Raw genomic sequence first — 55,583 nt, 5'->3', positions numbered from 1 at the left:
CACCACGAACAACTTCGCCCCGACGGTAGTCGATGACCGATGCCCTTCCATGTCATTGCCCACCTGATAACTCATCCCGGCAGTCAGCGTGAACTGCCGGCCATCCTCCAGTTCGGTGTGCAGCTCACCTTCCAGGCACAGCAGGACATGCCCGCGCCAACACCAGTGATCGGCCAGGTAACCGGCGCTGTACTCGACCATGCGCACGCGGGTTGAACCGAACTGGCAGGTGCGCCAATACGCACTGCCGGTTTCGCCGGGATGCATCACCGGTTCGAGGGTCGACCAGTCGGTGGTACCAAAGGGGATTGCGGTCAGGTCCATGATTGTCTCGGCGGTGAATGCAGGTGCTCAGAACGTACCGAACAGGTGCGCATAGCGATAGAGACAGATCCGCAGCATTTGCGGGATACAGGGCGGTGACTCTTGGTATCCTGCCACCCTCCTCCCATGGGCGTATATCGATGAAGATCGATCCATCCTTTGTTGTGCATGAGACCGAGCATTGGCTGCTCAATCATCACCTGTCGTCCGCGCTGCCGGGCTATTTGATGCTGGGTGCCAAGGCGTCTGTCCACTCACTTGCAGACATGCCCGATGCAGCGCTCGCGGAGCTGGGCGGATTGCTGGCTAAAACCCAGCGGGTCATGGAAGCGCAGTTGAAGCCCAAGTGGCTTTACATCAGCCGGTTCGGGCATATGCCGGGCTTCCCGCTGCACTTTCATTTCATACCCGTTTATGGATGGGTTGAGGCGCTGTTCTGGCAGGATGAGCGCTATCGGGTTTTGCAGAATTTCGGGACGCAGCAGAAGGCAACCGACGGTGCGGAGCTGACGCTTTTTATCTGGCGCGAGTTTGGTGAGAGCCCTACGCCGCCGGCTGTTCAAGGCGCTTCGGTGAGCGAGGTGATCAGGTGTTTGCGTACGGAGTTCAATACCCAAGACGACACATGACCTGTGGCGAGGGAGCTTGCTCCCGCTGGGCTGCGCAGCAGCCCCAAGAAGGTCAGCGAGTTCTTTCAGTCAGATTGCGCTGGCTTTATTGGGTGGGTCAGCGAACATTGTGGAGGTGTTTGCGCATAGGAATACAGGCCAGCCGCAACCCCGACGGCGAGTGGTAGATCGCCTGCTCATCGCCCACATACCCACACCGCCGATAAAAATCCGCCGCATTCAACGTCGCGTCCAGGATCACTTCCTTAATCCCCAACTCCCGCGCCAACGCCTCCAGATACACCAGCACCTGCTTGCCAATCCCACGCCCGGTAAACCCTGGAAGCACAAACAGCGCACCGATTTCGTTGTTCGCCAGATCCAGCATCCCTGTGGCCACAGGTTCACCGTTCACGAAGCCCAGGTAAAAAGGCTTGTCCATCAACGCGTCATAGCCGTCCTCGGCGGCGCCCCGGGTCCACACCATCATCTGCTCGGACGTATAGGCGCCGATGCATTGGCTGCGTATGGCCAACCGGCGAATGTCGAAGGCGGTCTGTGCATCTTCCAGCGTGGCGCGTCGTATCTCGAGCATTTGTCCCTCCATGGACGTCAGGCGTTCTCGTCACCCGGTCGGGTAAACGAATAGCGGTCAATATCGGTCCTCAGTTGCCAGCCCTGGCCCTGCCAATAACGGGCGGCGCTGTCATTGGTCTTGAACACATCCAGGTGGCATTTGCGGATGCCCAACTGCGCAAGGCTGGTGAGGCAGCGTTCTACCAGCGCGTTCGCAATGCCCTGGCGCCGATACTCAGGCAGCACCAGCACATGCTGCAAATAACCGCGCCGGCCATCGTGCCCACACATCACGCATCCACCCAGCACCCCGTCGATCTCGGCCACGAAACTCATGCCGGGATTGCGCTCCAGGTAACGCGCGGTGGCCTCGCGGGAGTCGGCGTCGCGCAGGGAGATGCCAGGCGTGTTCTGCATCAGTTCAAGCACGGCGTCGTAGTCGGCGGCGCTCATTACGCGAAGAGTGACCATGGTGTTCAAAACCCTCTGAGTTCGCGTTGAGTTTGCCTGCACTTGTGCCGGTCGCGCACGCATAAATACACGACCGGCTGACAACCTTGAGTTAACGCAACTGAAACCAGGTGGTTTTCAGCTGCGTGTACTTGTCAAAAGCATGCAGCGACAGATCACGCCCGAACCCGGATTGCTTGCCCCCACCGAAAGGCACCGCCACATCCAGGGCGTCGATGGTGTTGACCGAAACCGTCCCGGCATTCAGGGCTCGGGCCACACGGTGCGCACGGTTGAGGTCATCACTCCATACCGAGGCCGCCAGGCCGTAGACACTGTCATTGGCCTGGTGTATCGCCTGCTCTTCCGTGTCGAAGGCGCTCACCGCAAGCACCGGGCCGAACACTTCATCACGGGACAGGGCCATGGCTCGGGTCACGCCGGCAAAAATGGTCGGCTGGATAAAGTTGGAGGAGCCATTGATGCTTAACTGTTTGCCACCACACAACAGCCTGGCGCCCTCCCCTCGGGCCTGGCTGATGGCGTGCATGATGCGTGCGGTTTGCTGACTGTCGACGATGGCACCGGCTGCACTGCTGGGGTCCAGCGGATCACCCGGCATCCAGGCGCGCGATTTGGCAATCAGGCGCTCGATGAATTCGTCATGGATGGAGCGTTGCACGTAGAGACGGGAGTTGGCCGAGCACACTTCGCCCTGGTTGAAAAAGATGCCGAAGGCGGCCTTCTCCGCAGCAAGGTCCAGGTCCTGGCAGTCCTCAAACACCAGGTTCGGGCTTTTGCCACCACATTCCAGCCACACCTGCTTAAGGTTGGACTGGGCGGAATACTGCATAAAATACTTGCCGACCTGAGTGGAGCCGGTGAACACCAGGCAATCCACGTCGGGGTGGAGCCCCAGGGCCTTGCCGGCACTTTCGCCGAGGCCGGGCACCACATTCAACACACCCTCCGGGATACCCGCTTCCAGGGCAAGCTGGGCCAGGCGCAGGGCAGAGAACGGCGACTGCTCAGCGGGCTTCAAGACCACGCTGTTACCGGCCGCCAATGCCGGTGCGAGTTTCCAGGCGGCCATATCAAGCGGGAAGTTCCACGGCACTACCGCCGCGATCACCCCCAGTGCTTCACGGGTGATGGTTGCCAACGCGTTGTGAGCAGTGGGCGCGACTTGATCGTAAAGTTTGTCGAGGGCTTCGCCGTACCAGGCAAACACATTGGCGGCGCCGGGTACGTCAACGTTGTAGGCATCCATTACCGGCTTGCCCATGTTCAGCGAATCGAGCAGCGCCAGCTCTTCGCGGTGGGTCATCAGTAACTCGGAGAGCCTGATCAGGATCTTCTTGCGCTCCACCGGCGGCATTCGCCGCCAAGGGCCAGTGTCGAAGGCCTGGCGTGCGCTGCGCACGGCCAGGTCGACTTCTGCGTCACCGCAGGCTGCAACCTGCGACAGCAACTGCTGGGTGGCCGGGTTGATCGCATCGAAGATCGCCCCCGATGCCGCGCTGACTGAGCGACCACCGATCAGGGCGGTGTTGATGAAGGTCTGGCGGGCAACACGCTGTTGCCAATAGTTAAGGTCGAACACGTTGTACTCCCAATAAATGGCGATGGATAAACGAGGGGTTCACTCGACGATCTGCAGTTCCGGCATCTTCACCCGCAGCCCCCGCGTGATGCCCAGCAGACACAGGAGCCCAAGCCCCATCCAGCACAGGCCGATGGTGAACGACAGACTGGATAGGCTGCTCCACAGCCAGATCGTGCTGAGGAACCCCAGCGCCGGCACAACGGCGTACAGCAGGTAGTTCTTCGTGCCGCGCAACTTCTGGTCGACCAGGTAATGCTTGATCACCGCCAGATTCACTGCCGAGAAGGCGAACAGCGCACCGAAGCTGATCATGTTGGCGACGGTATCCAGCGTGATGAACAAGGCAATCAGCGAGAACAGGCTGACCAGCACGATGGCCGTGGCGGGCACGCGTTTTTTCGTCACCAGCTTGCCGAGCACGCGGGGCAACGCGCCGTCACGGCCCATGGCGAACAACACCCGCGACACGCTGGCCTGGGAGACCATCGCCGAGGCGAAGCAACCGGCCACATAGGTCGCGGTAAAGGCGGTCACCAACAGTTCGCCGCCTACCCGGCGCATCACATCCACCGACGCGGAATCCGGGTCGACGAAGCTGTTCCATTCCGGGAACACCATTTGCGCGAAATACGAAACCAGCAGGAACAGCAGACCGCCGAACAGCGACACCACCATGATCGCCAACGGGATGGTGCGGCGCGGGTCGGGGGTTTCCTCGGCCATGGTCGACACCGCATCAAAGCCGAGAAAGGACAGGCACAACACCGCGGCACCCGCCATGATCAGCGGCGCGCTGAAGCCTTCATGGTGGAATGGCGCCATCAGCGACACGGGTGCGAACTGCTCGCTGAGGGTATGCACTGATAAAGCCACGAACACCACAATGAACACCAACTGGGCCACGATGAGTATCCAGTTGACCCGGGTGATGGACTCGATACCCACCAGGTTAAGCGTGGTCACCAGGGCAATCGAGCCAAGCACCCACACGGCAGTCGGCACCCCGGGAAAGTATTCGGACATGTAGATGCCGATCAGCAAATAGCTGAGCAATGGCAGGAAGATGTAGTCCAGCAACAGGGTCCACCCGGCGATGAAGCCGAAGTAGGCGCCAAACGCCTTACGGGTGTAGGAGTAGACCGAGCCCGAATAGGGATGCGCCTGGACCATGCGCCCATAGCTGTAGGCCGTCAGCAGCATGGCGGCGAGGGTCAGCATGTAGGCGGTCGGCAAGTGGCCCTTGGTCATTTGGGTCACCAGGCCGTAGGTGGTAAACACCGCCAGCGGCACCATGTACGCCAGGCCGAACAGCACCAGCCCGACAAGACCCAGCGGCTGACGAAACCGACGGGACGAAGCGGTTTTGGGTGAGGGTTGATGAGCGGGTGTATCGGTCACGTTTGTTATTGTATTCATGGGTGACTCCTGGAATTGGGGATGCAGGCCGTCGCGGCATGCGATCACATCGATGCCGTTCAAGCGTTGCCTGATGGAGGTTGCGCACCACCCCTCGCCTGGGGTGGCGCGCTGGTCACTTCAGAGTTTTCCCGCGATCCGTGCGGTGCGATCTACGGCGATGCGGGTCTTTTCAACCAGCTCGTCCAGCTCAGTGCGCGTGGCCACCAGTGCCGGCGCCATGATCATGCGGCCCAGCGTCGAGCGAATGATTACGCCCTCTTCGAAACCAAAGGTGCGACATTGCCAGGCCAGGTCGTTTTCATTCTCGAAGCGTTTGCGTGTGGTCTTGTCTTCGGCGAACTGCAAGGCCGCAAGCAGGCCCGTGCCCTGGATCTCGCCGATCATCGGGTGATTGCCGAACACTTCCTGCAGGATTTTTTGCAGGTACGGCCCGGTGTCGTCCTTCACTTGGCGCACGATGCCTTCATCCCGCAGCGCCTTGAGGTTGGCCAGCGCCACCGCCGCCGCCACCGGGTGCCCGGAATAGGTCAGCCCGTGGGCGAACACGCCGCCGTGTTCCACCAGTGCATCGGCCATGCGCTTGCTCAGCACCAGGCCGCCCATCGGCAGGTAACCGGAGGTCAGGCCTTTGGCGATGGACAGGGTGTCCGGCTCAAAACCGAAGTGTTGATGGGCGAACCACTCGCCGGTACGGCCAAAGCCACCAATCACCTCATCGGCGCACAGCAGCACATCGTATTGACGGCAAATGCGCTGGATCTCGGGCCAGTAGCTTTCCGGCGGGAAGATCATGCCGCCCGCGCCCTGGAACGGTTCGGCGATAAACCCGGCGACGTTTTCAGCCCCCAGTTCGAGGATTTTTTCTTCCAGCTGCAAGGCGCAGCGGCGGCCAAACTCGGCGGGCGTCAGCTCGCCGCCATGGGCGTACCAATAAGGTTCGTCAATGTGTGCCACGTCGGGAATCAGGCCGCCCATCTCGTGCATGAACTTCATACCGCCCAGGGCAGATGCCGCCAGGGTGGAACCGTGATAACCGTTCCAGCGACCGATCATGATTTTTTCTGCGGCTGGCCCACCACCTGCCAGTAGCGGCGCACGGTCCGGATCAGTACTTCGTTGGCCTCGGAGCCGGAGTTGGTGTAGATCACGTGGCTGTAGTGGCCCGGCAACAGGCTGAAGAGCAACTCCGACAGCTCGATCACCGCCGGGTGGGTGGTGTGGAAGAACATGTTGTAGTACGCCAACTGGTCCATCTGCGTAGCAGCGGCAGCGGTCAAATCCCTGCGACCGTAACCCAGCTGGGTGCACCACAGGCCCGACATGCCGTCCAGGTAACGCTTGCCTTCGCTGTCCCACAGGTAAAGGCCCTCACCGCGCACCATCACCCGAGGGCCTTCGGCATTCAGCGCTTTTTGATCGACAAAGGCATGGATGTGGTGGGCCGCATCCGACTTCTGGTAGTCCTCGGTCAGGCGGTTCAGTTGGGCGGGTACGTTCATGGTATTTCTCTCTTATTAGTAGTGACGCAAGGGCGAGCAACGCCGCTCAGCGGTGCTTGCTCATGTAACTTTCGAGGGGGTCTTTGCTCAGGACGCCCTGGGCTTCGGCCAACGAGTCGATAAACAAGGCAAACAGTTCCGATTGCGCGCCGATATCGAGCTTGGTGTAGATGTGTTTGCGGTGGGACTTGATGGTGTCTTCCGAGACGTCGAGGCGCTCGGCCAACGAACGGGTGGAATGCCCACGCAGGATCAGTTGGGCGATCCGGCATTCACGCTCAGTCAATATCGACGAGCCGAAGTTGTTCAACGCCGAGTGAATGCGCTGCTCCAGCAGGTTTTCGAAACGCGCACCCTGGGCATCCAGGCCAACGAAATGCTTGCCCAGCACAGCCAGCACCCACGGGGCGATGCGCTTGAATTGCTGGGTGGTGGCGGCGTCGAGCTTTTGCGTAAAGGCCAGTGACACCGCCAGGCTCGAGCCGTTGCTCGACTGCAGGATGTAGTTCAGCTCATCCTCCAGATGGGAGTGGCGGTAAAACGACTGGAAGTACTCGCCGAGTTCGAAGTGATCGGGGGCGACGTCGGCCAGGTCGTAACACCCGGAGCTGACGCCTTCCACGCAGGCCCCATAAAACGGGTCGAGCAAATAAAACCCCGACAGGTATTGGCGCACATTGCCTTGTGGCAACCACGGCCCTTCCAGCTCGAACAACGCGCTGGGCATGCCGCCACGCGGGTAGAAATACAGCGTGGTGGCCTGAATCGGATGAATATAGCCGAGGGCCTCGAACAGGATCGCGGCGAACCCCGATTGCCCGATGCTGTCGGTCACCCGGGCCATCTGTTCGAACCAGTGCGCAGAAGAAAGCCGTTCGTTTTCCACTTCAAACACTCGCTGAAAGAACTGCCAGGATGGTTACACACCCGCCCCATCCTCGAAATCACCCGATAGGGTGAGCCTGCATCCGATATTTATGCTCACTTCCCAGCTTAATAATATTTTATTAAAAACCGCCCTCCCCCTAGCCTTGAAGCCATGCCCAAGCTGAATCCAACTGCATTACGCAAGGACAGACACATGACTCAAGCAATAACAAAAACAGACACGCTGGTAGTGGGAGCCGGTCAGGCTGGCGTCGCCATGAGCGAGCACCTGAGCAAACAAGGCGTGCCGCACCTGGTGCTGGAGCGCAGCCGTATCGCCGAGCGCTGGCGCACCGGCCGCTGGGATTCGCTGGTCGCCAACGGCCCGGCCTGGCATGACCGTTTTCCGGGCCTGGCTTTCGATAATGTCGCCCCCGATGGCTTTGCGCCGAAAGAGCGCGTGGCGGACTACTTCGAGGCCTATGCACGCAAGTTCAATGCACCGATTCGCACCGGTGTGGACGTGACCTCCGTGGTGCGCAATGTCGGTCGTCCAGGCTTTACCATCCACACCAGCGAAGGCGTGATCGAAGCCAACCGTGTGGTGGCGGCCACCGGGCCGTTCCAGAAGCCGGTGATTCCGGCGATTGCGCCTAAAGACAGCGTGCTGCACCAGATCCACTCCGCCGACTACCGCAACCCTGCACAATTGCCGGCTGGCGCGGTACTGGTGGTGGGTGCCGGGTCCTCCGGAGTGCAGATCGCCGATGAACTGCAACGCTCCGGGCGCCAGGTGTACCTGTCGGTCGGTGCCCACGACCGCCCACCGCGGGCCTATCGCAACCGCGATTTCTGCTGGTGGCTGGGGGTGCTGGGCGAGTGGGACCAGGCCGCGATGAAGCCCGGCCGCGAACACGTGACCATCGCGGTGAGCGGCGCCCACGGCGGCAAGACCATCGATTTCCGCGAACTGGCCCAGCAAGGCATGACCCTGGTAGGCCTGACCCAATCCTTCGACGGCAGCGTCGCTCGCTTCCAACCTAATCTGGTGGAAAACCTGGCCCGCGGCGATGAGAACTACCTGGCCCTGCTGGATGCGGCGGATGCCTACATCGAACGCAACGGCCTGGACCTGCCGCTAGAGCCCGAAGCACGCCGCGTGTTTCCCGATGCCGAGTGCATCAAGCAGCCGATTCTGGAACTGGACCTGGCGAAAGCCGGCATCACCTCAATCATCTGGGCCACCGGCTTTGCCGTGGATTACAGCTGGCTGAAGGTCGATGCATTTGACGCCGCCGGCAAGCCGCAGCATCAGCGCGGCGTGGCCAGCGAGTCGGGCATCTACTTCCTTGGTTTGCCATGGCAGTCGCGCCGGGGCTCGTCGTTTATCTGGGGCGTGTGGCATGACGCCAAGTACGTGGCCGACCATATCGCCATCCAGCGCCAATACCTTGAATACCGCGAACCCGCACCGGTTGTTCACACCTCACCTGTCAGCGCCTGATCACTTTTTTCTGGAGTTTTTTTGATGCCTACTCACACTCGCATCCGCATGTTCAACACCAAGGAAACCTATCCCAACCAGAGCCTGGACAACGACCTGTGCCAGGCCGTACGCGCCGGCAACACGGTGTATGTACGGGGCCAGGTGGGCACCGATTTCGACGGCAAGCTGGTGGGCCTCGGCGACCCGCGCGCCCAGGCCGAACAGGCCATGCGCAACGTCAAGCAACTGCTGGAAGAAGCCGGCAGCGACCTGAGCCACATCGTCAAGACCACCACCTACCTGATCGACCCGCGCTACCGCGAGCCGGTGTACCAGGAAGTCGGCAAGTGGCTCAAGGGCGTGTTCCCGATCTCCACCGGGTTGGTGGTTTCGGCCCTGGGCCAGCCACAGTGGTTGATGGAAATTGATGTGATCGCCGTCATCCCCGAATAAGGAGTCGCCCATGACCTTTTCAATCGTCGCCCGCTGCGCGGAAACCGGCCAGATGGGCATTGCCATCAGCTCATCGAGCATCGCCGTGGGTGCCCGTTGCCCGTGGCTGCGGCCCGGTGTGGGTGCGGTCTCGACCCAAAATATCACCCTGCCGGCCTTGGGCCCGGATGTACTCGACCTGCTGGAGCAAGGCCTGGCCCCTGCCGACGCGGTGGACAAGGCACTCACCCGCAACGGCTACAGCCAATACCGGCAACTGACGGCGATTGATCACCTGGGGCATACCGTGCATTTCAGCGGCAGCGAAACCCTCGGCACCCATAACGCGGTGTCGGGTGAACAGTGCGTCGCGGCCGGCAATATGCTCGCGGACCGCTCGGTGATCCAGGCCATGGTCACCGCATTTGAACAGGGCGAAGGCCAACTCACCGATCGCCTGCTGGCCGCGATGCACGCAGCCATCGCCGCCGGTGGCGAAGCCGGCCCGGTGCATTCGGCAGCCGTGGTAGTGGTGGGTGAACTGACCTGGCCGATCATCAACCTGCGGGTGGATTGGGCCGATGAGAACCCGATTGGCGAACTGCAGAAGTTGTGGGACGCCTACCGCCCGCAGGTGCAGGACTACATCGACCGCGCCCTGGCCCCGGACCGCTCCCCAGGCTACGGCGTGGCCGGAGACGACCGATGAGCAACAGCCGCGAATTGCTGCAGACGCTGGTGGGGTTTGATACCACCAGCCGCGAGTCCAACCTGCAATTGATCGAGTACATACGCGACTACCTGGCGGGTTTCGGTGTCGCCAGCGAGCTGATCTACAACGATGAACGCAGCAAAGCCAATCTGTTCGCCACCATCGGCCCGGCGCAGGTGCCCGGGATCGTGCTGTCGGGGCACACCGACGTGGTGCCGGTGGACGGGCAACCCTGGACGCTGCCCGCGTTTGCCCTGACCGAGCGCGACGGCAAGTTGTATGGCCGGGGCACGGCGGACATGAAGGGCTACATCGCCTGCGTGCTGGCGCTGGTACCGTCGCTGGTGAACGCAGACCTGCGGATGCCGGTGCATATCGCCTTGTCCTATGACGAGGAAGTCGGCTGCCTTGGGGTGCGTTCGCTGCTCAAGGTGCTGGAGCAATGGTCGGTGAAACCGCTGCTGTGCATTATCGGCGAGCCTACCGAGTTGAAGCCGGTGCTGGGCCATAAAGGCAAGCTCGCCATGCGCTGCGAAGTGCATGGTGAGGCGTGCCATTCGGCGTATGCGCCTCAGGGCGTGAATGCGATCGAGTACGCGGCGGAGTTGATTGGTGAGCTGGGGCGGATTGGCCAGCGCCTCAAGGTGCATCAGGACGAGCGCTTTGACCCGCCGTTCAGCACCGTGCAAACCGGGGTGATTTCCGGGGGCAAGGCGCTGAATATCGTCCCGGCGGATTGCCGCTTCGACTTTGAAGTGCGCGCCCTGCCGTCGATGGACCCGGGTGAAGTGGCCGAGGAGCTGCAAACCTATGCGATGCAGCAGGTGTTGCCGCGCATGCAGGCGGTGAGCCGGCAGAGTGCGATTCGCTTCAGTGAGTTGTCGGCGTACCCGGGGCTGGCCACCGATCAGCGTAGCCAGGCGGCGGAGCTGATTGCGGCGTTTTGCGGCTCGCGGGAATTTGGCACCGTGGCGTTCGGAACTGAGGGTGGGTTGTTTGATGCGGCGGGCATTCCCACCGTGGTGTGCGGGCCCGGGAGCATGGACCAGGGGCATAAGCCGGATGAGTTTGTGAGTGTGGAGCAACTGAAGGGTTGCGATGAAATGCTGCAGCGAATGTTGCTTTCGATCCGTACCTGATTCCCCAAGCAGTACAAATCAACTGTGGGAGCCGGGCTTGCCCGCGATGGCGGTGGATCAGTTGGCCTATTTGCTGGCTGACACACCGCCATCCCGGCAAGCCCGGCTCCCACATTTTTTGCTCTGTGTTTTACCCAAGTAACCGCGCCAGCTCTTCCCGGCAATACTCCACAAACAACTGCACCGGCTTGGTCAACGGCGCCCGCCGCAACCACACCGCCGACAACCCCGACCCCGTCACCGTCTCCGCCAACGGCACACACACCAGCTTCTGCCCGTCATAGGAATACGGCGAAAACGGCTTGGTCACCAGAATCGAAAAGCCAAACCCGCGCCCCACCATCCCGCGCACCATCTCGATCGACGGCGAACTGAAGACAATATTCGGCGTCAGTCCACGCTCTTCAAAGATGCTCACGAAGTACGTCCGGCTCGGCAGCACATCCAGCAGAATCATCGGCTCCAGCACCAAATCCGCCAGTGACACCTTGGCCTGCTGCGCAAACCGGTGATCCGCCGGCAACAATGCATAGGGCTGCTGCGGCGGCATCAACGGTGTGGTTTCGATGGCGCTGCCCAGGTCATGCTCAAACAGCATCGCCACGTCGATACTGCCGGCGGTCAGCGCCTGCACCAGCTCCTGCTGTTCACCGTCCCGCAGGCGGATTTCCACCCCCGGCCAGCGTTGCTTGAAGCCGGCAATCAACCGCGGCAAATACAGCGGCGCCACCGTCTCGAAGCACCCGATATCGATCTGCCCCGCCACCACGTCATTGTCTGCCAGGGCGTTCTGCTCGAATTCATGAGCGACCCGCAGCAGCTCCAGGGCCTTGCGGTAAAACCGTGCACCGCTCGGCGTCAGCGACACCCCTTGGGCGTGATGGCGGATAAACAGCTGCACGCCAAAGCTGTCTTCCAGCTGCTTGATGGCGGTCGACACCGACGGTTGCGCGATATAGAGCTTGCGCGAGGCCTCTGCCACGCTGCCGCACTCGGCGGTGGTTACAAAATATTTGAGCTGGCGCAGGTTATAGGCAGCCATCGGGACCTCCAGAAACGTGGGAATTCGCCCCAAACAAGTGCAAGAAAAAGCCGCTTTTTTTGACGATTCAAGTCCATGCAACATACCGGAGCGAAAATCGCCGCGAGATATTATTTTTAAGGTCTATAGCAACAAACTTACTAATTTACCTACCCGTGACCATTGCACATGATCACTCCAACAACAAAAGCGACGCACACGCGCCGCCCAGCGAAGTACGTCAACGTACTCACCTTGCCTTGGAGCTCGTCATGGTTACCACTGCAACATCCTCCGCCCCGCTTATCGAAAAACACACGATTGGATACGTGCCCCCGGAAGATCGCCACGGAAAGGTAAGAGACCTGTTCACCCTGTGGTTCGGCGGCAACATCGCGCCGTTGCCCATCGTCACCGGCGCGCTGGCCGTGCAACTGTTCGGCTTGAACCTGGTGTGGGGCATCATCGCCATCCTCGTCGGCCACCTCGTCGGCGGCGTACTGATGGCGCTGCACTCGGCCCAAGGCCCACAAATGGGCATCCCGCAAATGATCCAGAGCCGCGCCCAGTTCGGCTCCCTCGGCGCACTGCTGGTGGTGGTGATCGCCGGCGTGATGTACATCGGCTTCTTCGCCTCCAACATCGTACTGGCGGGCAAATCCCTGCACGGCGTCGTCGACGCGATCCCGGTACCGGTAGGCATCGTCATCGGCGCCATCGGCTCGGGGATCATCGGCATCATCGGCTACCGCTTCATCCACGTCCTCAACCGCATCGGCACCTGGGTGCTGGGCGCGGGCATCGTGCTGGGTTTCGGCTACATCTTCACCCATGTACAGACGGCGGACTTCCTGACACGCGGCAACTTCAACATCTCTGGCTGGCTGGCCACCGTGTCATTGGCGGCGCTGTGGCAGATCGCGTTTGCGCCGTACGTTTCGGACTATTCGCGCTACCTGCCGGCGGATGTGCCGGTGGCGTCGACCTTCTGGACCACCTATTTGGGTACCGTGCTCGGTTCCAGCCTGTCGTTCATCTTTGGTGCCGTTGCGGTACTCGCAACACCGGTCGGCATGGACACCATGGACGCGGTCAAACTGGCGACCGGCTCCATTGGCCCGCTGATGCTGTTGCTGTTCCTGCTCAGCGTGATCAGTCATAACGCCCTTAACCTGTACGGCGCCGTGCTGTCGTTGATCACCCTGGTACAGACCTTTGCCTACCGCTGGATCCCCACCGCCAAGGCGCGCGCCGTGATCTCGGTGCTGGTGCTGGCCGCGTGCTCGATTGCGGCGGTGTTTGCGTCGAAGGATTTTATCGGGCACTTCGTGGACATGGTGCTGGTGCTGCTGGTGGTACTGGTGCCGTGGACGGCGATCAACCTGATCGACTTCTATGCAATCCATAAGGGCAAGTACGACATCGGTTCGATCTTTCGCGTGGATGGCGGGATCTACGGGCGCTACAACCCTCAGGCGCTGGTGGCCTATGCGGTGGGGATTGTGGTGCAGATTCCGTTTATGAATACGCCGCTGTATGTCGGGCCGATTTCGGCACATATCAACGGGGCGGATTTGTCGTGGTTGGTGGGGTTGGTGGTGACGTCGCCGCTGTATTTCTGGTTGGCGAGTCGGGACAGTGCGTATAAGCGCCGGTTGGAGGGGGAAGTTGGTGGGTGGGGTTTAATAGAGCCCGGCTCAGTTATGAGAAAACCCGCATTTGCGGATTTTCTAGTTATAGGGCTTGGCGAGTCTTGGTGGTTTCAGGAAGGCCGCCATCGCGGCCTCGCTAAGGCTCGACGGCTCCCACAGGGCGGGGGGTGGTGGGTTTTGTGTTCGGCGGTGCTGTCGGGGTGTTCTTTCTTTATCATGGGGGCTGTCGTTCAATTTCCAATCTGGTAACCCAATGCCCGCCCTCACCTTCCGTAACGCCAACCCCGCCGACGCCAACCGTTGCTACGAGATCGAAATCTCGGCCTACGAAGGCGATGAAGCCGCCACCCTGGAAAAGATCGCGACGCGCATCGCGCTGTACCCGCAAGGCTTTCTGATTCTGGAGGCGGATGGCGTTATGGTCGGTTTCATCAACTGCGGTTGCGCCGATGAAGTGGTGATGTCGGATGAGGCCTTCAAGGAGTTGGTCGGGCATTCAGCCGATGCGCCGAATGTGGTGATCATGTCGGTGGTGGTTGACCCGGCTCATCAGGGCAAGGGTTATTCGACGCAGTTGATGGAGACGTTTATCCAGCGCATGCAGGCGATGGGCAAGAAGACCATTCACCTGATGTGCAAGGACCGCCACGTGGAGCTGTATAAGCGCATGGGCTATCGCTATGTGCAGCCGTCGGCGTCGGACCATGGCGGGATGGCGTGGCATGAGATGGTGATGGATCTATGAAGCCGCATCTGATTGAGGTCGGCGACCAGCCAGACGCCAAAGCCGAGCAGCTCCTGGGCAGCGGCCTCGCCGCCTTCAACGAGCACGTCACCGGGTCCAATGACCGACGTCCGTTGACGGTGCTGATCAAGCATCCCGACACCGGTGAAACCCTCGGCGGCATCACCGGCAAAACCAGCCTCGGCATGGCCTTTCTCGACCTGTTTCATCTGCCCGAGGCCCTGCGTGGCTCAGGCCTGGGCACAACGCTGCTGAAAGCATTCGAAGACGAAGCCCGTCACCGTGGCTGCCGCTCGGCGATGCTGTACACCCTCAGTTTCCAGGCCCCGGAGTTTTACGAGAAGAATGGCTGGGTGCGGTTTGGTGAAATCCCTTGCGACCCGGAAGGCAGCAGCCGGGTGTTCCTGAGCAAAATGCTCTGAGGAACTTACTTCACTCGATGTCGAACATACGCTCAATCAGCTTTATCGCCTGACGCCCATCCGCCGCATACAACCCAGCCAGCGCTTGTTGATCCGAAAGCCGGTGCAAGTTGAAGTGGTTGTAGAACGCTTGGCCGGTGCGCTGCGGTTCAAAATGACTCGCCTCAAGAAGGCGCAGGAACTCCAGATAAGCCAGCTTCTCCAGTGCGAGGCGCTCAGCCATCACCCTGTCCTTCCAACGGGAAAATGACTTCCTGAGTGTCCAGGTTCTTGATCGTCGAGTACGTGCGGTACTCCACGCTGTAGGCACCCGGGTAGCCCTTGGTGCTGGCGGTCATGCGGAAGGTCACGACATACCGCTGGCCCCCGGCAAACACCACATCATCGGCGCCTTTGTTGCAGAAGGCGCCGCCGGTGCCCAAGGCGTTCATCGACACGTTGCACCAGCGCAATGAATGCTTGCCCGGAGCCAACTTGAGCGCCTGTTCACCGGACACATCAAGGATTGAACGTCGACCGGCGCCCGGGAGCGCAACGCCGTCTACTTCCGTGGCCAACACCAAGCGGTGAAACGGCACGCCCAGTTCACGTACCCGGAACGTTTCGAAGTACACCAGCGCTGCATTCGGGTGGTTGTCGGAGAGGTCGACCGGTTGCATTTTTTCCGGGGCCCAATCGCCTTGGTAGTTCTTGTAGTGGTAGTCGGAACAGGCGCCGAGCAGCGGGAATACACAGGCAACGGCGAGCTTTAACACTTTCATCGGATAAACGGTCCTTGTGAGCGATGACATCATATCGACATCATTTCGATTTTCTTAAGTGAAATTGCTCACGCGTTAAGACTGAAGTCTTTTACCAAACAGCCGATTTTCATGGCTCTCATTCTGAAACGTGTAAGTCGGCGCCCCCAGCAGCTCATAACCACGGCGCGGATAAAACCCCAGCGCACGCTCGTTGCCGACCCACACCGTCGCCCACAGCAACGACGCCCCACCCTGCCCTGCACGCTGTTCAACCGCTTGCAGCAAACGGTAGCCGAGGCCCAGGCCGGTAAACCGTTCCTGGATGTAGAGTCGCTGCAACTCCGCCGCTTTCGGGGTTGAGATCAGCGCATGGCCGGTGTCCATCGCCACCTGGGCAAACCCCACCAGATGCCCATTTGATTCAGCGACGATAATCGCCGTGCCCGGCTGGGCGATCAGCGCGGAAATCGTCTGGGGCGAAAACGCTTGCAGCGCCTCGGCAGCGATTGAGTCGCGAATGCCTTCTGTGGCGTAGGTATCGAGAAAAACCTGCATGCCCAGCACGCCAATGCATAACGCGTCTTCAGGCCGTGCATCGCGGATAAGCATGTCGGGGAGCATTCGAGGGGTACTCTCAAAATCAGCAAAGGCAACGTTTTAACACAACTGCACATCTCTTCAATTGCCAGCCCGGATTTGCCCCAGTAGGGTTATCGCTTCCCCCGCCAACAGGAACCACCATGACCTGGTTTTCAGACCCCGCCGCTGTTGCTCGCTACGCCGAAGGCCCGGTGAGGCTGGTGCCGGGTTTCGAGTCCCTGCAGCGCATGGCCACCCTGTTGCTACGCGAAACCGTCCCGGCCACCGGCAAGGTATTGGTACTCGGTGCAGGCGGCGGGCTGGAGTTGAAGAAGTTTGCCGACAGCCAGCCCGAGTGGCAGTTTGTGGGGGTGGACCCGTCTGCCGAGATGCTGAAGCTGGCCGAGGCCACCTTGGGTCCGCTGATGGCCCGTGTGCAGTTGCATGAAGGCTATATCGATACCGCGCCCGAGGGGCCGTTTGATGCCGCTACGTCCTTGCTGACCTTGCACTTCATCCCGGCAAAAGAGCGTCTGCAAACCCTAAAAGAACTGTGGCGGCGCTTGTCGCCAGGCGCGCCTTTGATAGCGGCGCATCACAGCTTCCCCCAATCCTCGCCAGAGGAAAAAGCACGCTGGCTGAAGCGTTATGCCGCCTATGCGGTGGATTCCGGCGTGCCGGCTGAAGATGCGCAGCGGGCGATTGCCGCGATCAGCAGCCACTTGCCGGTGCTGTCACCCAACGACGATGAAGCGCTGCTACGGGAGGCAGGCTTTGAAGGCGTTGAGTTGTTCTACGCGGGCTTCAGCTTCAAGGGCTGGATTGCCTACAAGCCCGCCTAGCTTCCGGGGAGTCCTACCAACTCCCCGACGCCCCACCCCCACCGCTGGAACCGCCGCCACCCGAAGAGCTGCTGCTGGAACTGGAACTTGAACCGGAGGAGCTGGAGCCCCCACCAGACCCCGACCCCGACCCGCCGCTGATACCGTGAGCAAAGATGAACAGCGCCGCGAACGAAGCGAATGGGAACGCCAGCAGCCATCCCGTGGCGCCCTTATCAATCAATGCCCCAGCGACCCCGTACACCACCAGCACCGCCACCAGCCGCGCGATAAAACCGCCCTGGCTCTCTTTCCACATGCTTTTCATCACCAGGAACAGGCCGAAGTACAGGCCCAGGATCAGCAGCCCGGCCATGGGATAAGCCAGCCAGTGGATCAGCGACAGGTCGCCAACAAAGTGATCGGTCAGCAGCACCCCGGCGATATAAATCAACAGCCCCAGCACGGCATAAAACGCCACCCTCGCCTGCCACAACGCGCCAAACGTGGCACCGCCAATCAACATGCACAGGGGCAGCAACAGCAAATAGACCGGCCAGTCTTTGCCGCCTGCAACCGTTACCAGCGCCACAGTGACAACGACCACCGCCATCAGGGCCCGGCGCCAAGGGAGTTTTTCAGCCCCCATCAATACCCCGACCACCCCGCCAAACATAAACGCCAGGAGCACCGCATAAGCCTCAGGCGGAAAACCGGCCTTGGCCACCTCGGGCAAATTGCCGCCGTCCACCAACAGCGTCAGGTCGTCCACCGCCTGCTGCACGCCGCCGGCGTAATCGCCCTGGCGAAACGCCGGGGTGATGTGTTCCTCGATGATGCGGTGGGCCAGCAGGTCGGTGACCACGCCCTCCAGGCCGTAACCGACTTCGATCCGAACCTTGCGATCGTCCTTCGCCACCAGCAGCAGGATGCCGTCGTTGACGTCCTTGCGCCCCAGTTTCCAGGCACGGAACAGTTGGTTGGCGAAGTCCTCGATGCCCACGCCCTGGGTGCTCGGCAGCAGCATCACAGCCACCTGTGCGCCTTTGCGTTGTTCCAGGCCGGCGAGTTGCGTGGTCATGCGCGATTGAGTGGCGGCGTCGAGGGTGTGGGTCAGGTCGATCACGCGCTGGTCCAGCGCAACCGTGACCGGCGCCGGGGGAACGGTATCGGCCCACACCTGCGAGCCGGAAACGATCAGTAGCAAGCCCAAGACACATTGCCGTAGGAACACCATCATGTTTTGTTACCTGAAGTTTCATCCTGAATCGGCCGACTTTACCCTATCGACGCTGTAAACAGGTGACCCGAAGCCACCGACTATCTAGACTTACGCTACCCCCACACACGCCCTACACGAGAACGCCATGGACCTTCAGCAGCGCAATAACGTCAGGGTGTTTGGCAGCGGTCCCTCGACCCTGGTTTTCTCCCATGGTTTCGGGTGTGATCAAACCATGTGGAATTACCTGTTTCCTCATTTCACCGGCCGTTTCCGCGTCGTGCTGTATGACCTGGTGGGTGCTGGCCAGTCTGATCTGGGCGCGTACGACAGCGAAAAATACAGCTCACTCGCCGGCTACGCCCATGACCTGGGCGAGATTGTTGATGAATACGCCATGGGCCCGGTGGTGCTGGTGGGTCACTCCGTCAGCGCGATGATCGGCGCCCTGGCCGATCGCCAGGCGCCCGGAACAATCGCCGCCCATGTGATGATCGGTCCTTCGCCGTGCTATATCGATTCCGATGGCTATACGGGCGGGTTCACCCTCGAAGATATCCATTCATTGCTCGATACCCTCGACAGCAATTACCTCGGCTGGTCCAGCACCATGGCCCCGGTAATCATGGGCGCACCCGGGCAACCGGCCCTCGGCGAAGAACTGACCAACAGTTTCTGCCGCACCGAGCCGGACATCGCCAAGCGCTTCGCACGGGTGACCTTCCTGTCGGACAACCGCCAGGACATCGCGGGTCTGATGACCCCCACCCTGATTCTGCAATCCACCGATGACTTGATCGCACCGGTGTGCGTCGGTGAGTACCTGCATGCCGCGTTGCCCGCCAGCACGTATTGCCTGGTCGATAACGTGGGGCATTGCCCGCACATGAGTGCACCTGGGGCCTGCTCAGCGGCCATGGACAGTTTCCTGTTGCCATGGGTAGGTGCCGATGCCAGTCGATAACCTGTCGTTGCCGGATTCTCAACGTTTGTTCGACGGCGCGCCCTGCGCCTTGGTGGTTACCCGGGAAGACGGCACCATCGTGCAGGCCAACCAGTGCTTCAGCGACTGGACCGGCTTCAGCGTCGATGAGTTGAAAGAACGACGGTTCCAGGACCTGCTGACGATGGGCGGGCGGATCTTCCATCAGACGCACCTTGCGCCGCTGATGAAAATGCAAGGCTCCATCGCCGAAGTAAAACTCGACCTGCTGCACCGTGACCGACGCACCGTCACGGTATTGCTCAACGGCGTCAGGCACGAACATGCCGGCATTGCCTATAACGAACTGGCCCTCTTCGGCACCACCGACCGCGACAAGTACGAGCGTGAACTGCTCAATGCCCGCAAACTGGCTGAAGCCTTGTTGCAGGAAAAGACCGCCACTGAAGTCGCGCTGCAGCAGGCCCAAGCCGAACTGAGCAGCGCCTATGAAATCGCCCAGCGCCGGGCGCTGTTTGCCGAGCAGATGGTCGCGATTGTCAGCCATGACCTGAAGAACCCGCTTACCGCGATCAAGATGGCCTCGGAGTTCCTCGCCCGCGGCGAGCACAGCCCCAAAGAGCGCCAACTCCTGGGGCATATCGGCCTGTCCACCGAACGGGCGCAGCGGATGATCGCCGACTTGCTGGACTTCACTCAGGCCAGAGTGGGCCAGGGCATCGGCATCAACCCCGTAGCACTCGACCTGCACACCGTCACCCGTGACAGTCTCGACGAGTTGCGGGTGGCGTTCCCCACGGCGACCCTCGAACATCACGCCACGGGCAGCGCCCGCACGTTCCTGGATGCCGACCGCATCCAACAAATCATCGGCAATCTGGTGGCCAACAGCGTGGCGTACGGCGATCTGCAACAGCCTATTACCGTCACCTCGCACCAGGACGCGCAAGAGAGCCGGCTCTCGGTACATAACCAAGGGCCGGCCATTCCCGAAGCGTTGATGGCTGGCTTGTTTGAACCCATGACCCGAGGCACGGAGCAGGACAGTGAGGTGCGTAGCGTTGGCCTGGGGCTGTTTATCGTGCGGGAAATCGCCAAGGCCCATGATGGAGGTGTTTCGGTAAGCTCAAGCCCGGACCAGGGCACCACTTTCAGTGTGCACTTTCCATTGCGCCACCCATGAGCGCGGCAGCCACTGTGCCGTGAACAACGGTTTGGACAGCCCCCGTCAACACCACGCCGCCGTGACCGTCCCAATGCACCGTCACGGTACCGCCATCGCATTGCACGTCGACGGTGTCATCCAGCAGCCCACGACGAATCCCGTTGACCACCGCACCACAACAGCACGAGCCCGAGCCCTGCGGGATGCCGCCGCCCCGTTCCCAGATGCGCAGGCGGATATGGCTGCGGTCCAGCACTTGCACGAAATGCACGTTGGTCTTGTTGGGGAACAGCGGGTGGGTTTCCAACGACGGCCCAAGCGTCGCGATATCGACCGCCGCAAGGTCGTCGACAAAGAAGGTGCAATGCGGGTTGCCCATGCTGCACGCCGCCGGGTCGCCCTCCAGCGGCAAGCGTTCGGTGTGCATCGCTTGCGCCAGCGGAATCTCTTCCCAGCCCAATGACGGCCGCCCCATGTCCACCGACACCCGCTGTCCCGATTCGCGCACGCAGGTCAGCAGCCCTCGGTTGGTTCGCAGCACGATGGTGGCGGTGCCGGCTTCGCGCATCAGCATGTCCGCAACCCCACGGGTGGCGCTGCCGCAGGTATCGAGCGGACTGCCGTTGGGGTTCCAGAATGTGATGCGGGCAGCGGCGTCAGCGCAATCGAGCACCACGGCCAATTGATTGAAGCCGATGCCGCGATGACGGTCCCCCAGGCGGCGGGCGATGTGCGCGGTGATCGGGTCATCCCGGCCGCGCCGGTCGATCACGATGAAGTCATCACCGTGGGCGTGCATCTTCACGAACTGCAAGGTCATGGGGCGTCCTGTTCTCGACCGGGCTTGGCAGGCTAGGATAGAGGGCTGGCGGGTATTTCATCAAATCCCCATCATGGGCATGGTAGCGTGGCTGTGCCCCGATCTGGTCAATCCAACCCTGAGAAACTGCATGCTCCAACGCTCTCTGAAAACCGTGGCCCTGGCCGCGCTGCTCGCCTCGTTCGCCCAAGCCGCCTTTGCCGCGCCCCAGGTCTTGAGTGCCTGCCAGCCCGCCACCTCGAACCCGACCTCCAAATCCCTCCTGGCCGCCGCCCAGCGCCACCTCGGTGACCAACCCGACGCCCTGCCCCATCTGCACACCGAAGGCACGCTGCCCAACCACGGCATTCGCGAGCAAAGCATCGCCGCCGAGAAGGATTGGCCAGTGATGCGCCAGGCTGCCCTCGCCTGGCGCCTGAGCCGCGACACGCGCTATCTCAAGCAAGTGGATGACTACCTGAGCGCGTGGGCCAGCACCTATCAGCCGGATTTCAATCCGATCGACGAAACCAACCTCGACATGCTGATGAGCGCCTACGCCCTCACCGCCAGCGACCTTCGCCCCCAGACCCGCGACGCCACCCGCGCGCTGCTGACCAACCTGGGCAACGGCTATATCGAGCGTATCAAGCAGTTCCATGGCGCCAAGAAGGCCACCAACACCAATAACTGGCAAAGCCACCGCGTGAAGCTGGTCACGGTAGCTGCCGCCGCATTGGGCGACCGCGAGATGCTGGAAGAGGCCTTCAAGCTGTTCCAGCAACAGATCACCGACAACGTGCTGCCCGACGGTTCGGTGACCGACTTCCAGGACCGTGACGCCCTGCACTACGTGGTCTACGACCTGGAGCCGCTGGTTCAGGCGGCGCTGGCGGCCAAACCCTACGGCATTGGCGGCAACTGGCTGGACTTCACCGCGCCCCACGGCGGCTCGCTGAGCGAAGCACTGGACTGGCTCGCGCCGTATGCCAAAGGCCAGCGCAGCCATGAAGAATTCGTGAACACTCACGTGCAGTTCGACAGGGACCGCGCCCGCATCGGCGAACCGGGCTACAGCGGCGAGTGGAACCCCAAGAGCAGCAATACCCTGTACTGGCTGGCCGCGCAGCTGGACGCGCGGTATCTACCTGTGGCCGAACAGCTGGCGCCCAAGCCTTCGGACTGGATCAGCGCCTGTTATTTGAAATGAGTCGCCCGGTAGACTGAGCCGACTCACCCATTCGAAGGATCGACGATGCTTATTGTGTTCAGCGGCCTGCCCGGCACCGGGAAGACCACGATTGCCAAGGCCCTTGCCGGCCAATCCGGCGCCGTGTATCTGCGCATCGACACCATCGAGCAGGCCATCCGCGATGCAGGGGTTCTGGAGCAAGGTGTGGGCAGCAGCGGTTACCAGGTGGCCAATGCGCTGGCGTTGAGCAACCTGTTGCTGGGCCGCACGGTTGTCGTCGATTGCGTTAACCCGGTGGCTGAAAGTCGTCAGGCGTGGAGCGACACCGCGCTAAGCGCCGATACGCCGCTGGTGAATATCCAGGTGGTGTGCTCCGACCCACACGAACATCAACGTCGCGTGGAATCACGCACCAGCGATATTCCGGGGCTCACGCCGCCCACCTGGCAGTCCGTCCTGGCCCATGAATATGAGCCATGGGCCGAGTCGCCATTGACCGTCGATACGGCGCGCTTGTCTCCCCATGAGGCGCTGACGATGATCAACGCTCAGCTAAGCGCCTAGAGCGCACTCTCCATCGCTTTCATCAACACCGGGTCGCGCCCGTAAATGTCCGGCGCGTAGAGCAACGCGCCCTTGCCATCGACCTGCACCGTCCAGTACCCCAACAACACTGGTACCGGCGTGGCGAGCCGGAACTCGTGGGTGGTTTCCGTCGCCAGCAGCTCTTCGGTGCGGATCTTCTCCGCCGGGCTTACCAGCAAGTCCCGCAATTGCAACGGCTGCTCAACCCTCACACACCCCGAACTGAAGGCCCGCGGTCCCTTGGAAAACAGCGGCTGGCTCGGCGTGTCGTGCAAGTACACCGAATACGGGTTGGGAAAGCGCAGCACGATTCGGCCCAGCGGGTTGCGCGGGCCGGCGCCCTGGCGCAGCAAAATGTTGCCGGGGTGCGACCAGTCGACCTGTTCCGGCACCAGCGGGTTGCCCTGACTGTCGAGCACTTGCAGGTTCTGCTGGCGCAGGTATTCGGGGTTCAGTCGGATCGCCGGCAGCTTGTCCTCGCGCATGATGGTGGGCGGGATGGTCCAGGTGGGGTTCAGGGTCAGCCGGGTGATGCGCGATTTCAGCAGCGGTGTCTGGCGGTCGGCGCGGCCGACTTGCAGGCGGGTTTGCCACACGGGCACACCGCCTTGGTAGAAACTCAGTTGCGCCGCCGCAACGTTCACCAACACGCCGTCGGGCTCCAGGTCCCGGGACAACCAGCGAAACCGCTCCAGGTTGATGCGCAGTTGTTCGCGGCGAATGGCCGGGCTGATGTTCAGCTCGGTGACCGTGCCCGGGCCGATCACGCCGTCGGCTTGCAGGGAATGGCTTTGCTGGAAGGTCTTGACCGCGTTGACCAGCTCGCCACGGTACTGCGTGCCGGCGGAGGTGCCGCTCAGGTAGCCGCCGTTGACCATGCGCCGCGCCAGTTGCGGCACTCGCGAATCGTCCATGCCGGGGCGCAACAGCGGGCCGCTGGCCACCGCCTCCCAATGCTGCAACGGTTGCTGGCGCAGGGCGGCATAGGCGCTGCGCAGGCCAAGGTATAGCGGCGCGCTCGGACGGGCCTGGTCGAAAGCTTGGGCGACGTTCTGCATACCGGCCTCGGCCATGGCCAGCACTTGGGTGTCGGAGTCCGGGGCCGGTTGCGAATGCCAGACGGGCTCGAAGCGCGATTGCTGCAAGCGGCCGAAATGCAGATCCTGCAGGGCTTGCAGGTACTGCTGGCTGGTGCCGATGTCGATGCACAGCACGTTTCCCGTGGCATCCGTCGGAGGCAGTCTATAGTGAGCCGGGTCCAGGCCATCGTCGGCCAGCAACTGCAGTTGGGCTTGCAATTCGGCGCGGCGATCCCCTTCGGACCACAGCACCACGTCGCCCTGCTGCTGATAAAACGCCTGCAAACGCGCCTGGGAAGGCGCATCGACCTGCCCGGCCAGGCCTGGGCAAACCGTCGACAATTGCGAGAGCGCCAGTTGCACCGGGGCCGGTGCCACCACCAACAGGTCTTCGGCTGTCGCGACCAGCGGTGCAACGAGCAGGCAAATGCTCAAGTAACATGCGTGTTTTTTGAACAATCGCTTAGCTCCCATCCACGGCGGAGATGCTCTATACATGCTGACCTTTTGCTGCCGACTCGGCCTGATCATCTCGACCTTTGCCTCGCTGAGCACCGTTGCGCTCGCAGACACCGGTAAACCTCTTACTCTGTATAGCAGCCTCGCCCACGCCGCTCCAGAACTCAACCCCGATGTATTGAAAAGAGCCTTGAGTGCCATGCAGTGCGCGGTGGGCAATGGCATCGAACAGTCCGACCGGCTGGCCGTTATCGACTACTCCCAGCCTTCGACCGCTCGTCGTCTATGGATCTTCGACCTGCGCAAGAAGACATTAGTGCTGCGGGATTTGGTGGCCCACGGACAAAAATCCGGGGAAAACTTCGCCACCCAGTTCTCCAACCGCGAAGGCAGCTACCAGTCCAGCATCGGCTTGTTCCGCACCCAGGAGAGCTACGAAGGCGCCCATGGCTACTCGTTGCGCATGGACGGTCTGGAACCGGGTTTCAATGACCGTGCACGGGACCGAGCCATCGTGATTCATGCCGCCGACTACGTAAGCCCCTTGTGGAGCAAGCGCGAGGGCCGCATCGGCCGCAGCCAGGGCTGCCCCGCCGTACGCCCGCAGGTAGCGCGCCAGGTGGTGGATAAACTCAAGGACGGCCAGTTCATGTTTTCCTGGTACCCCGACCAGCGCTGGCTGAAGTCATCGGCGTATCTCAACTGCAAGCCGCGCCAGATGGCGAGTGCCGGTACCGTCAAAGGCGGTTGATGGGCTGGCCGTTGCCGTGCAACATGCGGCACACGCCACCAGGAACTCCACCGTGTTCCTGGGCTTGATGAGAGAGAGAACCTGAGATGCTTTTACATCAATCCACCTGGATCGAGATTGGCCAGTTTCTGGAACGCAGCCGCAGCATCGTGATTCCCATCGGCTCCAACGAGCAACACGGCCCCACCGGCCTGCTGGGCACCGACTGGATGTGCCCGGAAATCATCGCCCATGAAGCGCAAAAAAACGCCGACATCCTGATCGGCCCGACCTTCAATATCGGCATGGCGCAACACCACCTGGGTTTCCCCGGCACCATCTCCCTGCGCCCTTCGACCTTTATCGCGGCGATTGGTGATTGGGTACGTTCGTTGGCAGGTCATGGCTTCGAGAAAATCCTGTTCCTCAACGGCCACGGCGGCAACATCGCCTCGATCGAAGCGGCGTTCTCCGAGCTGTACGCCGAAGCCAGCTTCAGCGGGCGCCCGTCAGGCTATGCGCTGAAACTATGCAACTGGTGGGACCTGGAAGGCGTGAACGAGCTGGCGCACCAGCAGTTCCCGGTGGGCCATGGCAGCCATGCCACGCCGTCGGAAATCGCCGTGACCCAATGGGCCTACCCGGACGCGATCAAGTCGGCTGACTACTCGCCGCAAATCGCCAACACCGGCCCGATCCGCGAAGCCCGCGACTTCCGCGCACGTTTCCCGGATGGCCGCATGGGTTCGGACCCGGCACTGGCTACTCCGCAAAAAGGCGGTGAGTTGGTGGCGTTGGCGGCCAAGGGGTTGGTGAAAGCGGTCGAGACGTTCAGCAGCGAGCCAAAGCCGAGCTGAATCGTTCGCTCAATGCAATGAAGATCAACTGTGGGAGCTGTCGAGCTTTAGCGAGGCTGCGATGGGATCACCGCGGTGTCACTGTCAGACCGCAGCGATGCCATCGCAGCCTCGCTGGGGCTCGACAGCTCCCACATTAGATCCCCGCCAGCCGACAGACCGGCGCGAGTCGATTACAGGCAATCCTGCGCCGCATGCTCGAACCGCGATGGCTTGAACGCCGACGCCAATGGTTTGCGCTCATACAAGAACACCTTGCCGCCGTCCTGGGATTTGTAGACTTCCAGGATGTTGTCCGCAGCGATCTTGCTGGTCACCACGATCCGCGCATGCCGAGAGTTCTGCGTGACCGTGGAGGTCATGCCGTTCTTCTCGAACTTGGGCACCACGCACTCAACATACGCATCGGGAGACTTGCTGGTTTGCAGCGTCAGGGTCGGTGCGTTGGGGGCAGACGCGCAACCGGTCATCAATAAAGAAGCAGAAGCCATCGCTGGCACGAACAACAAGCGCATAGAAATTCCTGAAAAATAAACGAAGTGGGCTATCCGGCAGCGACCAACGCCTTGAGCGAGGCATCGAACTGCTTTAATGCATTCAACTGAACGTCGCGCTGCTGCCCAATCTGTGCAGCGATCTGGGGCGCCGTTTTGTCATGTACCCATACAGAAGGCAAGTGCAATTGCGCCGAACCCTCGGCTTTGTCGATGTACTGCAAGTCAAGGTCATAGAATTTGGCGACAAATCGCGCCTCGACCAAGTCGTTCCGCTGGGTCAGCAACTGGTTGTAGGTGTCGAGCATCACCACCACGTCCGGGTGCGCCTGCAACAGCGCATCAAGGTTGTCGTAACGGGTGACGGAGGCAAAGGTGTGCCGCAACGAAGCCATCAGCCAGTCAATCGCCAGGTCCGGGTCGGAGCTGTCGACGAAGGCCTGGCGAATCCGGTCGTCCAACTGATCCTTGGCTCCATTGACTGCCATGGTGTGGTAGCGCGCCAGGTACTGCAGGTTGTCGAGGGTGTTGTCGCTGTAGAGCACACCGACCGTTTGCGAATGCTGCAAACCCACCGGGCTGGCGACGATTGGCGCGAGGTGGCTGGCTTGAAGCCCCCCGGCCGACGCAGAGCCAACCATTGTGCTCATCAGCAGCGCCACCAGGGCCAATCCGGTAAAAGTCCTCATCGCAGGGTCCTTGCACATCATGTTCAATGATGGCAATTGTCCTCCTTTTTCAGAAAAACAGAACTCGCAATACTTGATGGTGACTATTATCTAGAGCAATAGTGTCGTGCAGGCCGCCTCACACAAAATGATAAGGAACGCCTATGAAGCCCCACCAGAAAACCTTCGATCGCATCCGTGAAGCCGTGCTGCCGGAATTTCGCGACCGGGTTGCCGACTACCTGGTCGATTATGAGGAAGTGCTGCTGGATAACACCGCGGAACCCGAGGTGGTCTACGCCATCGCCCAGCAACTGCGCGGCTACTTGCGCGGCTTGAACACCACCCGGGTGCTGGGCATGGCCGACTGGGAAGACCTTGACCGCCGGGTGGTGCAAGCCTGGCTGGTGCTACTGAAAGCCGAATAGCAGCGCGCTAACGGTTCAGCGAATATCCACGCGATAACGGAAATGCTCGGCGTGGCCACGGCCGCGTCGCAACTCCAGGGGTTGGCCAGCGTAATCCCGGGCCAGCCGCTCGATCACCATCACCGGGCTGCCCACCGGCACCTGCAACCAGCGGGCCCACACGTCATCGATGGACTCGGCGGTGAGGGCTTCCTCGGCAGATGCCACGACTTGCCCGCAGACTTCTTCGTAGGTGGGGTACAACAGCAAGCCCTGCCGGGTCAGGTCCACGTCCAGCAGTGCCTGGAACCGGGGGCGCGGCAGCCAGATTTCCTCCGCCAGCACTGGCCCCGTGTCGAGTACGTGCACCCGCACAATACAAATCACCGGCGCATCCGGCGCCAGCCCCAGCACCTCGCTCACCGACAACGGCGCCTTCACCGGCTTGACCGACAGGATCCGGCTCTGGGGCAACTGGCATTCGCCGCCCGGGCCCTGAAAGCGAAAACACCGGAACAACGACGATTGAAACTTCGGACGACGCACAAACGTGCCCCGGCCTTGTTGACGCTCCAGAATGCCTTCCCCCACCAACGCCTCGATCGCTTTACGCACGGTGCCGGTAGACAACTGGTACTGGGTGGACAGCACCGCTTCGGGAGGAATGGCCGCACCGGCACGCCAGTGATTATTGGCAATCTGCTCAATCAGATGATCCCGAAAACGCTGATACAACGGCAGGCGGGAGTCACTCGACAGTATATTCATGGATCAGGATTCACTTAGTAATTGAGGAGGTGACTACAGCGACGGTCGTGCCTGCTTGACCCATTCCTGCACCGAAGGCCGTTGCCATTGGTGCTGGGCATACGCCACCAGGTTGGCGGGCACGCTGTCGCCGTTGAGGATCAGCCGGTTGAGCATCACGGCCAGGTCCACGTCGGCAATCGACCACTCGCCGAACAGGTAGTCGCGGCCGTCGGCCAACAGCGCCTGTGCCGCGTTGATCAGCTTGTGGGCCGCCGCTTGCGCTGCCGACGACAGCGGTTCGCCCTTGAGCCCGTAGAACACCACCAGGGTCGAACGCTCCTGCCGAATCGGCATCAAGTCACTGCGCAACCACGCCTGCACCTGCCGCGCCCTCGCCCGCTGGCGGGGTTCGGCCGGGTACACCGGTACCTGCGGGAACACTTCCTCCAGGTACTCGGTAATCGCCGACGACTCCGACAACGCAAACTCACCCTGTACCAGAGTCGGCACGCGCCCGGTCAGTGACAAGTGAGCGAACGCTTCGGTCTGGTTCTCGGCCGTGTCGAGGTTCAGGGTGAGCAGTTCAAATTCAAGGCCTTTTTCCCGCAGGGTCACGAACGCCGACATCGCGTAGGGACTGGTGAAGTGGGCATCAACGTACAGGGTCAGCGGGCGATGATTCACGGCGACATCTCCTTGGTGGGAGCAACACACTACGAGATCGCGCCGTGCAAATAAAATGCGCGGTTTTTATGGGGGCATTCCTGGCTGGAATACCATCGATAATGGCAATACTATGGCCCCTTGCACCCCACCCGTAACGCCCCCGAAAACAGATCAAGGAACGATCAACAGATGAAACAAGCGGTAGTCGTCATCCACGGAATCGGCGAACAGCGACCGATGGATACCCTGCGCGGCTTCGTGGAAGCGGTGATCCCGGCGGACACCCCCGAGGCGACGCCCTTCTACTGGAGCAAACCCGACCGGTTTTCGCGCAACTTCGACTTGCGCGTGTTGAAGTCGGCGGGCCGCAACTCCACCGACTTCTATGAGTACTACTGGGCCCACAAGATGCAGGGCACCAAGGTCGGCCACCTGCTCAGTTGGCTATGGGACATTTTCAAGCGCCCGCGCCGGGATATTCCCACGGCCATCGTGCCGATCTGGCGCGCCACCCGCTGGACCTTGCTGGCCATGCTTGTACTGCTGGTCAGCGGCACCCTGGCGACGCTGTATGGCCGGTTTCCCCATAGCGACAACCCCTTTGCCCTGATCCCGGTGCTGCTGGCGGTGATCGGCCTGGCCTTGAAGTACTCGGCACTGTCGTACCTTGGCGACGCCGCCCGCTACCTGAGCCCCAACCCGCAGAACGTGGTGGTGCGTGAACAGATCCGCGCCGATGGCGTCGACTTGCTGCGTGCCCTGCACGACAAGGGTGATTACGACCGCATCATCGTCGTCGGCCACAGCCTGGGCAGCGTGATTGCCTACGACATCGTCGGCTACCTGTGGCATGAACATCACGACCAATTGCACCCCAACAACCCGGAACTCGCCGCCCGCTACGCCAACCACGAGCGACTGCAACCGGTGGTCCAGGACACGTTGCCAAAGGCCGGGAACGCCCTCGACGGCCGCCTTCAAAGCCTCCTCAGGTTTCGCGAGCAGCAGGCCGAAGCCTTTATCGAACAACGCAACCTCGGCAACCCGTGGCGCATCACCGACCTGGTCACCCTCGGCAGCCCGATGGCCCACGCCAGCCTGCTGCTGGGCCGCAGCGTGAGCGACTTTAAGCGCCGCATCGAACGCCGCGAAGCCCCCGCGTGCCCGCCGACGCTCGACGAAAAGGGCTACGCCTACAGCGGCCGGCTTCCTTTCACCGTGGGCAGTCGCCCATTCTCACCCCTGTACTTGCACCATGCCGCAGCGTTCGCCGTGACCCGCTGGACCAACCTCTACTTCCCCGCGCCCCTGGGCCTGTTTGGCGACATCGTCGGCGGCCCGGTCAGCCCGGTGATGGGTCCCGGCGTGCTGGACCTGCCGGTCACCGTGGACAAATGGAAAGGCTGGCTCGCCAAGTCCTGGCTCAGCCACACCCACTACTGGAGCGAACGCGGCGGCAAGCAGGGCTACCTTGGCAGACTGACCACCGATGAGGCAGCGATCACCCATGGCGAACGTCCGTCAGCGACTGAAGCGCTGCGTTGGGCGATTGACCTCAAGGGCGTTCGACGTTTTCGTCAGGCGGGCGTCAGAGACTTTGTCGCTGAACCAGAGTCCTAGCCCGAAAAGCCACCGTCCTCCAGGAACGCCCGCTCCTCTTCTGTCGTGACTCTGGCCAACACCTCATTACGATGGGGAAAGCGCCCGAACCGCTCGATGATGCGGGCATGCTCCTTGGCCCAGCGATAGGTATTGGCATCAAGGTCCTTGTTCAGGGCCAGCGACCGCTGTTGATCCTCGGGGTCTTCAGAATGCTCGAAGGGCAAATAACAAAACGCCCGCAACGGGGTTTCGATCAACGTGTCCATCCCCGCCTCGACCATCTGCCGCGCATACAGGCGCGCCAGCGGGTCGGTGGCGAACATATGCGCCGTGCCTCGGAAGGTATTGCGCGGGAATTGGTCCAGCAGCAACAGCAACGCCAGCGCGCCTTCCGGGGTTTGCATCCAACTCTCCAGTTCGCGCCGGGCCGCCTGCAAATGCGCGGCGTAGAAAGCCTCGCGAAAGCGCCGGTCAAACGCTTCATCCTTGGCAAACCAGAGCTTGGGCCCTGCCGCCTTCCAGAATTCAATAACCGCCAGCGCTCCACTCTCGATAGTCGTCACCGTCGTCTCCTCAGTAAGCCCACAGGTTTCATCATCAACTTAAACAAAACCTTTAAAGTTCCGGAATATGTCTGAATGTTTCCACTGTACAAAGGTACCGTTGATGATCCTACGCCTTGCCCAGGTTTTCAGTGACTCCAACACCCAGGTTCGCGCCAAGCTGTTTGGTATCTACGGGCTGTTGATCGGCATTAACGTGGCCGCCTGGATTTGGGCGCTGGTAGCCTTCCATGAGCATCCGGTGCTGCTGGGCACTGCGTTGCTGGCCTACGGCTTCGGGCTGCGGCATGCGGTGGATGCCGACCATATCGCCGCCATCGACAACGTAACCCGCAAGCTGATGCAGGAAAAGAAACGCCCGGTGGCGGTCGGTTTCTTTTTCTCCCTGGGGCACTCTTCGGTGGTGGTGCTGGCATCCATTGGCGTCGCGTTTGCGGCGTCGACGATGCAGGACCGGTTTGAAGGGTTCAAGGCCATTGGCGGGGTGATCGGGACGTCGGTCTCGGCGGCGTTCCTGTTGGTTATCGCCTTGATGAACCTGGTGATCCTGCACGCGATCTACAAGGCCTGGCGCCATGTACGCCAGGGCGGCGCGTACGTGGAGGATGACTTCGACCTGTTGCTGGCGGACCGGGGTTTCATGGCGCGGATTTTCCGCCCGGTGTTTCGCCTGATCAGCCGCAGTTGGCACATGTACCCATTGGGTTTCCTGTTTGGCCTGGGGTTTGATACGGCCACCGAGATCGGCCTGCTGGGGATTTCCGCGACACAGGCCTCTCAAGGGCTGTCGCCGTGGGCAATCATGGTGTTCCCGCTGCTGTTCAGCGCCGGCATGTCCCTGGTGGACACCCTCGACGGTCACCTGATGTTGGGGGCATACGGCTGGGCGTACATGAAGCCGATCCGCAAGATCTACTACAACATGACCATCACCCTGGTGTCGGTGGTGGTTGCGGTGGTGATCGGCAGCATTGAAGCGCTGGGGTTGATGGGTGACCAGCTGGATTTGAAAGGATCGTTCTGGGGCTTTATCGGTGCGTTGAACGACAGCTTCGGGATGCTGGGCTACCTGATCATCGGGATCTTCGTTGCCAGTTGGGCGATCTCGGTGATGCTGTATCGCCTCAAGGGCTTTGACCGGATTGAGGTGAATGCGGGTTGACCGTGGGACATTTGGGCTTGTTGTGGCGAGGGAGCTTGGTCCCTCGCCACAGGTTGTTCATTGAACCGATAGGTTTTCCCAGGCTCAGAAATCCACCGTCGCCGACAATTTCACCGTCCGCGGCTCACCCTGGGTCAGGTAGTTATTCGCCGTCGACGCCGACGACCAATACGCCTTGTTCGCCACGTTCTCGACGTTGGCGCGCAGCGTGATGTATTTGTCATCCGCCTTGAAGCCATACCGCGCGCCCAGGTCGACGCGGGTCCAGGCCGGGATGCTCAGGCTGTTGGCGGCGTTGACGTATTCGCCACCGGTGCGCAGCATCCGTGCGCTGACCGCCGCCCCCTGGATGCCCGGCACATCCCAATCCGCACCCACGTTGTACTGGAAGCGCGGCACACCCGCGGCGCGGTTGCCGTCGGTGGCGCCGTTGGAGGTGCTCTTCTGTTCGGTGTCCATCCACGTGGCACCGGCCAGCAGGCGCAGGCCGTCGATGGGCTCGCCGAACACGTTGAGCTCTACGCCTTTGTTGATCTGTTCACCGTCGACGGTGAAGGTATCGAGCCTCTGGCCCGGGAATCGGGTGGTCGCGTTGTTCGGCTGTTCGATGCGGTACACGCCGAGCGTGGCGCCATAGTTTTCCCAGTCCAGCTTGACCCCGGCCTCCGTCTGTTTGCTGCGCTTGGGCGGGAAGACTTCGCCGGGATTGGTGACGTTAGTGAGTGGCGCCGTCGGCCCCTGGGCCAGGCCCTCGATACGGTTGGCGTAGAACGACACATGCTCCCAAGGCTTGATCACCAGGCCATAGACCGGCGTGGTGATGGACTCGGAGTACGGCGTACCGCGCGCCCCTGTGGCGGTGTTCCAGCTGTCCACCTCGATCGTCTGGCGCCGCACACCCAGGGTCAGCAACACCCGATCATCCAGAAAGCCCAGGGTGTCGGACACCGCCGCACTCTTGATGCGGTTCTTGCCGACAACACGCGGGTCGTGAATATCGCTGCCGAAATAGGTGTTGGTCGGCCGCGGTGTCTGCGTCGGATTGTACAGGTTGCCCGGTTGGCGGTTGGCTTGCAGGATCGCCTCGTAAGACGAGCGCTGCTCGCCCCAGATCCCCGACAACCCGAAGTTCATCTGATGGGTCACCGGCCCCGTCGCGAAGTGCCCGTTCAAGCCGGCCATGGCGCTTTTGTTGTCTTCGTCATGGGGCGAATACAGGAAGCCCACCTTGGCGCTGCCATCGTTGCCGACATACAGCGACGAATACTGGCCGTTCTCCCGGGTGTGCTTGGCGCCACCCGCGGCGTAGGCCGTCCAGTTATCGTTCAAGTCATATTCGGCGTTGACCATGCCATAGGTGTCTTCCAGCTCCGACCAGCTCCAGTCCTGGGCGTAGTTGTCCTTGGCTGACGGCGGGCTGGGCACTTTGGTGCCGGTCAGGTAAACCACCGAGCGGCCATTATTGATGCGCTCTTTCTGGTAGCCAAAGTCGGTTGAGACCCGCAAACGATCGCCGCGATAATCCAGGGCGACGGCGATCAACTGCGAGCTTCTGTTTTCATCGTCCACGGCGGTTTCGCCGCCGTGCCGGGCCAGGTTGACCCGGGCGCCGAAGCGATTGTCTTCACCAAAGCGTTGGCCGAGGTCGATGTGGCCGCCGGTCTGGCTGTCGCTGGCGTAATCGAGGGTGACGCTGCGGGTCGGCGTGTCTTCGGCGCGCTTGGGCACCAGGTTGACGCTGCCGCCAATCCCGCTGCCCGAAGGCGATACGCCGTTGACGAAGGCGTTGGGGCCCTTGAACAGCTCCACCCGTTCCAGGGCTTCGGTGGTGATGATCTGCCGGGGCAGCACGCCATACAGGCCGTTGAACGCGATGTCATCGGTACTCAGCGGCAGGCCGCGAATGGTGAACACCTGGGAGAAATTGCCGAACCCGGACGACTGGCGCACCGATGCGTCGTTGAGCAACACATCGCCCACGGTCCGTGCCTGTTGGTCAGCGATGGTTTTCGAGGTGTAGCTGACTACGCTGAACGGCACGTCACTGATGGACCGGTTGCCCAGCACGCCCAGGCGCGCAGAACGTGCCACCTGGCCGCCCGCATACGTGTCCGCCTGCGCCCCGCTCTCCTCGCCGCTGATGGTGGTGGCGCCCAGTTCCAACGCATCGCCGCTGGCCTGGGGCACCACGGTGTAGCCATTGGCGCTGGTGCCTTGCAGGGTATAGCCGCTGCCTTGCAGCAACTGGGCAAAGCCCGATTGCGCGCTGTAACTGCCTTGCAACCCCGGGCTTTGTTGATCGTTGAGCAAGGTGGAATCGAACGACAACGGCACCCCGGACAACGCCGCGAACTGCGCCAGCACATTCCCCAGCGGCCCCGGCGCGAGGGTATAGCTGCGCGCCGCACTGCTTGGCGCAGCTTCTTCTGCCTGGGCGTTCTGCAACGGCGCGATGGCGGCAAGGGCGACCGCCAGGCTCAGTGCCTTCAACGGACGGGGGCAGTATGGGAGCGGTCTGGCGGTCATGGGCATTCCTGTCGACGCGGAGCAATGTTGAGGGTTCTCCCCTACACCGGGCGACAACGAAAAAGGTATCAGCGAACGTTGAAAAAAATCAGCGCGGTTCGACCGTCACCCAATACCCGGTGAGGCTGCTGACCTTGACCGGCAGGGTTTCCTGCAACAGGTGCAGGCTGGCGTCGGTATCCCGTAGGGAAAACGCGCCCGACACCGTGAGGTTGGCCACCGAGTCGTGGCAGCGCAACACGCCGGCGCGATAACGACCCAGCTCATCCAGCAAGTCCGCCAGGCGCATGTGCTGGGCCAGCAGCATGCCGTTTTCCCAAGTCAGGGCGCTGACGTCCAGCGGCTCGACGGCGGCTACCCGGTCAACACTGAAGGCGCCCTGCTCGCCCGCCCTGACGATCACACCCTGGCCGGCATGCTCCGCCAGCAACTCCACCGCGCCTTCGGTCACGGCCACTCGACTCGCCTGCTCACCCACCCGCACGCTGAACCGCGTGCCCAAGGCGCGGGCCGTGCCGTGGCGGGTCTGAACGATAAACGGACGTTGGGCGGAGTCCTTGGCGGTGGTGATCAACACTTCGCCCTTGAGCAACTCGATGCGCCGTACCTGATCGGAGAACGCGATATTCAGCGAGCTGCCGGTGTTGAGCAGCAGGCGTGTACCGTCGGGCAAAGTCAGGTTCTTTTGTTCGCCGATGGCCGTGTGTTGGTCGGCGGTCCACTGCTGCCACGGCACCTGCCGATACGCCAGCCAGGCCGCCGGGCCCGCCGCCAGCAACAGCCCGAGCGCCTGGCGCCGACCGAGGGACTTTTTGCGCCCAATGCGCTTGAGGGTATCGCCGACAATCGCCGCCGGCACGCTGTTGAAGTCCCCCAGAACGGCCTGCACCCGTTGCCAGGCCTGGGCGTGCTGGGCGCTGCGGCCCTGCCATAGGGCGATGGCGCGGCGGTCTTCATCGGTGGCGCTGCCGGATTGCAACTGCACCATCCAGTCGGCGGCTTCACCGAGGATCAGCGGATCAATCGACTGGCTCATGCCACGCTCAGGCAGGCCAGGAAGGCATCGCGCATGTAGCGTTTGACCGAAATCAGCGAAACACCCAATGCATCGGCAATCTGTTGATAGGTCAGGCCATCGATCTGCGACATCAGGAAGGCCTGGCGGGTTTTTTCCGGCAGATCCCGCAGCATCGCTTCAATGCGGTACAGCGCTTCGAGGATCAGCCAGCGGGTTTCCGGCGAAGGTACATGTTGCTCGGGCAGGTGGGCGATGGTTTCCAGGTAGGCGCGCTCCACCTCCTGGCGGCGCCAGCTGTCGATCATCAAGCCCTTGGCGATATGGGTCAGCAATGCCCGTGGCTCGGCGCCCAAGTGGGTGCTGGTTTGCCGGGTGAGCAGGCGCATGAACGTGTCATGGGCCAGGTCGGCGGCGTCGCTGGCATTGCCCAGCTTGCGGTCCAGCCAACGGTGCAACCATCCATGGTGTTCGCAGTACAGGTCCTGGATATGCAGATTGAGGGGAGACGACATGCCGATCACCGGGGCGCGCCGGGCGGTGAGACCCAAGCGTAATTAAGAATTGATCGCATTCTAGTCTGCAAGGGTCGTAACTGGCAATTTCACAGTTTTTGAGCGCTGTAGATTCCTGTGGGAGCTGGCTTGCCTGCGATAGCGGTGTATCAGTCGCCGAAGATGCAAACTGGCCCACCGCTATCGCAGGCAAGCCAGCTCCCACATTTTTGATCTCCACCCGGCGTGTGATTCCGGGTGTTGGATCAGGCCAGTTCGGCCCGCAGTTGACGTGCTGCAGTCACCATGTGAATCAGCGCCGCTTCAGTCTCCGGCCAGCCACGGGTTTTCAGGCCGCAATCCGGGTTGACCCACAGGCGTTCGGCCGGGATGCGTTTGGCTGCCTTGCGCAGCAGGTTGGCCATTTCCGAGGCATCCGGTACCCGTGGCGAGTGGATGTCGTACACCCCAGGACCAATGTCGTTCGGGTAAGCGAAGGCTTCGAATGCCTCCAGCAGTTCCATGTCCGAGCGCGAGGTTTCGATGGTGATCACGTCGGCATCCATCGCCGCGATGGACTCGATCACATCGTTGAACTCGCTGTAGCACATGTGGGTGTGGATCTGGGTTTCATCACGCACACCCGAGGCGCACAGGCGGAAGACTTCGGTGGCCCAGTCCAGGTATTCCTTCCACTGCGCCCGGCGCAACGGCAAGCCTTCACGGAACGCGGCTTCGTCGATCTGTACGATCTTGATCCCGGCGGCTTCCAGGTCCACCACTTCGTCACGAATCGCCAGGGCCAGTTGGCGCGCCTGTTCTTCGCGGCTTACATCTTCCCGGGGGAACGACCACATCAGCATGGTCACCGGGCCGGTCAGCATGCCCTTCATCACCTTGTGGGTCAGGCCTTGGGCGTAGCGGATCCACTCCACGGTCATGGCGTTCGGGCGGCTCAAGTCACCGAAAATCACTGCGGGTTTCACGCAACGGGAACCGTAGCTCTGTACCCAGCCAAAGCGGGTAAATACATAACCGTCCAACTGTTCGGCGAAGTATTCGACCATGTCATTACGTTCGGCTTCACCGTGCACCAGTACGTCCAGGCCAAGGTTTTCCTGCACTTCCACCGCGTGACGGATCTCGCTGTGCATGGCTTCGACGTATTCGGCTTCGCTCAACTTGCCGGCCTTGTACGACTGGCGAGCCAGGCGGATCGAGGCGGTTTGCGGGAACGAACCGATGGTGGTGGTCGGGAACAGCGGCAGGTTGAGGCCAGCCCGTTGTTTCTCGATCCGTTGGGCAAACAGCGAGTGACGCTGGCTGTCATTGGCGGTGATCGCCGCCACGCGGGCTTGCACCGCGGGCTTGTGGATACGTGGCGAAGCGGCGCGGGCAGCTTGCACGGCGCGGCTTTCAGCCAGGGCGGCGATCACGTTTGGCGCTTCAGGTTGATTCACGGCCTGAGCCAGCACCGCCACTTCTTCGCACTTCTGTACGGCAAACGCCAGCCAGCTTTTCAGCTCGGCATCCAGCTTGTCTTCACGGCCCAGGTCCACCGGGCTGTGCAGCAAGGAGCAAGACGGCGCCACCCACAGGCGATCCCCCAGGCGCTCATGAGCATGCTGCAAGGTAGCCAGGGCTTTTTCCAGGTCGCAGCGCCACACGTTACGGCCGTTGACCACGCCCAGGGACAGCACCTTATAAGCAGGCAGACGATCGAGGATGGTCGGATACTGATCCGGCGCACGCACCAGGTCGATGTGCAGGCCGTCCACCGGCAGGTTGGCTGCCAGGCCGAGGTTCTCTTCCAGGCCGCCAAAATAGGTGGCCACCAGCTTCTTCAGCGGGTCACGCTGGATCAGGTTGTAGGCACGCTCAAACGCACTTTTCCAATCCTGCGGCAGGTCCAGCACCAGGATCGGCTCGTCGATCTGCACCCACTCCACGCCCAGGTCCGCCAGGCGCTGGAAGATCTGGCCGTACAGCGGCAGCAGGCGGTCCAGCAGGTCGAGCTTGTCGAAATCGCCACCCTTGGCCTTGCCCAGCCACAGGTAAGTCAGCGGACCGATAACCACCGGCTTGACGGTGTGGCCAAGGTCACGGGCTTCCTTGACCTCTTCGAACAGTTGCTCCCAACCCAGTTGGAACTGCTGGTCGGCGCTGAACTCAGGTACCAGGTAGTGATAGTTGGTGTCGAACCACTTGGTCATTTCCTGGGCGTGGGCACCGCCGCAGCAGCTGTCGCTGACGCCACGGGCCATGCCGAACAGGGTGTGCAAGGTGGCTTTGCCATCGGCCGGGCGGAAACGCTCAGGGATCACACCGAACATCAGCGAGTGAGTCAGTACCTGGTCGTACCAGGCGAAGTCACCGGCGGGCAGCAACTCGATGCCGGCCTTCTTTTGCAGGTCCCAGTGCGTCTTGCGCAACTCACGACCTACGGCGCGCAGGCCGGCTTCGTCGAGTTCACCCTTCCAAAACGCTTCCTGCGCTTTTTTCAGTTCACGATCGCGACCAATGCGCGGGAATCCAAGGGAATGGGCAACAGCCATGACGTAAAGCTCCAATGTGTGTGTATGGGAGCTATTGTCGGGATCGGCGAATAGTGAGACAAACTCATTTTATTCCAGATGATCACAAGTTCTACTCATGATACTCGGGCGTTCCTTCGGTTTTGCTTATCACTGAAATAGCTAGCAGCGCCTGTTTTGGTGCGCGATGGCTACCCATACTTTTGCTTCCCGAACACCCAAGGAAGTCCTCACATGGAACCCCATCGAAGTCAGCCTGTAACCGCCCTGCTCGTTCACCTCGCCGCGTTGGGCGTGGCCATCCTCGGCATCAGTAGCCTGGCCCTGCTGATGGCCTGGGCCGGGCGCCTGATGTTCTAGTTCAATCGGCGGGAATATCGGCGCTCAAGGTGCGGATCAGCGCCTGCGCCTGAGTGTCCCGCTGCGCCGTATACAGCACCACTTCACGACTGGGCAGCGGCGGCAGGTCGAAACGCTGCTCCACGTCGACGCAGCCACCAGGCGCCATCCGCCCCACCATCGCGCCGATGCCAATCCCCGCCACCACCGCAGCACCAATCGCCAGAATCCCGCTGCCCACGAACGCCTCTTCCCAGGCGAGGTTCTGCTCGGCCAGCGCCGCCATCACCATGCTGCGCATGCCGCAGGGTTCCGGCTGGATCGCCAGGGGCAACGCCCCGCCCTGGCGTAATTCGAAGTCGTGGGAAGCCATCCAGCCAAAGCGTTCGACGCCCACCACTTCGCCGTCCTGGCGACGGTTGTCGTGCCGCAGGATCATCGCCACATCCAGCTTGCCCTGCTCGTAGTTCATCAACATGTCCCGCGAGGTGCCGAGGCTGAACGCCACGATCACGTCCGGGTCGGTGGTCGCCAAACGCCGCAGCCACAGGCTGAGATCGGCGCCGACAATGTGGTGGCTGACGCCCACGCGCAAGGTGCGTTTCTGCGGGCCAAAACAGTTCATCGCCTCCTGGTAGTTGTCCAGCAAACGGCGCGCGCTGGCCAAAAACATCTGCCCATGGGCCGACAACGTGACCCGTCTCGGCGTGCGCTCCAGCAGCTTGCGGCCAAGGCTTTCTTCGAGGCGTTTTATCTTCAGGCTGATGGCCGCCTGAGTGCCGCCGATGGCATCGGCGGCGCGGGTGAAACTCTTGAGTTCAGCGACCAGGACGAACGCCTGGATGGCGTCGATATCGGGCATTTTCATGGATGAACTGGCGATAGTAAGTTAAGGCGTGACGTTAGCATGCCGCGCCTGCTGCCCAAACCACTGCATGATCAGCGCACAGCCTGGGTGTGACGCCGCCGATGGCTGCAAGCACAATGCATACACCCCGCCGGTCACCAGCGGCTGACCAAACGGCACCACCAACACACCCCGTTCGATCGACTCGGCCGCCAGGGTCAGGTCCGTCATCGCCACCCCAAGCCCGCGGGCGGCGGCATCCAGTGCCAGTTCGTCGAGGTTGAACGGGATATGCCGGTAGTCGTCCAGCGACCGCGCACCATTGGCCGCCAGCCAGGTCATCCAGTCTTGCTTGTCGGCCGAACGATGCAGCAGCGCAAAGTGTGCGAGTTGCTCCACCGAAGCCAGTGGCCCCAAACCCGGTGCGCAGACCGGCACCAATGACTCGTGGAACAAGGTCAGGCGCGCAGGATCGTTGTCGGGTTTTGGCAGGTAAAGGATGTAGGCATCGCTGTCACTCGCCGGCTCGACCACCTCGGTGGCGACGGTCTCGATCGCCAGGGAAATATCGGGATGGTTGCGATAGAAATCACTGAGCTTGGGCAGCAGCCAGCGCACCGCCAGCGACACATGCAGGCGGATGCGAAACGGGCGTTTGTGAGGCGAGAGCCGATCCTCCAGCACCTTCAGTTGCGCCAGGATGCTCCGGGCGCTGGCCAGCACCTGCTCACCTTCAGCGGTCAGGCGCAGGCTGCGGCTGGTGCGGGTGAACATCGGCACGCCGAAATGGCTTTCCAACTGCTGGATTTTGCGGCTCACCGCGCTTTGGGTCAGGCACAGCTTCTGTGCTGCCACGGTGAAACTGGCGCAATCGCTGACTTCAACCAACGCCTGCAAGCCCTGCAACGAAGGCACGTGACGGATGTTATCCATGCGTTTTCCGAATAGCTGGATGATTTTATAACGTTGGTTGTATCACCACCGGCCCTATAGATTCCAGGTGTAGCCCGAACTTAGTCATGCGAACAACGCATACAGCCGAGGATCTTCATGAAAAACACATGTGGCTGGATTGCCCAGACTGACAGCCTCCCCGCCCGGGGCCGACTGAGCGGCGTTCAAAGAGCCGACTGGCTGGTGATCGGCGCAGGGATTACCGGTTTGTGTGCGGCCCACACCCTGGCCGAGATGCACCCCGAGGCCCGCATCGTGATCGTCGACCGCCAGCGCGCCGCCCAAGGTGCCTCGGCGCGCAATTCAGGTTTTGTGGTGGCCCATGAGCATCCCGCTGAAAGTGAATTGATGGGCCGCTCTGGCTTCGCCGATTTTGAGGTGGACACCACCATCTCACGCGCCGCCAGTGATGAAGTGCGCAAGCGCATCGCCCGCCATGCCATCGACTGCGATTTCAGGGACAGCGGCTACTTCTTCGCCGTGCACGATCCCGACAAGCTCGAGCATGTGGATGCCAAGTTGGCGACCTTGCGTGCGGTGGGTGCTTCAGCGCGCTTTCTACAGGGTGAGGCGCTCGCACAAACACTCGGCACCGAGCATTACCAGGCCGCCATCTGGTGCGGCAATGGCAACGCCTTGCTGCAACCGGCGAAGTACGTAAAGGGCTTGCTGGAAGCCCTGCCGGACAACGTGACGCTCTATGAGAACACCGACATCACCGGCCTTGAGCGCATGGCCAATGGCGGCATTCGCGCCAACGGCCTGGACGCCTGCATTGAAGCCGGCCAGGTGCTGGTGTGCCTCAACGCCTTTATTCCACGGGTGGGTATTGAAGACAGCGCGACGTTCCCGATGGAACTCAGCGCCAGCCTCACCCGCCCCTTCAGCGATGAGGAATACCGCCGTATCGGCGCGGTGGAACCCTGGGGCGTACTGTCCACCCGGCCACTGGGCGCCACGGTGCGCCTGACGCCGGACCGCCGGGTGATGATCCGCAACACGGCGGAATACCGCACTCGGGATTTGTCCAACGGCGACCTGCTGCACCGGCGCCAACACCACGTGAAGGGTTTGCAGCGACGCTTTCCCTGGCTCACCGAACAAGACATCCACTACACCTGGACCGGCCACTTGAGTGCCTCCCGCAGCGGCCAATCGTATTTCGCGCGAGTCGAAAACAACCTGTACGCCGTCGCCGGCTGCAACGGATCGGGCGTCGCCCGCGGCACGTTATGGGGCCGACTGCTGGCCGAGTGGGCGTCGGGCCAAGCCTCGTCGCTCCTGCACTCCGTAATGCTCAGGGCAGAGCCCGGCTGGCTGCCGCCCCGGCCGTTGTTCGACATCGGTGCCATGCTGCGTATGCGCGTGGAAACGGTCCGGGCTCGGACAGAAATCTAGAACAAAAAACCTCAACAAAGGTGATTCACATGCACATCAACAGTCTGTCCCTGGCGGTCATCCTCAGCGCGCTCCCGGCGGCCGTGTACGCCGCCGAAGAAGTGAATATTTCCAACTGGAACGGCTACATCGCCGACGACACCTTGACCCGCTTCACCCAGGAGACCGGGATCAAGGCGACCTACGACATTCACGACAGCAACGAAGTGCTGGAATCCAAACTGATGACCGGCAATACCGGTTATGACGTGGTCAGCCCGTCCAACCACTTCCTGTCGCGGCTGATCAAGGCCGGGGCGATCCAGAAGCTCGACCGAAGCCAGTTGCCCAACTGGAAAAACCTCGACCCGCTGCTGATGAAGAAGCTGGAGACCAACGACCCGGGCAACCAGTACGGCTTCCCGTACATGTGGGGCACGGCGGGGATTGGCTACAACGTCGAGAAGATCAAGGCGATCTTCGGCACCACCGACGTCACCCATTCCTGGAGCCTGTTCTTCGATGAAAACAACATCAAGAAACTCAGCGCCTGCGGCGTGGCGATTATCGACAACCCCACGCAGATCCTGCCGATCACCCTCAACTACCTGGGCTTGCCTCACCACAGCCACGAACCGGCCGACTACAAAAAGGCCGAACAGGCGCTGTTGAAGATCCGGCCCTACATCCAGTACTTCCACGCCTCCAAGTACATCAGCGACCTGGCGAACGGCAATATCTGCGCAGTGATCGGCTTTAATGGCGACGTCGTGCAAGCCGCCGCCAGCGCCAAGGAGGCGAAAAACGGCATCAACATCGCCTACTCGATCCCGGATGAAGGCTCGACGCTGTGGCTGGACATGGTGGTGATGCCCAAGGGCGCGCCGCACGAGAAGAACGGCTATGCCTATATGAATTACCTGCTGGAGCCCAAGGTGATTGCCAACATCAGCAACAGCATCCACTACGCCAACCCCAACAGCGCCGCGGATGAGTTTGTGACTCCCGAGGTAAAGCAAGACCTGGCGATCTACCCGTCGAAAAGCGTGATGGACAAGCTGTTCATCGTCGAAGACCTGCCGCCGGCGATTGCGCGGCTGGCCACTCGGTTGTGGACCAAGTTGAAGACCAATACGTGATACCGGGAGAGCGTTATAGTCGCTGCATTGAACAGGGAATTGAGTCAATACAGTGGATAGATCAACGGACGGTTTGTCGATACGCGCCCTCTCGGCGTTGCCCGAAGAGATCCTGATACTGGAAGCAGAAGCCGTCGCCGAAGGGTTCAGGTTTCTCACGCGACTCGTTGCAGAGTGGCACAGCGGCGCCAACCGGTTCGACCAGCCAGGCGAATGTCTTTTGGGCGTATTCAGCAACGAGCAGTTGATCGCCGTTGGCGGGCTGTCCTATGACCCTTACGCCGGTCCGGAGGTTGGCAGGCTGCGCCGGGTGTACGTCGCACGGGCTTCGAGGGAACGGCATGTAGGCAAGGCGTTGGTGGGCCAACTGCTGGAACGCGCTGCGCAGCAGTACCGTGTTGTGCGCCTGTCTACCGACACCCACGAGGGCGCCGCCTTTTATCTGCGCTGCGGGTTTGAGTCGATACAGGATGAGCATGCAACGCACATGAAGTCGCTATAAACGCACCAGCCCTCGCCGCAAGGGCTGGTGCATGGACTTCAGGATTTACATCAACGGAATCGAGTAGTTCACAAACACCCGGTTCTGGTCCTGATCCCGTGCCACTTCGCTGCGGGACATGCCGTTGCGCCAGCCGAACCCGACGTTCTTGAACGTGCCGCTCTGCACCACATAATCCAGCGAAATATCCCGCTCCCACTCGCTGCCATCGTTGCCGTTGGTGGTGAGGATATGGTCGCCCTTGAGGTACATCACCGAGGCCTTCAAACCGGGTACGCCCAGCGCCGCAAAGTCGTAGGCGTACTGGGCAAAAGCAGTACGCTCACCGGCCTGGATGAAGGTCTGGATGGTTCGGTCGGTGTACAGGTACAGACTCGGGCCCGCCTCGCCTTTGCCCACCAGGCCGCCCTGGTTGAGTTGGGCGAAGTTGCTGTCGTCGGACACGCGTTGGTAGCCCGCTGTGATCGCATGGGGCCCCAGGGAATAGATGAACGCGGCGCTCCAGGTGTCGTTATCGATCTCCCCGGTTCCACCTTTGGTATAGCCGCCAAACTTATAGCCATCGGCACGCCCGGCGGCACTTGCGTTCTTGCCGTCGGAGGTGGTCTTGAAGTAACGCAAGTCGGTTTTCAGCGAGCCGTAGTCGCCCATCGGCAATACGTGCACCAGGCCGGCGAAGTGCTGTTGGTAATAGTCTTCAAGGTTGGCGTAGTAGTACTGCACCAAGAGGTTCTTGGTCAGGTTGTAGTCGGCGCCGCCGTAGGTGAACTTGTTGCTTTCCTGGGTCGCACCGGCCACCGCCAGGCCGCTGGCGTCGCTGGAACCGCGGCCCGTCGTATGCTCAAGCTGGCCACCAATCAGGGTCAGGTTGTCGATGTCGTTGCTGGTGATTTGCCCGCCTTCAAACGACTGCGGCAACAGCCGGCCGTCGTTGCTCACCAGGATCGGCAGGTTGGGGCGCAGGTAGCCGTAGCGCAGTTCGGTCTTGGCAAAGCGCGCCTTCGCGGTCACGCCGCCACGGGCCCAATCATCCGCAGCCTTGCCATCATCGGTGGGAATCATCGAGCTGCCGACATGCTTCGCCGCGCTGCTGTCGAGGGTCACGCCGAGCATGGCGATGGCGTCCAGGCCAAAGCCGAGGGTGCCGTCGGTGAAACCCGACTGGTAGTTGAGGATGAACGCCTGGCCCCACTCTTCGGTCTTCGACGGTGCAGCGGCGCCGTCGCGGTTGTCGTTGTTGAAGTAAAAGTTACGCATGCTCAAGTTGGCTTTGCTGTCCCCCAGAAAATCAGCAGAAGCCAAGGGACTCAGGGCCATGCCCAGGCCGCCGGTCAATACGCTTAATACATGTAGTGTGGCTTTCATCAGGACGAACTCCGGCGCGCAATCACTGTTGCGGGCGCATAAAAAAGGCAGCAGGAAGCACTCGGCCAAACTTCGGTTGGCCGGTGCGTTAATAACTGTTCAGAAGTGCTCGGGTATTAACTTGGGCGAGATGGACCTCCGGGAAACTTCAGTCAATCAATCCATGAGCGTCATAAAACGGATACGGCCCCGGGTAGTCCCCGAACACGCCGTTGTGGCTGACCAACCCTTGCTGTTCATCCCAGCGATGCAAGAGGTAACCCGCCGGTTCCAGGTTGAAATGCGCTGGAGCAGCCTCCTGTAGATCCAGCACGATTTGATGGGACGTGCCCGGGCATACGCAGCTCACACTGCCGCCGAAACGGCGCTGCATCGGCCGGTGCAAATGCCCACACAGCAGGCGTTCCACCTGGGGGTGACGGGCGATGATCTTTTCCAGCGCAGCGGCGTTGACGAACGGCTCGCGGTCCATATGGCCGATGCCGCTGATAAACGGCGGGTGATGCAAGATCAACAGGGTCGGCACGTGCGGCTGCAACGCCAGTTGCTCATCAAGCCACTGCAATTGGCTGTCCAGCAGTTGGCCGCCATGGGCATCGGGGATCGTCGAATCCAGGCCGATCAGTCGCACCGGGTAGTCGTCCACCACCCAGTCCAGCGGGCCGTCGGCGCTCGCTGGCAAATAGCGGTGATCACCAAAAGCGTGGAGCAAATGCTGGCGGTTATCGTGATTGCCCGGCACCAGGTAGCAAGGCATCTGCAAACGGGCCAGCTCGGGGTGCAGCACGGCGTATTCATCGGCGCGGCCAAAGTCCACCAGGTCGCCGCTGATCACCACGATATCGGGCCGTGGGTAACTGGCATTCAGGTGGTCGACGGCACGGCGCAATGCACCGAGGGTGTCGACCACGCCGTAAGTCAGGCGCTGGCCGGCTTTAAGGTGCAGATCGCTGATCTGCGCAACAAGAAACGGACGGTTCAAAATAGGCTCTCTGAAGTCAGGCATGCAGGGTGAACAGCTTGTGTGGGGCGATGGCCAGGGCAATTGGCGCGCCGACGGCGTGAAGCTGGTTGTCGCTGCTGTCCACCAGCAACGGTTGCGGGCCGCCGACATCCACCAGCAGGCGGCTTTGCGCGCCCTGGAAAAACTGCGCCAGCAAATGCCCGTGCAGGTGCCCTTCGCTCTCCATCACCCGCAGGTGCTCGGGGCGGCAATACACGGTGGCCGGCAGATGGGGTTCGTGCCACGGCAGTTCGCCGCCACACACTTTCAAGCCATGGGCCGTGCGATCAACCACCGAAAAGGCATTCAGGTTGCCCACAAAGCCTGCAACAAACGCGTTGGCCGGCTGCTGGTAGATCTCCCGCGGGCTGGCCAGTTGCGCGATACGCCCCTGCTCCATCACCAGGATGCGATCTCCCAGGGCCATGGCTTCGCCCTGATCGTGGGTGACGAACACCGAAGTGATGCCGAGGCCGCGCAACAGCTGGTCCAGTTCACTGCGCAGGCGCTCACGCAGCTGTGCATCGAGGGCGGCCAACGGTTCATCCAGCAACAGCACTTTGGGCCGAGGCGCCAAGGCGCGAGCCAATGCCACACGCTGACGCTGTCCGCCCGACAGTTCATGGATGCTGCGTTTGCCATGGTTCTGCAGGCCCACCAGCTCCAGCAGTTCGTCACAGCGCTTGTTGCGCTCTGTCGGCGCGACGCCGCGAATTTTCAGGCCGTAGACGATATTGCCGGCCACATCCAGGTTGGGAAACAACGCGTAATTCTGGAACACCATACCCACATCACGCCGCTCGATGGGCAGGCGCGTGACGTCGGTGTCACCGAAAAAAACCTGGCCTGCATCGGGACGCTCAAGGCCGGCGATCAAGCGCAAGGTGGTGGTTTTGCCGCAACCGGACGGGCCGAGAATGGCCAGGGTTTCGCCGCCCTCGATGGTCAGGTCGAGGTTCTGCACGGCAACGGTGCCGTCGGCGAATGCCTTGCGGCAACCCTTCAGGCGAATGGTGATAGCGGTCATCGACGCTCTCCACGGGACAGACGAGCGCTGATGGCCTGCAACGCAATCAGCAGCGGCACGATCATCAGCAAAAAGATAAGGGTGTAGGCGCTGGCGATTTCCAGGCGGGCCGAGGCGTAGCTGTCGGCGAGGCCGACGGGCAACGTCTTGGTCATCGGCGTGTGGAGCATCCAGGTCAGGTTGAACTCCCCCAGGGACAGGGTCACGACCATCAACACCCCAGCGAGAATCCCCGCCCGGCAGTTGGGCACCACCACACTGAAGAAGCGTCGCAGGGGACCGGCCCCCAGGCTCGCAGCGGCCTCTTCCAGCACCGGCAACTGCTGGCGTTGCATCACCGCCATCACCGGGCGCACCAGGAACGGCAAGGTGAACAACACGTGCCCCACCAGGATGAACAACCAGCTGCTGCGAAACCCGCCGAACTGGCCGTAGGTCAGCAACAACGCCAGGGCACTGGCCAGGCCGGGCATGGCTACCGGCAGCACCATCAATTCCTCGAAGGCGCGGCTGAAGCGGTTGTTCATCCGCACCAGGGCGTACGCCGCCGGCACACCGATCACACAGACACACACCGCGCAGGCCAGGGCCAGTTGCAGCGAGAGCCAGACCGTCGGCGAGTATGCCTGCCAGACCTGAATCAACCAGTCGAACGTCAGGCCGCTGGACAGGCCGACGAAGAAGTTGCGCGTCAGCCCCGCCAGCAATGACATCAACACCGGCACCAACATGAAGGCGCAGACCAGCAAGGTAAACAGCAACTGGACGACAAACAGCGATGAGCGCTTCACAGGACGGTCCCCGCGTTTTTCACCAGACGCCGCGTCAGTAACAACACGGCCCAGGTCACCGCGCCGAGCACTACGGAGAGTGCCGCGGCTACCGCAAAATTGGCGTAGTTGGTGAACACGTTATAGATAGCGACGGGCGTCACGTTCAGCCGCGTGCCCAGGGTGAACGCCGTGCCGAAGGCGCCCATGGACGTGGCAAAACAGATCGCCCCGCAGGAGGCTAGGGCCGGCGCCAGGCCCGGCACGATCACGTCGCACACCACCCGCCAATGCCCGGCCCCCAGTGAATGGGCCGCTTCCTCCAGGCTGCGGTCGAGGCTTTCACAGGCTGCCATCACCGTGAGGATCACCCGTGGAATCGAGAAGTACAGGTAGCCGACAAACAATCCTGCCAATGAATAGGCAAAGATCCAGCGTTCACCGGCCAACTGAAGCCCGAGTGCCGCGAACAAGCCTTGTCGACCCGCCAGCAGGATCACCAGGAAGCCCACCACCACACCGGGAAACGCCAGGGGAAACGTCAACAACGCCACCAGCGCCGAACGTCCGAAGAATTGCTGGCGGGCGAGAAACACGCCCGCAATGCCGCCCACCAGCAGCGCCGCCAACGTCACCAGCACCGCGAGCACGCAGGTTTGCGCCAGGCTGCCCAGGTATTGCGAGCTGCTCAGGACCTGCCAGTAACCGCTGCCGTGGCTGTCGCGGCTTTCACCGCCCAGCACCATCAGGTGCGCCAGCGGCAACAACCAGAACGCGAGCAGCACCGCAAACGCCGGGGCCAGCGCCCAGGCGGGATTTGGCCGCAAGAGTGCCTTCACTTACTTGACCTCACTCAGGTAACGCGCGGCGAAGGCTTCCTGCACGGCGGCCATTTTTTGGTAATCCACCACGCCGGCCCGGGCGTAGTCGCTGTCCGGCAGAAACTGCGCGGCGACGTCCGCCGGCATCTGCACGGGCCGGACCGGGCGCAGGTAGGCCTTGGCCCAGAGCGCCTGGCCCGCATCGGACAGAACGAAGTCCAGGACCTTTTCACCGTTGGCGCGATGCGGTGCGTTCGCCACCAGGCTCATCACGTACGGCACGCTGATGCTGCCTTCCTTGGGAATCACGAAGGCGACGTTGGCGTTGTCCTTGTAGCGGGCGCGGTAGGCGTTGAAGTCGTAGTCCACCAGGATCGGCAACTCACCGGAGAGCACCCGCGCATAGGCGGTTTGCTTGGGCACGATGGGGGCGTTTTTCGACAGCTTCTGGAAGTAGTCGATGGCCGGGGCGAAGTTATCGAGGTCGCCGCCCATGGCGCGGTTGATCGCCACCGCCGAGACGTAGCCGACGAAAGCGCTGGACGGATCGAGGTAACCGACCATGCCTTTGTACTCAGGCTTGAGCAGGTCGGCCCAGCTTTGCGGCACCGGCAGCCCGCCCAGGGCATCGACATTGACCATGATGCCGAGGGTGCCGGAGTGAATTGCGAACCACTGGCCATCCGGGTCTTTCAGGCCGGCGGGAATCTGCTCCCAGCCTTTGGGTTTATAGCCCTCCACCACTTCGGCCTTCTGCGCTTGCAGGCCGAACGTCACGCCGTAGTAGACGACATCGGCCACCGGCGCGGCTTTCTCGGCCACCAACTGCGCCAGGGACTGGCCGGAGTTCTTGTTATCCAGCGGCACCTGCACGCCGGTGGTCGCTGCGATGGCCTTGAGTTGCGTGCCCCAGTCCGCCCAGTCTGGCGGGCAGTTGTAGCAAATCGCGGTGTCCGCGGCCTGGGCCAGGCTGGCCGTGCCGCACAGCAGCAATGCCGCCAGGGTTTTACTGAGCATGCGCATCAAGCGTCTCCTATATGGGGTTGGGTACTTTCGCCCGGCCGGACATGGCACGGCAGGCAGTGGGAAGTCGGTGCGTTGCCGGCGATTTGCGCCAGCAGTTGGTCGATCACGGTGCTGGCCAACAGCGCGATGGGCTGCACCACGCTGCACAGCGTCGGGTGCATCTGGGTGCCCAGGGAAATGCCGTCAAACCCCATCACCGAGAGTTGTTCGGGCACGTTCCAGGCGTGGCGGCGCAGTTCGGCGATCAGGCTGATGGCGAGAAAATCGTTGGAGCAGACCAGTGCTGTGGGGGCTTGCGGGCCTTGCAGGAAGGGTTCGATGGCGGCGAATTCAGCCTGGGTGTGGGCCGGCATTTCGATCACCGGTTGGCTAGCGAGACCGTACTCGCCCATGGCATCGCAATACCCGGCATAACGCAGCCGGGCCCGGTCGGACTGCAACGCGGGGCCGGCGACCATGGCGATCCGGCGATGGCCCGCCTCCAACAGATAACGGGTCGCGAGGGCCATGCCGGCGCGGTTGTCCACCGAGACGGCGCTGTAGTTGGGGTTGTCAGGTTGGTGGTAGGCCAGCACGAACGGCGTTTCTTCCGTGGCCAGGCTGTGGAGCACGCTGTTGCTTTCGGCGTCGGTGACGGTCAGCACCAAACCATCGACGCGCTGGCGCAGCAGCTCTTCCACCACACTGCTTTCGCGCTCGGCGCTGTAGTCGGTGGTCGCCAGCAACAGGTTATAGCCACGCAGGCGTGCGGCGCGCTCCATGGCCTGGAACTGTTCGGCGAACACCGGGTTAAGCAGGTTGGGCACCACCACGCCGATCAGGTTGGTGGTTTGCAGGCGCAATTGGCGGCCCAGCAGGTTGGGCCTGAAACCCAGCTCGCGGGCGGCGGCGAATACCTGCTCACGGGTGGCCGGGCGCACTTGTTCCGGGGAGGCAAAGGTGCGGGCGGCGGTGGCGCGGGATACGCCGGCCAGCCGCGCTACGTCTTTCAAATCAGTCATTGTCACTCGCTTGAGATCGATCTCATTGGCGAGGACAGTAACGGGGGAATGTGGCAGTCAGGCGATGGGGAGATGACGGTTTGATGTCAGCGTAGATGCGTTTTTGTTCCCACGCTGATCGTTCCCACGCTCTGCGTGGGAATGCATCCCGTGGCGCTCCGCGTCACCACTGCGCAAGACTTGAACCTTGCATCGCCCGATGGACGCAGAGCGTCCGAGGCGGCATTCCCACGCAGAGCGTGGGAACGATCACCATAGCGGTGTGTCAGGCAACCTGGTTGTCGGCTGTGCCGCCGCCTTCGCGGCCTCGCTAAAGCTCGACGGCTCCCACAGGGGATTGGGGTTGCTTGGTGGTTTTGTGTTTTTTCAGCGTCAGGCCACCAGCCCCTCTTTGGCGGCGTTGGCGAGTATGTCGTGGGCGGGCACGTTGACCCAGGTGGCGGCGTCCACGTCGCCCTGCTTTGCCAGCCAGGCCTCCACCATCTGGTAGCCCAGCGTGTACCCCAGCCACTTTGGCCGCGCGCCGGTACCAAAGAACCATTCGCTGTGGTCGTAATACGTGGCTTCGAGAAGCTGGCGGTCTACCGGTGCCCTCAGCAGTTCCTGGGGTGCAAGCGCCCGCTCCCACAACTCCGGCTCGCTGCCCAGCACCCGTCGTACAAACTGCCCGGCCAGGCCTTCACTGACCATCGCCTCCCCCAGCGTCCAGCCATAACCCGGGCCCGCCATGCGCAGGCAATGGTGCACCTCATGCACCACGTGCCGGCGCAATGCACCGCTTTGCAGGCTGGCGAGGAAATTCGGGTTGTCGGGGTCAAGGGTCATGCTGAACAGGGTGCTGCGATAAGCACGGCCCACCAGGCCCAGCTCGGGAAGGGTCTCCCCCGGCAATCGCTGGATCAAGATGTCCAGGCGCGGCGGCGGCATCATCTGCGCAATGGCCTCGTAGGCGACTTCACATTCACGGATCAGCTCAGCGCGAAACTGCGCCAGGCTCCCCGAAGCTTCCAGCCAATGCAGCGTCCATGCGTCCATTCTCACCTCTCGTCGCCGAAGCCGTGGTCCGTTATCAAAGCGGCTCATCATACCGACGGGCTGTCATATTCACAGGCCAGCTTATAACCGGGCCAGCAAATTCCGCTGACTAACCTTTCGATCTGTCCCAAGTGCGGGCACAATGCGTGTCCTTTTTTGGCAGGCACCGCCGCAGGCTCTGAAAATGATCAAAACGCCGTACTACCTCATCGACAAACAGAAGCTTCTGGTCAACATGCAGAAGATCGCCTACGTGCGCGAACAGTCCGGCGCCAAGGCTCTGCTGGCCCTCAAGTGTTTCGCCACCTGGTCGGTGTTCGACCTGATGCAGGAATACATGGACGGCACCACCTCGTCGTCGTTGTACGAGCTGAAGCTGGGTCGCCAGAAGTTCGAAGGTGAAGCCCACGCCTACAGCGTGGCCTGGGCCGACGATGATATCGAAGAGATGCTCGATAACTGCGACAAGATCATCTTCAACTCCATCAGCCAGCTGCAGCGCTTTGCCGAACGCAGCGAAGGCAAGACCCGCGGCTTGCGCGTCAACCCGCAAGTGAGCAGCTCCGACTACCTGCTGGCCGACCCGGCGCGCCCGTTCAGCCGTCTCGGCGAGTGGGACCCGGTGAAGATCGAAGGTGTGATCGAGCAGATCTCCGGCTTCATGTTCCACAACAACTGCGAGAACGGTGACTTCAACCTGTTCGACCAGATGCTCAACACCATCGAAGAACGCTTCGGCGCACTGCTGCACAAGGTCAACTGGGTCAGCCTCGGCGGCGGCATCCACTTTACCGGTGAAGGCTATGCCATCGACGCCTTCTGCCAGCGCCTCAAGGCGTTCTCGCAGAAGTACGACGTGCAGGTGTACCTGGAACCCGGCGAAGCGGCGATCACCAACAGCGCCTCCCTGGAAGTGACCGTGCTCGACACCCTCTACAACGGCAAGAACCTCGCCGTGGTAGACAGCTCCATCGAAGCCCACCTGCTGGATCTGCTGATCTATCGCCTCAACGCCAAGCTGGCGCCAAGCAATGGCGAACACACCTACATGGTGTGCGGCAAGTCGTGCCTGGCCGGGGACATCTTCGGTGAGTACCAATTTGATCAGCCGCTGGCCATCGGCGATCGACTGTCGTTCATCGACACGGCAGGCTACACCATGGTCAAGAAAAACTGGTTCAACGGCCTGAAAATGCCGTCCATCGTAGTGAAACAACTCGACGGTACAGTCGAAGTGGTTCGTGAATTTGGTTACGACGACTACCTGTCCAGCCTTTCGTAAAGCGGACAGATAAAGGAGAGATAAAGCAATTGAAAAAGAACGTTCTTATCATTGGTGCAGGAGGTGTCGCCAAGGTGGTGGCCCACAAGTGCGCGCAGCACAACGACGAACTCGGTCGTATTGCTATCGCGTCGCGCAACATCTCCAAATGCCAGGCCATCATCGACAGCGTCAAGGCCAAGGGTAGCCTCAAGGTACCCGCCCAGATTCAAGCCTTTGCGCTGAACGCTTTGGACGTGGAAGCGACCAAGGCACTGATCCGCGAAACCGAATCGCAAATCGTCATCAACGTCGGTTCCGCGTTCCTCAACATGTCGGTACTGCGTGCCTGCATCGACACGGGCGTGGCGTACCTCGACACCGCCATCCACGAAGAGCCGGGCAAGGTCTGCGAGACCCCGCCGTGGTACGGCAACTACGAATGGAACCACCTGGAAGAGTGCAAACAGAAGAACATCACGGCCATCCTTGGCGTGGGCTTCGACCCGGGTGTCGTCAACGCGTATGCCGCGCTGGCGCAGCAAAAGCATTTCGACCGCATTGATTCGATCGACATTCTCGACGTCAATGCCGGCTCCCATGGCAAATACTTCGCCACCAATTTCGACCCGGAAATCAACTTCCGCGAATTCACCGGACAGGTGTGGAGCTGGCAGAACAGCCAGTGGACCAGCAACACCATGTTCGAAGTCAAACGCACCGACGACCTGCCTGTGGTCGGTTCGCAGAATCTGTACCTGACCGGCCACGATGAAGTGCACTCGCTGTCGAAAAACCTCGACGTGCCCAATGTGCGTTTCTGGATGAGCTTCGGCGAACACTACATCAACGTGTTCACCGTGCTGAAAAACCTCGGCCTGCTCTCCGAAAAACCGGTCACCACCGCCGAAGGCCTGGAAGTCGTGCCGCTGAAACTGGTCAAGGCCGTGCTGCCCGACCCGTCGTCGCTGGCACCGGGCTACACCGGCAAGACCTGCATCGGCGACCTGGTCAAGGGCACCAAGGATGGCCAGCCACGCGAGCTGTTCATCTACAACGTGGCCTGCCACGAAGAAGCCTTTGCCGAAACCGACAGCCAGGGCATCTCCTACACCGCTGGCGTACCGCCTGTAGCCGCAGCGCTGCTGGTTGCCCGTGGCGAGTGGGACGTGAAGCACATGGCCAACGTCGAAGAACTGCCGGCTGAGCCGTTCCTGAAGGCGCTGGACGTGATGGGCTTGCCGACTCGGATCAAAGACGAGAATGGTGATCGTGCCTGGGATGCGATTGCCTGATAGGCGATAGTTGACCGAACAAAAAAATGCGCCCGAAGGGGCGCATTTTTTGTTGGGGCCAACCCAAACCTCAAAGCAATGAAAATCAAATGTGGGAGCTGGCTTGCCTGCGATAGCGGTGGGTCAGAACCGTATGGGCTAACTGACCCACCGCTATCGCAGGCAAGCCAGCTCCCACACTGACCGTGTTGTTTGTTCGATAGTTTATCTATTCAAGATTCCGCGCCGAATTGCTCAACGCCCTTGAACACTGCAACAACGCCGGCGCCAACTGCTTCTCAGCATCCCCCCTGCTCCACCGACTGGTGGGCGCCACCACATGCACCGCCGCCACCGGCCGGCCATTCGCCCCCAACACCGGCGCGCCGATGGTCATGTCGCCCAGGAACAGCTCCTGGCCATTCACCGCGTAGCCCTGTTCGCGCACCTGCTGCAACGACGCCATGATCCTGTCGACTTCGGTCAACGTTTGACTGGTATGCGCCACTCGCTGGCTGTTCTCAATCAACACCAACGCCTCATCCTGCGGCAACGCACTCAAATACGCCCGACCCGACGCGGTGCAGTACATCGGCACCCGCGAGCCAATCGGCATGTGTACCGGCACAAAGCCCGCGCTGACAAACCGCGCGATATAGGTCATGTCGTAACCCGCAGGCTCGGTCAGGCACGAGGTTTCTCCGGTCAGGCGGGTCAATTCCGAAAGGAACGGGTTGGCCACCTCAATCAACGAATGCGCATCCAGATAACTGAAACCCAACTCCAGCACCCGCGGTGTGAGTTGGTAATGGCGCGTGCGCGAGTGTTT

The 55,583-nt window shown here is 61.6% G+C and carries 56 protein-coding genes and 2 pseudogenes (2 of these 58 cut by a window edge); 24 read left to right on the top strand and 34 right to left on the bottom strand.

Features of this window, described 5'->3' with window-relative positions:
* Nucleotides 1-324, bottom strand: the 5' portion of a protein-coding gene (locus JFU58_RS19030; protein WP_201141627.1) for a DHCW motif cupin fold protein. The gene continues 6 nt to the left of window position 1, outside the view; only the first 324 of its 330 coding nucleotides appear in the window; it begins with the start codon at nt 322-324; the stop codon falls past the left edge of the window.
* A gap of 140 nt (nt 325-464) precedes the next feature.
* On the opposite strand from JFU58_RS19030, the gene JFU58_RS19025 reads away from it, so the two are divergent.
* The gene (locus JFU58_RS19025) at nt 465-953 is read left to right on the top strand and encodes an HIT family protein (protein ID WP_201141625.1); all 489 of its coding nucleotides are present in this window, start codon (nt 465-467) and stop codon (nt 951-953) included.
* 97 nt (nt 954-1,050) lie between these two features.
* On the opposite strand, the gene JFU58_RS19020 is transcribed toward JFU58_RS19025, so the two are convergent.
* The 6 genes and pseudogenes from JFU58_RS19020 to JFU58_RS18995 form a co-directional block, all read right to left on the bottom strand.
* Complete coding sequence (locus JFU58_RS19020) at nt 1,051-1,527, bottom strand: GNAT family N-acetyltransferase (protein ID WP_177026606.1); 477 nt, start codon at nt 1,525-1,527, stop codon at nt 1,051-1,053.
* A 17-nt stretch (nt 1,528-1,544) separates the two neighbouring features.
* Nucleotides 1,545-2,042 carry a GNAT family N-acetyltransferase gene (locus JFU58_RS19015; RefSeq protein ID WP_274610128.1) on the bottom strand — a complete coding sequence of 166 codons (498 nt, stop codon included), beginning with the start codon at nt 2,040-2,042 and terminating at the stop codon, nt 1,545-1,547.
* A gap of 28 nt (nt 2,043-2,070) precedes the next feature.
* Nucleotides 2,071-3,561, bottom strand: a complete 1,491-nt coding sequence (locus tag JFU58_RS19010; protein WP_201141623.1) for an aldehyde dehydrogenase family protein — start codon at nt 3,559-3,561, stop codon at nt 2,071-2,073.
* A gap of 39 nt (nt 3,562-3,600) precedes the next feature.
* The gene (locus tag JFU58_RS19005) at nt 3,601-4,980 is read right to left on the bottom strand and encodes an APC family permease (RefSeq protein ID WP_201141621.1); all 1,380 of its coding nucleotides are present in this window, start codon (nt 4,978-4,980) and stop codon (nt 3,601-3,603) included.
* A 120-nt stretch (nt 4,981-5,100) separates the two neighbouring features.
* Nucleotides 5,101-6,482 (bottom strand): annotated as a pseudogene (locus JFU58_RS19000) (aspartate aminotransferase family protein).
* A gap of 46 nt (nt 6,483-6,528) precedes the next feature.
* The gene (locus tag JFU58_RS18995) at nt 6,529-7,326 is read right to left on the bottom strand and encodes a helix-turn-helix transcriptional regulator (protein WP_201141676.1); all 798 of its coding nucleotides are present in this window, start codon (nt 7,324-7,326) and stop codon (nt 6,529-6,531) included.
* Between the two features lie 195 nt (nt 7,327-7,521).
* Between JFU58_RS18995 and JFU58_RS18990 the strand changes: the two genes are divergently transcribed.
* The 4 genes from JFU58_RS18990 to argE are packed head-to-tail and all read left to right on the top strand — an operon-like array spanning nt 7,522 to nt 11,118.
* Nucleotides 7,522-8,853, top strand: coding sequence for a flavin-containing monooxygenase (locus JFU58_RS18990; protein ID WP_446739981.1), 1,332 nt, complete (start codon nt 7,522-7,524; stop codon nt 8,851-8,853).
* 24 nt (nt 8,854-8,877) lie between these two features.
* On the top strand, nt 8,878-9,288 hold the full coding sequence (locus tag JFU58_RS18985; protein ID WP_026077677.1) for a RidA family protein: 411 nt from the start codon (nt 8,878-8,880) through the stop codon (nt 9,286-9,288).
* A gap of 10 nt (nt 9,289-9,298) precedes the next feature.
* Nucleotides 9,299-9,976 (top strand): DUF1028 domain-containing protein, encoded by a 678-nt coding sequence (locus tag JFU58_RS18980; RefSeq protein WP_201141617.1) that lies wholly within the window; start codon nt 9,299-9,301, stop codon nt 9,974-9,976.
* Nucleotides 9,973-11,118 carry an acetylornithine deacetylase gene (argE, locus tag JFU58_RS18975; RefSeq protein WP_177026612.1) on the top strand — a complete coding sequence of 382 codons (1,146 nt, stop codon included), beginning with the start codon at nt 9,973-9,975 and terminating at the stop codon, nt 11,116-11,118. Before JFU58_RS18980 ends, argE begins: the two co-directional genes overlap by 4 nt.
* A 130-nt stretch (nt 11,119-11,248) precedes the next feature.
* On the opposite strand, the gene JFU58_RS18970 is transcribed toward argE, so the two are convergent.
* Entirely contained in the window at nt 11,249-12,160 is a 912-nt protein-coding gene (locus JFU58_RS18970; protein ID WP_063030880.1) for a LysR substrate-binding domain-containing protein, read from the bottom strand.
* 251 nt (nt 12,161-12,411) lie between these two features.
* Between JFU58_RS18970 and JFU58_RS18965 the strand changes: the two are divergent.
* The 3 genes and pseudogenes from JFU58_RS18965 to JFU58_RS18955 all read left to right on the top strand — a co-directional run bounded on the left by JFU58_RS18965 (nt 12,412) and on the right by JFU58_RS18955 (nt 14,958).
* Nucleotides 12,412-13,825: pseudogene (locus JFU58_RS18965) on the top strand (purine-cytosine permease family protein).
* 219 nt (nt 13,826-14,044) lie between these two features.
* On the top strand, nt 14,045-14,536 hold the full coding sequence (locus JFU58_RS18960; RefSeq protein ID WP_063030884.1) for a GNAT family N-acetyltransferase: 492 nt from the start codon (nt 14,045-14,047) through the stop codon (nt 14,534-14,536).
* Nucleotides 14,533-14,958, top strand: coding sequence for a GNAT family N-acetyltransferase (locus JFU58_RS18955; protein ID WP_093197772.1), 426 nt, complete (start codon nt 14,533-14,535; stop codon nt 14,956-14,958). Before JFU58_RS18960 ends, JFU58_RS18955 begins: the two co-directional genes overlap by 4 nt.
* 10 nt (nt 14,959-14,968) lie before the next feature.
* Here the strand turns inward: JFU58_RS18955 and JFU58_RS18950 are convergent, their stop codons facing one another.
* The 3 genes from JFU58_RS18950 to JFU58_RS18940 form a co-directional block, all read right to left on the bottom strand.
* Nucleotides 14,969-15,181, bottom strand: a complete 213-nt coding sequence (locus JFU58_RS18950; RefSeq protein ID WP_063030888.1) for a hypothetical protein — start codon at nt 15,179-15,181, stop codon at nt 14,969-14,971.
* Complete coding sequence (locus JFU58_RS18945; protein ID WP_017475120.1) at nt 15,174-15,719, bottom strand: hypothetical protein; 546 nt, start codon at nt 15,717-15,719, stop codon at nt 15,174-15,176. Before JFU58_RS18945 ends, JFU58_RS18950 begins: the two co-directional genes overlap by 8 nt.
* Nucleotides 15,720-15,794: 75 nt before the next feature.
* Nucleotides 15,795-16,310, bottom strand: a complete 516-nt coding sequence (locus JFU58_RS18940; protein WP_231988858.1) for a GNAT family N-acetyltransferase — start codon at nt 16,308-16,310, stop codon at nt 15,795-15,797.
* A gap of 131 nt (nt 16,311-16,441) precedes the next feature.
* Between JFU58_RS18940 and JFU58_RS18935 the strand changes: the two genes are divergently transcribed.
* Entirely contained in the window at nt 16,442-17,122 is a 681-nt protein-coding gene (locus tag JFU58_RS18935) for a class I SAM-dependent methyltransferase (protein ID WP_201141614.1), read from the top strand.
* A gap of 13 nt (nt 17,123-17,135) precedes the next feature.
* Here the strand turns inward: JFU58_RS18935 and JFU58_RS18930 are convergent, their stop codons facing one another.
* Complete coding sequence (locus JFU58_RS18930) at nt 17,136-18,341, bottom strand: TPM domain-containing protein (RefSeq protein WP_093197785.1); 1,206 nt, start codon at nt 18,339-18,341, stop codon at nt 17,136-17,138.
* Nucleotides 18,342-18,468: 127 nt separating this feature from the next.
* On the opposite strand from JFU58_RS18930, the gene JFU58_RS18925 reads away from it, so the two are divergent.
* Both JFU58_RS18925 and JFU58_RS18920 read left to right on the top strand, forming a co-directional pair.
* A complete protein-coding gene (locus JFU58_RS18925) occupies nt 18,469-19,287 on the top strand; it encodes an alpha/beta fold hydrolase (RefSeq protein ID WP_201141612.1) in 819 nt (272 codons plus the stop codon).
* On the top strand, nt 19,274-20,449 hold the full coding sequence (locus tag JFU58_RS18920) for a PAS domain-containing sensor histidine kinase (protein ID WP_177026617.1): 1,176 nt from the start codon (nt 19,274-19,276) through the stop codon (nt 20,447-20,449). Before JFU58_RS18925 ends, JFU58_RS18920 begins: the two co-directional genes overlap by 14 nt.
* On the opposite strand, the gene dapF is transcribed toward JFU58_RS18920, so the two are convergent.
* On the bottom strand, nt 20,418-21,251 hold the full coding sequence (dapF, locus tag JFU58_RS18915; protein WP_177026618.1) for a diaminopimelate epimerase: 834 nt from the start codon (nt 21,249-21,251) through the stop codon (nt 20,418-20,420). The two genes, JFU58_RS18920 and dapF, sit on opposite strands and share 32 nt — an antisense overlap.
* A gap of 130 nt (nt 21,252-21,381) precedes the next feature.
* On the opposite strand from dapF, the gene JFU58_RS18910 reads away from it, so the two are divergent.
* Nucleotides 21,382-22,440 (top strand): alginate lyase family protein, encoded by a 1,059-nt coding sequence (locus JFU58_RS18910; protein ID WP_063030901.1) that lies wholly within the window; start codon nt 21,382-21,384, stop codon nt 22,438-22,440.
* A 45-nt stretch (nt 22,441-22,485) separates the two neighbouring features.
* A complete protein-coding gene (locus JFU58_RS18905; RefSeq protein ID WP_093197805.1) occupies nt 22,486-22,986 on the top strand; it encodes an AAA family ATPase in 501 nt (166 codons plus the stop codon).
* On the opposite strand, the gene JFU58_RS18900 is transcribed toward JFU58_RS18905, so the two are convergent.
* Nucleotides 22,983-24,545: a L,D-transpeptidase family protein gene (locus JFU58_RS18900; RefSeq protein ID WP_201141610.1), complete on the bottom strand. Its 1,563-nt coding sequence runs from the start codon at nt 24,543-24,545 to the stop codon at nt 22,983-22,985. The two genes, JFU58_RS18905 and JFU58_RS18900, sit on opposite strands and share 4 nt — an antisense overlap.
* Before the next feature lie 37 nt (nt 24,546-24,582).
* Between JFU58_RS18900 and JFU58_RS18895 the strand changes: the two genes are divergently transcribed.
* Complete coding sequence (locus JFU58_RS18895) at nt 24,583-25,296, top strand: murein L,D-transpeptidase catalytic domain family protein (RefSeq protein ID WP_023658766.1); 714 nt, start codon at nt 24,583-24,585, stop codon at nt 25,294-25,296.
* Between the two features lie 86 nt (nt 25,297-25,382).
* Complete coding sequence (locus JFU58_RS18890) at nt 25,383-26,132, top strand: creatininase family protein (RefSeq protein WP_008435386.1); 750 nt, start codon at nt 25,383-25,385, stop codon at nt 26,130-26,132.
* Between the two features lie 173 nt (nt 26,133-26,305).
* On the opposite strand, the gene JFU58_RS18885 is transcribed toward JFU58_RS18890, so the two are convergent.
* Nucleotides 26,306-26,647, bottom strand: coding sequence for a hypothetical protein (locus JFU58_RS18885; RefSeq protein WP_063030904.1), 342 nt, complete (start codon nt 26,645-26,647; stop codon nt 26,306-26,308).
* Between the two features lie 29 nt (nt 26,648-26,676).
* Nucleotides 26,677-27,315 (bottom strand): hypothetical protein, encoded by a 639-nt coding sequence (locus JFU58_RS18880; protein WP_063030906.1) that lies wholly within the window; start codon nt 27,313-27,315, stop codon nt 26,677-26,679.
* A gap of 143 nt (nt 27,316-27,458) precedes the next feature.
* Here JFU58_RS18880 and JFU58_RS18875 point away from each other — a divergent pair, with 143 nt between their 5' ends.
* The gene (locus tag JFU58_RS18875; RefSeq protein WP_063030908.1) at nt 27,459-27,722 is read left to right on the top strand and encodes a hypothetical protein; all 264 of its coding nucleotides are present in this window, start codon (nt 27,459-27,461) and stop codon (nt 27,720-27,722) included.
* A 15-nt stretch (nt 27,723-27,737) separates the two neighbouring features.
* On the opposite strand, the gene JFU58_RS18870 is transcribed toward JFU58_RS18875, so the two are convergent.
* Complete coding sequence (locus JFU58_RS18870; RefSeq protein ID WP_063030910.1) at nt 27,738-28,469, bottom strand: GntR family transcriptional regulator; 732 nt, start codon at nt 28,467-28,469, stop codon at nt 27,738-27,740.
* A 33-nt stretch (nt 28,470-28,502) separates the two neighbouring features.
* Complete coding sequence (gene yfcF, locus JFU58_RS18865) at nt 28,503-29,135, bottom strand: glutathione transferase (RefSeq protein ID WP_201141608.1); 633 nt, start codon at nt 29,133-29,135, stop codon at nt 28,503-28,505.
* Between the two features lie 171 nt (nt 29,136-29,306).
* Between yfcF and JFU58_RS18860 the strand changes: the two genes are divergently transcribed.
* A complete protein-coding gene (locus JFU58_RS18860; protein ID WP_201141606.1) occupies nt 29,307-30,737 on the top strand; it encodes a hypothetical protein in 1,431 nt (476 codons plus the stop codon).
* Here JFU58_RS18860 and JFU58_RS18855 read toward each other — a convergent pair.
* The gene (locus tag JFU58_RS18855; protein WP_093197820.1) at nt 30,734-31,282 is read right to left on the bottom strand and encodes a DUF924 family protein; all 549 of its coding nucleotides are present in this window, start codon (nt 31,280-31,282) and stop codon (nt 30,734-30,736) included. The genes JFU58_RS18860 and JFU58_RS18855 overlap by 4 nt on opposite strands.
* 103 nt (nt 31,283-31,385) lie before the next feature.
* Between JFU58_RS18855 and JFU58_RS18850 the strand changes: the two genes are divergently transcribed.
* Nucleotides 31,386-32,444: a HoxN/HupN/NixA family nickel/cobalt transporter gene (locus JFU58_RS18850; protein ID WP_201141604.1), complete on the top strand. Its 1,059-nt coding sequence runs from the start codon at nt 31,386-31,388 to the stop codon at nt 32,442-32,444.
* Nucleotides 32,445-32,528: 84 nt separating this feature from the next.
* Here the strand turns inward: JFU58_RS18850 and JFU58_RS18845 are convergent, their stop codons facing one another.
* The 4 genes from JFU58_RS18845 to metE form a co-directional block, all read right to left on the bottom strand.
* The gene (locus tag JFU58_RS18845) at nt 32,529-34,970 is read right to left on the bottom strand and encodes a TonB-dependent receptor (protein ID WP_093197829.1); all 2,442 of its coding nucleotides are present in this window, start codon (nt 34,968-34,970) and stop codon (nt 32,529-32,531) included.
* Between the two features lie 88 nt (nt 34,971-35,058).
* Nucleotides 35,059-36,006, bottom strand: a complete 948-nt coding sequence (locus JFU58_RS18840; protein ID WP_201141602.1) for a FecR domain-containing protein — start codon at nt 36,004-36,006, stop codon at nt 35,059-35,061.
* Entirely contained in the window at nt 36,003-36,500 is a 498-nt protein-coding gene (locus JFU58_RS18835) for a sigma-70 family RNA polymerase sigma factor (protein ID WP_093210076.1), read from the bottom strand. The genes JFU58_RS18840 and JFU58_RS18835 overlap by 4 nt, the downstream gene beginning before the upstream one ends.
* A gap of 245 nt (nt 36,501-36,745) precedes the next feature.
* Complete coding sequence (metE, locus tag JFU58_RS18830; protein WP_201141600.1) at nt 36,746-39,034, bottom strand: 5-methyltetrahydropteroyltriglutamate--homocysteine S-methyltransferase; 2,289 nt, start codon at nt 39,032-39,034, stop codon at nt 36,746-36,748.
* Nucleotides 39,035-39,247: 213 nt separating this feature from the next.
* Between metE and JFU58_RS32425 the strand changes: the two genes are divergently transcribed.
* Nucleotides 39,248-39,373, top strand: coding sequence for a hypothetical protein (locus JFU58_RS32425; RefSeq protein ID WP_017475098.1), 126 nt, complete (start codon nt 39,248-39,250; stop codon nt 39,371-39,373).
* A 1-nt stretch (nt 39,374) separates the two neighbouring features.
* Here JFU58_RS32425 and JFU58_RS18825 read toward each other — a convergent pair whose 3' ends face one another.
* Both JFU58_RS18825 and JFU58_RS18820 read right to left on the bottom strand, forming a co-directional pair.
* A complete protein-coding gene (locus JFU58_RS18825; RefSeq protein WP_026077672.1) occupies nt 39,375-40,220 on the bottom strand; it encodes a LysR family transcriptional regulator in 846 nt (281 codons plus the stop codon).
* 21 nt (nt 40,221-40,241) lie between these two features.
* Entirely contained in the window at nt 40,242-41,132 is an 891-nt protein-coding gene (locus JFU58_RS18820; RefSeq protein WP_093197845.1) for a LysR substrate-binding domain-containing protein, read from the bottom strand.
* Between the two features lie 117 nt (nt 41,133-41,249).
* Here JFU58_RS18820 and JFU58_RS18815 point away from each other — a divergent pair, with 117 nt between their 5' ends.
* The 3 genes from JFU58_RS18815 to JFU58_RS18805 are packed head-to-tail and all read left to right on the top strand — an operon-like array spanning nt 41,250 to nt 44,171.
* Complete coding sequence (locus tag JFU58_RS18815; protein WP_201141598.1) at nt 41,250-42,551, top strand: NAD(P)/FAD-dependent oxidoreductase; 1,302 nt, start codon at nt 41,250-41,252, stop codon at nt 42,549-42,551.
* 29 nt (nt 42,552-42,580) lie between these two features.
* Nucleotides 42,581-43,669, top strand: a complete 1,089-nt coding sequence (locus tag JFU58_RS18810) for a polyamine ABC transporter substrate-binding protein (RefSeq protein WP_093197855.1) — start codon at nt 42,581-42,583, stop codon at nt 43,667-43,669.
* Between the two features lie 52 nt (nt 43,670-43,721).
* The gene (locus tag JFU58_RS18805; protein WP_063030933.1) at nt 43,722-44,171 is read left to right on the top strand and encodes a GNAT family N-acetyltransferase; all 450 of its coding nucleotides are present in this window, start codon (nt 43,722-43,724) and stop codon (nt 44,169-44,171) included.
* 45 nt (nt 44,172-44,216) lie between these two features.
* Here JFU58_RS18805 and JFU58_RS18800 read toward each other — a convergent pair whose 3' ends face one another.
* The 8 genes from JFU58_RS18800 to JFU58_RS18765 form a co-directional block, all read right to left on the bottom strand.
* Entirely contained in the window at nt 44,217-45,536 is a 1,320-nt protein-coding gene (locus JFU58_RS18800; protein WP_201141596.1) for an OprD family porin, read from the bottom strand.
* Between the two features lie 148 nt (nt 45,537-45,684).
* Complete coding sequence (locus JFU58_RS18795) at nt 45,685-46,518, bottom strand: phosphodiesterase (RefSeq protein WP_201141594.1); 834 nt, start codon at nt 46,516-46,518, stop codon at nt 45,685-45,687.
* A 16-nt stretch (nt 46,519-46,534) separates the two neighbouring features.
* Nucleotides 46,535-47,566 carry an ABC transporter ATP-binding protein gene (locus tag JFU58_RS18790; protein WP_063030939.1) on the bottom strand — a complete coding sequence of 344 codons (1,032 nt, stop codon included), beginning with the start codon at nt 47,564-47,566 and terminating at the stop codon, nt 46,535-46,537.
* Nucleotides 47,563-48,357 carry an ABC transporter permease subunit gene (locus JFU58_RS18785; protein ID WP_201141592.1) on the bottom strand — a complete coding sequence of 265 codons (795 nt, stop codon included), beginning with the start codon at nt 48,355-48,357 and terminating at the stop codon, nt 47,563-47,565. The genes JFU58_RS18790 and JFU58_RS18785 overlap by 4 nt, the downstream gene beginning before the upstream one ends.
* Complete coding sequence (locus tag JFU58_RS18780; protein WP_201141590.1) at nt 48,354-49,175, bottom strand: ABC transporter permease subunit; 822 nt, start codon at nt 49,173-49,175, stop codon at nt 48,354-48,356. The genes JFU58_RS18785 and JFU58_RS18780 overlap by 4 nt, the downstream gene beginning before the upstream one ends.
* Nucleotides 49,176-50,180: an ABC transporter substrate-binding protein gene (locus tag JFU58_RS18775; RefSeq protein WP_063030945.1), complete on the bottom strand. Its 1,005-nt coding sequence runs from the start codon at nt 50,178-50,180 to the stop codon at nt 49,176-49,178.
* The gene (locus JFU58_RS18770) at nt 50,180-51,184 is read right to left on the bottom strand and encodes a LacI family DNA-binding transcriptional regulator (RefSeq protein WP_201141588.1); all 1,005 of its coding nucleotides are present in this window, start codon (nt 51,182-51,184) and stop codon (nt 50,180-50,182) included. The genes JFU58_RS18775 and JFU58_RS18770 overlap by 1 nt, the downstream gene beginning before the upstream one ends.
* 372 nt (nt 51,185-51,556) lie before the next feature.
* A complete protein-coding gene (locus tag JFU58_RS18765; protein WP_201141587.1) occupies nt 51,557-52,219 on the bottom strand; it encodes a DUF2268 domain-containing putative Zn-dependent protease in 663 nt (220 codons plus the stop codon).
* A 184-nt stretch (nt 52,220-52,403) separates the two neighbouring features.
* Between JFU58_RS18765 and JFU58_RS18760 the strand changes: the two genes are divergently transcribed.
* Nucleotides 52,404-53,501 (top strand): carboxynorspermidine decarboxylase, encoded by a 1,098-nt coding sequence (locus JFU58_RS18760; protein ID WP_201141585.1) that lies wholly within the window; start codon nt 52,404-52,406, stop codon nt 53,499-53,501.
* Nucleotides 53,502-53,530: 29 nt separating this feature from the next.
* Entirely contained in the window at nt 53,531-54,775 is a 1,245-nt protein-coding gene (locus JFU58_RS18755) for a saccharopine dehydrogenase family protein (protein WP_017475085.1), read from the top strand.
* A 208-nt stretch (nt 54,776-54,983) separates the two neighbouring features.
* Here JFU58_RS18755 and JFU58_RS18750 read toward each other — a convergent pair whose 3' ends face one another.
* Nucleotides 54,984-55,583 carry the 3' portion of an IclR family transcriptional regulator gene (locus JFU58_RS18750; protein ID WP_201141583.1) on the bottom strand. Its footprint extends 180 nt past the window's final position, so 600 of the gene's 780 nt are visible here — the last part of the coding sequence; its start codon lies off the right edge, out of view; it ends in the stop codon at nt 54,984-54,986.

The organism is Pseudomonas sp. TH34, from assembly GCF_016650865.1.
GTDB classification, from domain to species: Bacteria; Pseudomonadota; Gammaproteobacteria; order Pseudomonadales; family Pseudomonadaceae; genus Aquipseudomonas; species Aquipseudomonas yamanorum.
This window is presented reverse-complemented; position numbering and strand designations above follow the sequence as displayed.

Bases quoted from the DNA above. Each gene is read 5' to 3' on its own strand.
- JFU58_RS18930 (WP_093197785.1), bottom strand. From the start codon at position 18,341: ATGATGGTGTTCCTACGGCAATGTGTCTTGGGCTTGCTACTGATCGTT.
- JFU58_RS18825 (WP_026077672.1), bottom strand. From the start codon at position 40,220: ATGAAAATGCCCGATATCGACGCCATCCAGGCGTTCGTCCTGGTCGCT.
- JFU58_RS18810 (WP_093197855.1), top strand. From the start codon at position 42,581: ATGCACATCAACAGTCTGTCCCTGGCGGTCATCCTCAGCGCGCTCCCG.
- JFU58_RS18845 (WP_093197829.1), bottom strand. From the start codon at position 34,970: ATGACCGCCAGACCGCTCCCATACTGCCCCCGTCCGTTGAAGGCACTG.
- JFU58_RS18815 (WP_201141598.1), top strand. From the start codon at position 41,250: ATGAAAAACACATGTGGCTGGATTGCCCAGACTGACAGCCTCCCCGCC.
- JFU58_RS18925 (WP_201141612.1), top strand. From the start codon at position 18,469: ATGGACCTTCAGCAGCGCAATAACGTCAGGGTGTTTGGCAGCGGTCCC.
- JFU58_RS18840 (WP_201141602.1), bottom strand. From the start codon at position 36,006: ATGAGCCAGTCGATTGATCCGCTGATCCTCGGTGAAGCCGCCGACTGG.
- JFU58_RS18800 (WP_201141596.1), bottom strand. From the start codon at position 45,536: ATGAAAGCCACACTACATGTATTAAGCGTATTGACCGGCGGCCTGGGC.
- JFU58_RS18790 (WP_063030939.1), bottom strand. From the start codon at position 47,566: ATGACCGCTATCACCATTCGCCTGAAGGGTTGCCGCAAGGCATTCGCC.
- JFU58_RS18950 (WP_063030888.1), bottom strand. From the start codon at position 15,181: ATGGCTGAGCGCCTCGCACTGGAGAAGCTGGCTTATCTGGAGTTCCTG.
- metE (WP_201141600.1), bottom strand. From the start codon at position 39,034: ATGGCTGTTGCCCATTCCCTTGGATTCCCGCGCATTGGTCGCGATCGT.
- JFU58_RS18990 (WP_446739981.1), top strand. From the start codon at position 7,522: ATGCCCAAGCTGAATCCAACTGCATTACGCAAGGACAGACACATGACT.
- JFU58_RS18760 (WP_201141585.1), top strand. From the start codon at position 52,404: ATGATCAAAACGCCGTACTACCTCATCGACAAACAGAAGCTTCTGGTC.
- JFU58_RS18860 (WP_201141606.1), top strand. From the start codon at position 29,307: ATGAAACAAGCGGTAGTCGTCATCCACGGAATCGGCGAACAGCGACCG.
- JFU58_RS18890 (WP_008435386.1), top strand. From the start codon at position 25,383: ATGCTTTTACATCAATCCACCTGGATCGAGATTGGCCAGTTTCTGGAA.
- JFU58_RS19020 (WP_177026606.1), bottom strand. From the start codon at position 1,527: ATGCTCGAGATACGACGCGCCACGCTGGAAGATGCACAGACCGCCTTC.
- JFU58_RS19005 (WP_201141621.1), bottom strand. From the start codon at position 4,980: ATGAATACAATAACAAACGTGACCGATACACCCGCTCATCAACCCTCA.
- JFU58_RS32425 (WP_017475098.1), top strand. From the start codon at position 39,248: ATGGAACCCCATCGAAGTCAGCCTGTAACCGCCCTGCTCGTTCACCTC.
- JFU58_RS18880 (WP_063030906.1), bottom strand. From the start codon at position 27,315: ATGAGGACTTTTACCGGATTGGCCCTGGTGGCGCTGCTGATGAGCACA.
- JFU58_RS18955 (WP_093197772.1), top strand. From the start codon at position 14,533: ATGAAGCCGCATCTGATTGAGGTCGGCGACCAGCCAGACGCCAAAGCC.
- JFU58_RS18905 (WP_093197805.1), top strand. From the start codon at position 22,486: ATGCTTATTGTGTTCAGCGGCCTGCCCGGCACCGGGAAGACCACGATT.
- JFU58_RS19015 (WP_274610128.1), bottom strand. From the start codon at position 2,042: ATGCGTGCGCGACCGGCACAAGTGCAGGCAAACTCAACGCGAACTCAG.
- JFU58_RS18820 (WP_093197845.1), bottom strand. From the start codon at position 41,132: ATGGATAACATCCGTCACGTGCCTTCGTTGCAGGGCTTGCAGGCGTTG.
- JFU58_RS18835 (WP_093210076.1), bottom strand. From the start codon at position 36,500: ATGTCGTCTCCCCTCAATCTGCATATCCAGGACCTGTACTGCGAACAC.
- JFU58_RS18970 (WP_063030880.1), bottom strand. From the start codon at position 12,160: ATGGCTGCCTATAACCTGCGCCAGCTCAAATATTTTGTAACCACCGCC.
- JFU58_RS18850 (WP_201141604.1), top strand. From the start codon at position 31,386: ATGATCCTACGCCTTGCCCAGGTTTTCAGTGACTCCAACACCCAGGTT.
- JFU58_RS18960 (WP_063030884.1), top strand. From the start codon at position 14,045: ATGCCCGCCCTCACCTTCCGTAACGCCAACCCCGCCGACGCCAACCGT.
- argE (WP_177026612.1), top strand. From the start codon at position 9,973: ATGAGCAACAGCCGCGAATTGCTGCAGACGCTGGTGGGGTTTGATACC.
- JFU58_RS18945 (WP_017475120.1), bottom strand. From the start codon at position 15,719: ATGAAAGTGTTAAAGCTCGCCGTTGCCTGTGTATTCCCGCTGCTCGGC.
- JFU58_RS18875 (WP_063030908.1), top strand. From the start codon at position 27,459: ATGAAGCCCCACCAGAAAACCTTCGATCGCATCCGTGAAGCCGTGCTG.
- JFU58_RS18885 (WP_063030904.1), bottom strand. From the start codon at position 26,647: ATGCGCTTGTTGTTCGTGCCAGCGATGGCTTCTGCTTCTTTATTGATG.
- JFU58_RS19025 (WP_201141625.1), top strand. From the start codon at position 465: ATGAAGATCGATCCATCCTTTGTTGTGCATGAGACCGAGCATTGGCTG.
- JFU58_RS18870 (WP_063030910.1), bottom strand. From the start codon at position 28,469: ATGAATATACTGTCGAGTGACTCCCGCCTGCCGTTGTATCAGCGTTTT.
- JFU58_RS18895 (WP_023658766.1), top strand. From the start codon at position 24,583: ATGCTGACCTTTTGCTGCCGACTCGGCCTGATCATCTCGACCTTTGCC.
- dapF (WP_177026618.1), bottom strand. From the start codon at position 21,251: ATGACCTTGCAGTTCGTGAAGATGCACGCCCACGGTGATGACTTCATC.
- JFU58_RS18940 (WP_231988858.1), bottom strand. From the start codon at position 16,310: ATGCTTATCCGCGATGCACGGCCTGAAGACGCGTTATGCATTGGCGTG.
- JFU58_RS18910 (WP_063030901.1), top strand. From the start codon at position 21,382: ATGCTCCAACGCTCTCTGAAAACCGTGGCCCTGGCCGCGCTGCTCGCC.
- JFU58_RS18935 (WP_201141614.1), top strand. From the start codon at position 16,442: ATGACCTGGTTTTCAGACCCCGCCGCTGTTGCTCGCTACGCCGAAGGC.
- JFU58_RS18770 (WP_201141588.1), bottom strand. From the start codon at position 51,184: ATGACTGATTTGAAAGACGTAGCGCGGCTGGCCGGCGTATCCCGCGCC.
- JFU58_RS18765 (WP_201141587.1), bottom strand. From the start codon at position 52,219: ATGGACGCATGGACGCTGCATTGGCTGGAAGCTTCGGGGAGCCTGGCG.
- JFU58_RS18920 (WP_177026617.1), top strand. From the start codon at position 19,274: ATGCCAGTCGATAACCTGTCGTTGCCGGATTCTCAACGTTTGTTCGAC.
- JFU58_RS18980 (WP_201141617.1), top strand. From the start codon at position 9,299: ATGACCTTTTCAATCGTCGCCCGCTGCGCGGAAACCGGCCAGATGGGC.
- JFU58_RS18995 (WP_201141676.1), bottom strand. From the start codon at position 7,326: ATGGCCCGGGTGACCGACAGCATCGGGCAATCGGGGTTCGCCGCGATC.
- JFU58_RS18775 (WP_063030945.1), bottom strand. From the start codon at position 50,180: ATGCGCATGCTCAGTAAAACCCTGGCGGCATTGCTGCTGTGCGGCACG.
- JFU58_RS18985 (WP_026077677.1), top strand. From the start codon at position 8,878: ATGCCTACTCACACTCGCATCCGCATGTTCAACACCAAGGAAACCTAT.